This is a genomic window from Phocaeicola vulgatus ATCC 8482 (genome assembly GCF_000012825.1).
Classification (GTDB): domain Bacteria; phylum Bacteroidota; class Bacteroidia; order Bacteroidales; family Bacteroidaceae; genus Phocaeicola; species Phocaeicola vulgatus.
Window position 1 is genome coordinate 3,459,165 of record NC_009614.1, and the last position, 57,671, is coordinate 3,516,835.

At 45.5% G+C, this 57,671-nt stretch carries 40 protein-coding genes, 1 tRNA gene and 1 other RNA gene (2 of these 42 cut by a window edge); 30 read left to right on the forward strand and 12 right to left on the reverse strand.

What is annotated here, in order from left to right:
• The 5 genes from BVU_RS13650 to BVU_RS13675 all read left to right on the forward strand — a co-directional run.
• Positions 1-163, forward strand: the 3' end of a protein-coding gene (locus BVU_RS13650) for a DUF5932 domain-containing protein (RefSeq protein WP_005843813.1). The gene continues 566 nt to the left of window position 1, outside the view; only the last 163 of its 729 coding nucleotides appear in the window; its start codon lies off the left edge, out of view; its stop codon occupies positions 161-163.
• A complete protein-coding gene (locus BVU_RS13655) occupies positions 153-869 on the forward strand; it encodes an AbgT family transporter (protein WP_011965714.1) in 717 nt (238 codons plus the stop codon). The genes BVU_RS13650 and BVU_RS13655 overlap by 11 nt, the downstream gene beginning before the upstream one ends.
• Before the next feature lie 69 nt (positions 870-938).
• Positions 939-1,012: transfer RNA gene (locus BVU_RS13660), tRNA-Arg, on the forward strand.
• Positions 1,013-1,395: 383 nt separating this feature from the next.
• A complete protein-coding gene (locus BVU_RS21710; protein WP_016270339.1) occupies positions 1,396-1,710 on the forward strand; it encodes a hypothetical protein in 315 nt (104 codons plus the stop codon).
• A gap of 176 nt (positions 1,711-1,886) precedes the next feature.
• Complete coding sequence (locus BVU_RS13675) at positions 1,887-3,236, forward strand: mechanosensitive ion channel family protein (protein ID WP_005843823.1); 1,350 nt, start codon at positions 1,887-1,889, stop codon at positions 3,234-3,236.
• Positions 3,237-3,768: 532 nt separating this feature from the next.
• Here the strand turns inward: BVU_RS13675 and BVU_RS13680 are convergent.
• Both BVU_RS13680 and BVU_RS13685 read right to left on the reverse strand, forming a co-directional pair.
• Positions 3,769-5,421 (reverse strand): AMP-binding protein, encoded by a 1,653-nt coding sequence (locus BVU_RS13680; protein ID WP_032934748.1) that lies wholly within the window; start codon positions 5,419-5,421, stop codon positions 3,769-3,771.
• A gap of 6 nt (positions 5,422-5,427) precedes the next feature.
• Positions 5,428-6,003, reverse strand: coding sequence for a helix-turn-helix domain-containing protein (locus BVU_RS13685; protein WP_005843827.1), 576 nt, complete (start codon positions 6,001-6,003; stop codon positions 5,428-5,430).
• Positions 6,004-6,207: 204 nt separating this feature from the next.
• Between BVU_RS13685 and BVU_RS13690 the strand changes: the two genes are divergently transcribed.
• Complete coding sequence (locus tag BVU_RS13690) at positions 6,208-6,810, forward strand: riboflavin synthase (protein ID WP_005843829.1); 603 nt, start codon at positions 6,208-6,210, stop codon at positions 6,808-6,810.
• A 132-nt stretch (positions 6,811-6,942) separates the two neighbouring features.
• On the opposite strand, the gene BVU_RS13695 is transcribed toward BVU_RS13690, so the two are convergent.
• From BVU_RS13695 to BVU_RS13705, 4 genes are all read right to left on the reverse strand, one after another.
• Positions 6,943-8,271 (reverse strand): YihY/virulence factor BrkB family protein, encoded by a 1,329-nt coding sequence (locus BVU_RS13695; RefSeq protein ID WP_005843831.1) that lies wholly within the window; start codon positions 8,269-8,271, stop codon positions 6,943-6,945.
• A gap of 26 nt (positions 8,272-8,297) precedes the next feature.
• Positions 8,298-8,667, reverse strand: an RNA gene (rnpB, locus tag BVU_RS21110) — RNase P RNA component class A.
• A 272-nt stretch (positions 8,668-8,939) separates the two neighbouring features.
• Positions 8,940-9,227 carry a chaperone modulator CbpM gene (locus BVU_RS13700; RefSeq protein WP_005843833.1) on the reverse strand — a complete coding sequence of 96 codons (288 nt, stop codon included), beginning with the start codon at positions 9,225-9,227 and terminating at the stop codon, positions 8,940-8,942.
• Between the two features lie 15 nt (positions 9,228-9,242).
• Complete coding sequence (locus BVU_RS13705) at positions 9,243-10,214, reverse strand: DnaJ C-terminal domain-containing protein (RefSeq protein ID WP_005843835.1); 972 nt, start codon at positions 10,212-10,214, stop codon at positions 9,243-9,245.
• 46 nt (positions 10,215-10,260) lie between these two features.
• On the opposite strand from BVU_RS13705, the gene BVU_RS13710 reads away from it, so the two are divergent.
• From BVU_RS13710 to BVU_RS13725, 4 genes are all read left to right on the forward strand, one after another.
• Positions 10,261-12,264 carry a sensor histidine kinase gene (locus BVU_RS13710; RefSeq protein WP_011965716.1) on the forward strand — a complete coding sequence of 668 codons (2,004 nt, stop codon included), beginning with the start codon at positions 10,261-10,263 and terminating at the stop codon, positions 12,262-12,264.
• A gap of 11 nt (positions 12,265-12,275) precedes the next feature.
• Complete coding sequence (locus BVU_RS13715) at positions 12,276-14,018, forward strand: bifunctional metallophosphatase/5'-nucleotidase (protein ID WP_011965717.1); 1,743 nt, start codon at positions 12,276-12,278, stop codon at positions 14,016-14,018.
• A 4-nt stretch (positions 14,019-14,022) separates the two neighbouring features.
• Positions 14,023-14,361 carry a hypothetical protein gene (locus tag BVU_RS13720; protein ID WP_011965718.1) on the forward strand — a complete coding sequence of 113 codons (339 nt, stop codon included), beginning with the start codon at positions 14,023-14,025 and terminating at the stop codon, positions 14,359-14,361.
• 131 nt (positions 14,362-14,492) lie between these two features.
• On the forward strand, positions 14,493-16,826 hold the full coding sequence (locus tag BVU_RS13725) for a TonB-dependent receptor (protein ID WP_011965719.1): 2,334 nt from the start codon (positions 14,493-14,495) through the stop codon (positions 16,824-16,826).
• Positions 16,827-16,914: 88 nt separating this feature from the next.
• Here BVU_RS13725 and BVU_RS13730 read toward each other — a convergent pair whose 3' ends face one another.
• Positions 16,915-19,026: a KamA family radical SAM protein gene (locus BVU_RS13730; RefSeq protein ID WP_011965720.1), complete on the reverse strand. Its 2,112-nt coding sequence runs from the start codon at positions 19,024-19,026 to the stop codon at positions 16,915-16,917.
• 319 nt (positions 19,027-19,345) lie between these two features.
• Here BVU_RS13730 and BVU_RS13740 point away from each other — a divergent pair, with 319 nt between their 5' ends.
• The 5 genes from BVU_RS13740 (at position 19,346) to BVU_RS22385 (ending at position 28,519) form a co-directional block, all read left to right on the forward strand.
• The gene (locus BVU_RS13740; RefSeq protein ID WP_011965721.1) at positions 19,346-22,657 is read left to right on the forward strand and encodes an MGH1-like glycoside hydrolase domain-containing protein; all 3,312 of its coding nucleotides are present in this window, start codon (positions 19,346-19,348) and stop codon (positions 22,655-22,657) included.
• Positions 22,658-22,708: 51 nt separating this feature from the next.
• Positions 22,709-25,465: a glycoside hydrolase family 78 protein gene (locus tag BVU_RS13745; RefSeq protein WP_011965722.1), complete on the forward strand. Its 2,757-nt coding sequence runs from the start codon at positions 22,709-22,711 to the stop codon at positions 25,463-25,465.
• A 57-nt stretch (positions 25,466-25,522) separates the two neighbouring features.
• The gene (locus BVU_RS13750; protein ID WP_011965723.1) at positions 25,523-26,863 is read left to right on the forward strand and encodes a glycoside hydrolase family 28 protein; all 1,341 of its coding nucleotides are present in this window, start codon (positions 25,523-25,525) and stop codon (positions 26,861-26,863) included.
• 8 nt (positions 26,864-26,871) lie between these two features.
• A complete protein-coding gene (locus tag BVU_RS13755; RefSeq protein WP_011965724.1) occupies positions 26,872-28,212 on the forward strand; it encodes a hypothetical protein in 1,341 nt (446 codons plus the stop codon).
• A gap of 133 nt (positions 28,213-28,345) precedes the next feature.
• Positions 28,346-28,519 carry a hypothetical protein gene (locus tag BVU_RS22385; protein ID WP_155519065.1) on the forward strand — a complete coding sequence of 58 codons (174 nt, stop codon included), beginning with the start codon at positions 28,346-28,348 and terminating at the stop codon, positions 28,517-28,519.
• 155 nt (positions 28,520-28,674) lie between these two features.
• On the opposite strand, the gene BVU_RS13760 is transcribed toward BVU_RS22385, so the two are convergent.
• Positions 28,675-31,812, reverse strand: a complete 3,138-nt coding sequence (locus BVU_RS13760) for an ATP-binding protein (RefSeq protein ID WP_011965725.1) — start codon at positions 31,810-31,812, stop codon at positions 28,675-28,677.
• A 337-nt stretch (positions 31,813-32,149) separates the two neighbouring features.
• On the opposite strand from BVU_RS13760, the gene BVU_RS13765 reads away from it, so the two are divergent.
• The 6 genes from BVU_RS13765 (at position 32,150) to BVU_RS13790 (ending at position 38,504) form a co-directional block, all read left to right on the forward strand.
• A complete protein-coding gene (locus tag BVU_RS13765) occupies positions 32,150-32,986 on the forward strand; it encodes an AraC family transcriptional regulator (RefSeq protein ID WP_005848036.1) in 837 nt (278 codons plus the stop codon).
• Between the two features lie 92 nt (positions 32,987-33,078).
• A complete protein-coding gene (locus tag BVU_RS13770; protein WP_008667272.1) occupies positions 33,079-33,669 on the forward strand; it encodes a DUF417 family protein in 591 nt (196 codons plus the stop codon).
• A 321-nt stretch (positions 33,670-33,990) separates the two neighbouring features.
• Positions 33,991-35,514, forward strand: a complete 1,524-nt coding sequence (locus tag BVU_RS13775; protein WP_005843252.1) for a Do family serine endopeptidase — start codon at positions 33,991-33,993, stop codon at positions 35,512-35,514.
• Between the two features lie 239 nt (positions 35,515-35,753).
• On the forward strand, positions 35,754-36,614 hold the full coding sequence (locus BVU_RS13780) for a sigma-70 family RNA polymerase sigma factor (RefSeq protein WP_005843258.1): 861 nt from the start codon (positions 35,754-35,756) through the stop codon (positions 36,612-36,614).
• 221 nt (positions 36,615-36,835) lie between these two features.
• Complete coding sequence (locus tag BVU_RS13785; protein WP_011965726.1) at positions 36,836-37,231, forward strand: hypothetical protein; 396 nt, start codon at positions 36,836-36,838, stop codon at positions 37,229-37,231.
• A 10-nt stretch (positions 37,232-37,241) separates the two neighbouring features.
• On the forward strand, positions 37,242-38,504 hold the full coding sequence (locus BVU_RS13790) for a clostripain-related cysteine peptidase (protein WP_011965727.1): 1,263 nt from the start codon (positions 37,242-37,244) through the stop codon (positions 38,502-38,504).
• Here BVU_RS13790 and BVU_RS13795 read toward each other — a convergent pair.
• Positions 38,488-38,886, reverse strand: a complete 399-nt coding sequence (locus tag BVU_RS13795) for a hypothetical protein (protein WP_005843266.1) — start codon at positions 38,884-38,886, stop codon at positions 38,488-38,490. The two genes, BVU_RS13790 and BVU_RS13795, sit on opposite strands and share 17 nt — an antisense overlap.
• A 102-nt stretch (positions 38,887-38,988) precedes the next feature.
• Here BVU_RS13795 and BVU_RS13800 point away from each other — a divergent pair, with 102 nt between their 5' ends.
• Positions 38,989-40,242 (forward strand): Nramp family divalent metal transporter, encoded by a 1,254-nt coding sequence (locus BVU_RS13800; protein WP_005843268.1) that lies wholly within the window; start codon positions 38,989-38,991, stop codon positions 40,240-40,242.
• 76 nt (positions 40,243-40,318) lie between these two features.
• On the opposite strand, the gene BVU_RS13805 is transcribed toward BVU_RS13800, so the two are convergent.
• Positions 40,319-41,767: a potassium/proton antiporter gene (locus BVU_RS13805; RefSeq protein ID WP_005843270.1), complete on the reverse strand. Its 1,449-nt coding sequence runs from the start codon at positions 41,765-41,767 to the stop codon at positions 40,319-40,321.
• A complete protein-coding gene (locus BVU_RS13810) occupies positions 41,764-43,116 on the reverse strand; it encodes an MATE family efflux transporter (RefSeq protein ID WP_005843272.1) in 1,353 nt (450 codons plus the stop codon). The genes BVU_RS13805 and BVU_RS13810 overlap by 4 nt, the downstream gene beginning before the upstream one ends.
• A gap of 89 nt (positions 43,117-43,205) precedes the next feature.
• On the opposite strand from BVU_RS13810, the gene BVU_RS13815 reads away from it, so the two are divergent.
• The 8 genes from BVU_RS13815 (at position 43,206) to BVU_RS13850 (ending at position 57,589) form a co-directional block, all read left to right on the forward strand.
• Positions 43,206-43,856, forward strand: coding sequence for an HAD family hydrolase (locus BVU_RS13815; RefSeq protein ID WP_005843274.1), 651 nt, complete (start codon positions 43,206-43,208; stop codon positions 43,854-43,856).
• Positions 43,857-43,908: 52 nt separating this feature from the next.
• Positions 43,909-44,730: a 3-methyl-2-oxobutanoate hydroxymethyltransferase gene (panB, locus tag BVU_RS13820; protein ID WP_005843276.1), complete on the forward strand. Its 822-nt coding sequence runs from the start codon at positions 43,909-43,911 to the stop codon at positions 44,728-44,730.
• 14 nt (positions 44,731-44,744) lie between these two features.
• On the forward strand, positions 44,745-45,911 hold the full coding sequence (locus BVU_RS13825) for an MFS transporter (RefSeq protein WP_005843278.1): 1,167 nt from the start codon (positions 44,745-44,747) through the stop codon (positions 45,909-45,911).
• A gap of 37 nt (positions 45,912-45,948) precedes the next feature.
• A complete protein-coding gene (gene ettA / locus BVU_RS13830) occupies positions 45,949-47,637 on the forward strand; it encodes an energy-dependent translational throttle protein EttA (RefSeq protein WP_005843280.1) in 1,689 nt (562 codons plus the stop codon).
• Between the two features lie 369 nt (positions 47,638-48,006).
• Positions 48,007-51,348, forward strand: coding sequence for a TonB-dependent receptor (locus BVU_RS13835; RefSeq protein ID WP_005843282.1), 3,342 nt, complete (start codon positions 48,007-48,009; stop codon positions 51,346-51,348).
• Between the two features lie 474 nt (positions 51,349-51,822).
• Positions 51,823-54,420 carry a TonB-dependent receptor gene (locus BVU_RS13840; protein WP_008667283.1) on the forward strand — a complete coding sequence of 866 codons (2,598 nt, stop codon included), beginning with the start codon at positions 51,823-51,825 and terminating at the stop codon, positions 54,418-54,420.
• 21 nt (positions 54,421-54,441) lie between these two features.
• On the forward strand, positions 54,442-56,334 hold the full coding sequence (locus BVU_RS13845; RefSeq protein ID WP_005848013.1) for a choice-of-anchor J domain-containing protein: 1,893 nt from the start codon (positions 54,442-54,444) through the stop codon (positions 56,332-56,334).
• A 397-nt stretch (positions 56,335-56,731) separates the two neighbouring features.
• Positions 56,732-57,589: an Rpn family recombination-promoting nuclease/putative transposase gene (locus BVU_RS13850; protein WP_005848011.1), complete on the forward strand. Its 858-nt coding sequence runs from the start codon at positions 56,732-56,734 to the stop codon at positions 57,587-57,589.
• Between the two features lie 74 nt (positions 57,590-57,663).
• Here BVU_RS13850 and BVU_RS13855 read toward each other — a convergent pair whose 3' ends face one another.
• On the reverse strand, positions 57,664-57,671 hold the end of the coding sequence (locus BVU_RS13855) for a 30S ribosomal protein S16 (protein ID WP_005843292.1). It continues 544 nt past the right edge of the window; only the last 8 of its 552 coding nucleotides appear in the window; its start codon lies off the right edge, out of view — the gene reads right to left on this strand; it ends in the stop codon at positions 57,664-57,666.

The following is a 57,671-nucleotide window of genomic DNA, read 5'->3' on the forward strand; positions in this document are numbered from 1 at the left end:
GATGCCTTTCGGGGTCAAATCCATAGAGAAGCGTCAGAATGAATTGATAAACCGTTTGTTCACATTGGATGAAAGAAGTGGTGTCAATGCCTGTCGATTGGTGACCCGTGCTTTCGAGTTGCGGATTCTTGACATTGATAATTTGGAACCGGATGAAGAGTAAATATTATTTTCCTCATACCGCTACTGTGTTTTTTCTGCTGACGGTAGCTGTAGCCTTGTTCTCATGGATAGGAAGTATTTATGGGCTGGGGAAGGTGCAAAGCCTGCTCAGTCCCGAAGGAATCCGGTGGGAATTGAGGCATGCTATGGGGAATTTTGTCCAGACACCGGCATTGGGCATAGTAATGATGCTTTTTTTAGGGTTCGGCATTACGGTTCATTCCGGGGTATGGGGTACGTTGGGGAGGATAGTGAAAAGAGGAAAGCCCATTTCCCGTAAGGAAAAACGTGCGTTGATATTGGCAGGTTGTATACTGCTTGTTTATATCATAATGATTATTTGCACCACTTTTGCTCCATGGACTATGTTGCGTAGCGTGACGGGATCTCTCACGAACTCTCCGTTTCAAAAAGGGATTTATTATCTCATTTCGTTTGGTGTGGGATTGTCGGGTATGGCTTTCGGTTATGCATCGGGACGTTTTCGGGATGATAAGGATATAATAAAAGGTATGTCCTGTCTCTTTTCTCGTTTTGCCGATTACTTTGTGGCGCTTTTTTTTATAGTTCAGTTCTTTTCTTCATTGATGTATACGAATTTGGTGGAATGGGTTGGAATAGAGTCATATATAGTGTCTTACGCTTTCCATATTTGTTGCTATTTACCTTTTGCTTGGATGCTGAATAGAAAAAAAATAGATTGTTAATGCAAAAAAGTTGCGGATTCTTTTGGTAATTTCAATAAAAACCGTACCTTTGCACTCGCAATTAAGGATGGTTCCGTAGCTCAGCTGGATAGAGCAACGCCCTTCTAAGGCGTGGGTCTTGCGTTCGAATCGCAACGGAATCACATAAAAAAAGCTGTATCTTCTGAGGGTACAGCTTTTTTTATGGAAATATTTAAAAAGGATTTATCTATAAGCGGGGCTATGGAAAAGATCTTGTCCATATCTATAAACCTTTCCCGTTGGATAGTTAAGGGTTTTCTTCCTGTTTGTTCTATCTCCGCAAGCCTTTGGAGTTAACTCCATAGCCTTGGGAGATAACTCCAAAGCTTATGGAGATAGAATACATCCGTATAAAAAGGTTTAACCTGGAAAGAGAAAAGGCTTATGCAACAGGAACAGATGCAATACATTGTTGTTTAATTCCGCTGGCGGGCTATTACTTTTTCTCAGTTTCTCCGCCCTTTGGGCTTCATGGCAGCGGAAAGATTGAACCGGTTAAAAAGTCATGTTAACCCTTTTTGTACGCGTAACTTCCATGTATGCAGGCGAGGGGATGGATAACCATCATTTTACTGAGGTGCATGATATTTATGTAAAGGATTTGAAATGCAAAAAGGTGAATGTAGCTGCATTGGTGCTTCAAGGTACAGAGGAGAAGCCTATTTATAACGTGACTTTTGATAACGTGGATGTGGATAAAGCAGGGATAGGTCTTGGTTTCTCGAATACGAAGACAATTGGGGTTTCTAATTGTAATTTGGGAGGTTATGTTGGGGTGCCGTCTACAGCCAGTGCGAAAGATGGTATATTCGATAAATAGATTTGTTTGACTTCTTGGTTTACTTCGCCGATTCCTTGAAAGAGTCTTGTTACGCTGGAATGACAGAGTAAAAGGAAAGCAGGAAACCGTTTCCGGACAGGCTGGGGGAGGATTTTTCATCCCTCAGCTAAACAAATGTTTTTATAGATGGTTCTATAAGTAAAAAGACGATAATTATGAGTACAAACGAATTTGCCCGAATTTTATTGACTTGGATTAAGAGTTTTCTATCATGGATAGGCATCCCGCGCGATAGGTTGAATGAACTGGATGAGATTATTTTCTTGATCCTGATTGTGGTTATTGCTTTTGCTGTAGGAGCTGTTTTTCATTATTTATCTGTGCGTTTCACACGGAAGGTGTTGAAATATAAAAATATCAGTTTTTTAAGTTCGTTGATAGAATACAATGCCTTGCGGAAAATGTCTGCGGTCATTCCGCCGCTTATTATATCCGCTTTGTTGCCGTTTGCGTTCGACTATCGTTCTACTTGGTTTACTGTCAGTGAAAAAATCACTTGGATTTATTTCTTTATCGCTTTGTTGTTTTCGGTCAATGCCGTGTTAAACTCGGTAGGTAATGTGCTGATGAACAAGGAGCAGTTACAGAATCGTCCGATGAAAGGTTTCATACAGATCTTTCAAGTGATTTTTTCGTGTGTTGCCATCATTGTCATCATTTCCATATTGATTAATAAGTCGCCTCTCAACCTGATTACCGGACTGGGTGCTTTTGCTGCCGTACTGATGTTGATTTTCAAAGATACCATCCTTGGCTTTGTGGCGGGGGTACTGCTTTCCGAGAATGATATGGTGCATATCGGCGATTGGATTGAGATGCCGCAGAATAATGTGAATGGGGTGGTGATGGATATCACTCTGAACATTGTGAAGGTTCAGAATTTCGATAATACGATTGTCACTATACCTCCTTATTCATTAGTCTCCGGTTCATTTATCAATTGGCGTGGAATGACTGAATCGGGCGGGCGGCGTATTATGCGCGAGTATGCATTGAAACTGGATTACATACAACCCTGTACTCCTGAATTTTTGGAGAAAATGAAGAAGTTTGATGCTGATTTGGCCGACTTTATCACAGAAAAGCAGAAACAGGCGGCTGAAGGAAAAGTAGCGAATACTGACAATCCGGCCGGATTGGTAAATGGAACCATCGATACGAATGTAGGGCTGCTTCGTGCTTATATGACTCTCTATCTGAAGCGCCATCCTTTTATCAGTAAGGACCTGTTGCTGATGGTGCGCACATTGGCTCCTACGGAGAATGGCCTGCCCGTACAAATTTATTGTTTCTCGTCCAATAAGAACTGGCCTAGTTATGAATCTATCCAAGCGGAAATCATGGAACATTTTGTTTCTGTTCTTCCCGAGTTTGGATTGTATCCGTTCCAGAATCCTACTGCCAGAGATTATGTAATCAGTGGTTTGATAGAGTCTGGCAAGGACCTTTCTACTGTAGACGGAATTCCTTGGCATTCGGTCTTGCCAAAGGAAGAAAAGGTATAGTTAGGGATTTAAACATTTATTAATGACTTGCGGTTGAACAATTCTTGTTGCCGCCGTGTTATATAAATGTGTTTTTCATAGTATTAGATTAAAGGTTGAAGATTGCAATCGGCTTGAGAGAAGTAGTTGCATCTGAAGTAGAAGCGTCTACTATAAAAAATATAGAAAGGTTGTTCCTTACGGGACAGCCTTTTTGTTTTGTTAAAAGAAACCATTCACTTTAACTTGAAATGTTAAAGGAGTTGTTGCTTTTATTAAACAATACTATAATTTCTTCTTAACGCTTCTTTAAATTTGCAGATAGCAGGAAAGTGTGTATATTTGCATGTGTGTTTTTCATAGTATTAGATTTAAGGTTAACAAAAGGTTGGAGCAAGGCGTTGCTCCTTTTTTTATGGAGTAACGTGAGGAGTACATCTGCTGTCCGGTTCCGATATCCGATACAGAACCACAGAGAAGAATCCGTGCAATGTATTCCTCTCCGTGACTGTGTAACTTAATTCTGCATTTTTAATGCAAGAGGCAGGCTGAATTAAATAATCTCGATGCCTTGCTTCCGGCATAACTCCAATCCCACATCCTTTAACTTGAATTTCTGTATCTTTCCGCTGCCCGTCATGGGGAACTCATCAACAAAGAAGATATATTTAGGAATTTTGTAACGGGCTATCTTGCCGTCGCAAAAGTCACGTATATCGAATTCGTTCATTTCCACCCCTTCGTGCAAGATAATGAATGCGCCTACCGCTTCTCCGTATTTCTTGGAGGGGATACCGGCTACCTGTACATCTTTTATTCCTTCCATCTGATACAGGAACTCTTCTATTTCCCGTGGATAGATATTCTCTCCGCCACGGATAATCATGTCTTTTATCCGTCCTGTGATACGATAATTACCTTCTTCGTCTTTCACTCCCAGATCTCCTGAGTGGAGAAAGCCGTTCCGGTCTATCACTTCGGCGGTTGCTTCGGGGTTTTTGTAATACCCCTTCATGGTGTTATACCCTTTGTTGCACATCTCGCCTTGTACGCCTATGGGACATTCCTCGCCAGTTTCCGGATCGATCACTTTTACTTCCGTAAACTCGAAATCACGGCCCACCGTGTTGCAGCGTACATCAAACGAATCGTCGATGCGGGAGGCTGTCATGCCGGGAGAAGCTTCTGTAAGCCCGTATACACTGGTGACCTTCATAAACATTTTCTCTTCCACACGTTTCATCAGTTCCACCGGACAGAGTGAGCCTGCCATAATGCCGGTGCGCAGACTGGACATATCGAACATATCAAACATGGGATGGTTCAGCTCGGCAATGAACATGGTAGGAACCCCGTACAAGGCCGTGCAGCGTTCCTTGTGGACGGAGGCAAGTACCAGCAGCGGGTCAAAACGTTCCACCATCACCTGCGTGCATCCGTGTGTAAGGCAGTTCATGGTGGCTAATACCACTCCGAAGCAATGGAACAGGGGTACACAGACACATAGTTTGTCATCGGAAGTGAATTTCATGTGCTCACCCGTCAGGAAACCGTTGTTGCTGATGTTGTAATGGGTGAGCATGACTCCTTTGGGGAAACCGGTTGTGCCCGAAGTGTACTGCATGTTCACCGTGTCGTGGCAGTTCACCTTCGCTTTTGCTTCCAGCAGCTCGTCATCGTCTATGTTGCATCCCAGAAGCAGAATTTCGGCGGTGTTGTACATACCCCGGTATTTTTCGGGGCCGATGTAAATCACGTTCTTCATGCAGGGGAAACGTTTGCTCTTCAGATATCCGCGCTGGCTGGTCTTTAGTTCGGGCAGCATGGCGTAGACCATATTTACATAGTCGTCATTGCCACGGTCTCCGTTTACGATACACAGCGTGTGCATGTCCGAGTTCTGGCAGAGGTATTCCAGTTCTGCCTGTTTGTAGTTGGTATTTACTGTTACGGCCACGGCGCCGATTTTGGCGCAAGCGTACAGAAAGGTCAGCCAGTCGGGCACATTACCCGCCCAGATTCCTACATGGGTTCCCCGTTTCACGCCGATGGCGAGCAGTCCTTTGGCCATGTGGTCTACACGCTCGTTAAATTGTTTCCAGGTGAAGCGCAGATTGCGGTCGGAATATACGATATATTCTTTATCGGGAGTGGTGAGGGCCCAATGTTCAAGCCAGTCACCCAAGGTTCTCGTGCTTAATTCCATCATAAATCAAATAGGAGTATAGATAACAGCCAATATTTTGGCGGCTTGTCCTTGATATCCGTGTACGTGGTGCGGAACGATAGAATCATAATAAATACTGTCTCCGGCTTTAATCAGATGGCATTTTTTACCGTGGCATACTTCGACGGCGCCTTCCATGACATAGATAAACTCTTCACCTTCATGCGAGGAGAGTGAGAAGTGGCTTTCCTCCGTCGGTTCCACGTCTACGATGAATGGTTCCATATGCCTGTCCGCTTTTGATTTTGACAGTGAGTGGTAGCGCATATGTGTACGCAGGTCCATTGCATTGTTCGAGAAACTGATAGTATCCTCACTCTCTTGTTTCCGGCAGATTACTGCTCCTTGTTCTTCCTGGTCGTCCAGAAAAGTGCCCAGACGTACCCCTAACGCGCGGGCTATCTTGATGAGGGGAGCCAATGAAGGAAGATCTACATTATTCTCTATTCGTTCTATTTGTTCTTCGGCAAGGCCAGAGCGTACGGCCAGTTCGGCCACACTGATTTCTTTTGTTTCACGTAGTGATTTTATTTTTTCACCAACAATCTTTGTGCTGTCCATGGTTTGTTTTTAATAAGTTTGCAAAGTATAAAGTGCAAATATATAATAAAAAAGAATTGGGCACTCTGTTTTTGTTCTGAATATGTAAAAAAGGCAGGTTAGCGACGAATTGCCGGTCATTTGTCATTAACCGTCGGTAAGTTTCGAATATTTGTGTTTTTTGTTCTATCTTTGTTCTCGAAACTTAATTAAAGACTAAAACTTATGTTCTCAGGGATTGTAGAAGAATATGCGGAGGTGGTGCGTATTGTAAAGGAGCAGGAAAATCTGCACCTCACCTTGAAATGTTCGTTTGTGGACGAACTGAAAATAGACCAGAGTATCTCTCATAACGGTGTGTGCCTGACTGTAGTCAGTTTACAGGATGGAACGTACACGGTTACCGCCATGAAAGAAACGATAGAGCGTTCCAACATCGGCTTGCTGAAAGTGGGAGATAAAGTGAATGTGGAACGCAGCATGATGATGAACGGGCGGCTGGACGGTCATATTGTGCAAGGACATGTGGATCAGACTGCCGAATGTATGGATATAAAGGATGCTGAAGGGAGCTGGTATTTTACTTTCAGATATGCGTTTGACAAGGAAATGGCAAAGCGCGGCTACATCACGGTGGACAAAGGCTCGGTTACGGTGAATGGTGTGAGTCTGACCGTTTGTAACCCTACGGAGGATACTTTTCAGGTTGCCATCATTCCTTATACTTACGAACATACCAATTTCCATACTTTTAAAGTGGGAAGCATTGTGAATATAGAGTTTGATATCATCGGCAAATATTTAAGCCGCATGATGCAGTTCTCCTGATTCTTTTACCGCAGGTTGCACAGATGATTGTTGAAGATGAAAGAAACTTCTTTGTGGAAATCCGGAATTATCCGCATCGGCTTTTGAGCAAAAAAGAATCTGTGCAATCTGTGGTAAAATCGAATATCAGAATTATAAATCTTTCAGCAATATCTTGCTGGTGCTTTTATAATATTCTTCACGGGCATTTGCCAGCGCCTCCCAAGAACTGCTGTATCGCTTTTTGTCTATTTTGAAGGCTTCCGTTCCGGCTATGTCCAGTCTGTTCAGCAGCATAGCCACGTTCATCCGGTTGATATCTACTGACGGCAAATAGCCTATGCTTTCATCGTCACCGTCCATAGCAGTTTCATAAATCATGTGCATGTCCTGTAGTTCATACAGGATTTTCTTGGTGAGCCTTATCGGGATTTTATGTTCGTCGCTGAGTGTCTCGGCGGTATAAGGAGCCTCTTCCGTCTCAAAGCGCTTGCATATCAGAGACATGATGAGGATACACAGAAAGTCGTGATAACGGCGGCTGATATTTGCCGTTTCTTTGCTGAAACTGTAGTTGCGAAGATTCTGTGCCACATAGCAAAGTTCTGCGCCATACAGGCAGATTCCCCATGAAATCTGCGCCCATAACAAGAACATAGGAATGGCGGCGAAGCTACCATAGATTGCATTGTACCTTGATACCCATATCTGACTGCCGATATACAAGTATTGAAAAGCCTGAAAGGCTGTGCCTGCGATGATACCCGGAATGATGGCATACTTCAGTTTCACTTTAGTATTGGGCATAAAGACGAACAGTCCCGTAAACATGGCCCAAGTCAGGATGAAAGGGATCAGGCGTACCAGAAATTTCATCAGGGGTGCCAGTAATACGAAGTCCTCCATGTTTTTCACCATGGTGGACATAAAGATGGTAAGACCGCTGGAAAGTACGATAAGTAGGGGCAGTAAGAGCAGGATGGAGAAATAATCCGTCATTTTGCGATACAGTGTACGGGGCTTCTTCACTTGCCATATATAATTGAAGGTACGTTCTATGTTATAGGTCAGGCTCAGAATGGTCCAGAACAACATCACCAGACCCACTCCGATAAAAATTCCGCTTTTGGCGTGCACCAGATAGGAGTCAATCAGGCCAAGAATGGTTTCGGCAGCCGCACTCTGTCCTTCAAGACCGCTACGGAACTGGGTTTCCAGCAGGTTGGAGAAGCCGAAACCGCGTGCGATGGCGAATAAAATGGCCAGAATGGGAATGATAGAAAGCAGGGTGCTGTATGTCAGTGCGGATGCTTTATTCAAAATACGTCCCTGAGTGAATTCACGAACAGAAAGAGTAGCGATTTTTATTGCATTATAGAGTATTCCTCGGGATTTGCTAACCTCGTCTTCTGTCACCCGCCATATATCATCTTTGAGAAACGATTGCAGACCTTTCAGTTTTTCCTTGTTCATGGTACTCATAAGCTCTTCATTAGGATATATGAAAAAAAAGCAGCCGGCCTGTAAGCCGGGTTCTGTTCCTCGCCTTGCGGCGAAGTGCCTGCCATTTATCTACGCCTGTTGTCACCAACAGGCTCTAGCGGTCTACCCTCCGACGTGGGGCGAGCAACCCTCATAATGTCGGTTTACATGACCTTACAACTCCTAAGACGTACAGCCCGTCATGTCACCATGCGGCTGGTGGGCTCTTACCCCACCTTCTCACCCTTACCCCGTTTCCCGTAGGAATTGTGGCGGTTGTTTTCTTCTACGTTACTCCACCTTTGCAGATAGCTTTCTGTTAGGAAGTAGGATGCTCTGCGTTGCCCGGACTTTCCTCTTTCGCCTTACGGCGTCAGCGGCAGACCGGCCGGCTGCTTTTAAGTCTACAAAGATAGTGATTTTAGGTTAAACGTAGGATAATAAAGCGGAAAAAAGTAAGAAAATAAATGGAAAAACGAAGAAAGAGCGGAACAGCCCATTACTTTTTCTTGGTATATATAATAATGAGAAGAGAATCGGTGATGATCGGTTCGGCACTCCTGCTTATCGTATAGAAACAACGGTAAAAACAGAAATATAAAAGTAAATGAACAGTGCCGGAAAGAGAAGTGGGTGCAGTTTTCGCTTTCCCTCTCCGGACACGGATTTTAGCGGTAGAATTCCAGTTCGTTTCTCAATGAACGCACTTCCTGTTGCAGAAGTTCTATACGTTCCAGCATGTGGTGGATGGCGTCGATTCCTGCAATATTGATGGACAAGTCATAATATAAATGCGTGTAACGCTCCAGTTCCGCTAGTTGGGATGTGGGGAGGTAGCGTTCCTCGTCAATCACCCGGACTTCGATCAGTCCGTCTTCTTCCAGTTCCATAATGAACGACGGGTCCACATGGCAACGGTCGCAAAAATCGTTGATAATAATTAAATCGGTCTGCATAATCCTTCTCTTTTTTTAATTGCTACTATCTTTTAATTGGCGGAACAGCTCTTTCTGATGTTCGGTCAGGTTGCTAGGAATGGTGACATTATAAGTTACTATCAGATCGCCAAATTTGCCTTCTTCCTTGTAAACAGGAAAGCCTTTGCCTTTCAAACGGACTTTGGTTCCGTTCTGGGTTTCAGGTTTTACTTTCAGTTTTACCTTGCCGTTCAGTGTGTCCACGGTTTCTTCACCACCCAGTACGGCGGTGTAGAGGCTAAGCGGAGCATGGATATATAAATCATTTCCCAAACGTTTGAATACAGGATCGTCTGGAATGACAAAGGTGATGTACAGATCGCCTGCAGGACCACCGTTTACCCCCGGTGCACCATGACCACGCAATTTGATAGTCTGTCCGTTGGCTATACCTGCCGGAACAGTGATACGTATGTTCTTTCCGTTTACATTAAGCACTTGTTTGTGTGTTTCGGCGGCTTCACGCAATGAAAGTTGTAATTCAGCATTATAGTCCTGTCCACGGAATCCGGCGCTTCGTCCGCCGTTTGCACCGCCACGATGCCCGAACAGTTCTTCAAAGAAATCAGAGAAACCACCTGCGCTGCCACCGAAATGTGCACCGGTGAATTCTTCTCCTCCATTGCCGGAATACCAGTAACTGCCGTTACCGTCCGTACCGAATCCGCTTCCGGCTCCGCCAAACCCTCCGAATCCACCAGCACCTCCATATTGTTGCTTTTGTTTTTCAAATTCGTCGGCATGTTTCCAGTGTTCCCCGTATTCGTCGTATTTCTTACGTTTTTCCGGGTCACTCAGTACTTCGTTGGCTTCATTTATCTCCTGAAACTTATCTTTGGCTCCAGGATCATTCGGATTCAAGTCAGGATGGTATTTGCGGGCCAGCTTACGGAAAGCCTTCTTGATATCATCTTGGGTGGCGCTTTTGTCCACTCCCAATACTTTGTAATAGTCTATGTAAGCCATATTATATATTTGTTAAATTTCATCTGCTTTAAGAGAAACAAAATACATGCCAATTGGTTGTGTTCTGTTTTTATTTTATTATCTTTGCAGCGAATTTTTAGAAATTATTCTAAAGGAAATGAGGGGATTGGCAATCATATTCAGGTTTTTTATGCTATTAGTCCTGCTGCTTCCTGTGGTTGCTCTGTGTCCTGTGAAGGCGGAAACGACCTCGGAAGGGCCTATCCTTATTGTCACTTCTTATAATCCCGAAACGCGTAGTATTTCTGACAACCTGTCTGCTTTTATGGATGAATACAGACAGCGTGGCGGCAAGTATACTCCGATCATAGAGAGTATGAACTGCAAGAATTTGTCCGAGGCCTATCTGTGGAAATCGCGTATGGCCTCCATCCTTGGTAAGTATAAGGGGAAAAACCGTCCGTCACTGGTTATATTGTTGGGGCAGGAGGCATGGTCGGCTTATATCTCACAAGACACAGAGATAGCTAAAAAGACTCCGTCTATCTGTGGCATGGTCAGTGTCAACGGACTGGTATTGCCCGATGATAGTATCGACACGCGGGTATGGGAACCTGAAAGTAAGAATATTTATACGGATTTCAGTGATTATAATATTGTTGCCGGTTATGTATATGAATATGATGTCGATAAAAACATAAAGCTGATGCGTCGTTTTTATCCTGATATGCGCCGTGTGGCATTTATATCGGATAATACCTATGGCGGGTTGTCTATGCAAGCCTTGGTTAAAAAGGAGATGAAGAAGTACCCCGATTTAGAAACAATTTGGCTGGACGGCCGTACAGAAACCTTTATGGAAGTGAGTGAAAGGATGCGCAGGTTGCCTCAAAATACGTGTGTGTTATTGGGAACATGGCGTGTAGACTGTACGGAGAGTTATGTTATTGGTAATACGACTTATATGCTGCGCGATGCGAATCCCACCCTGCCTGTGTTTACTATTGCATCTGTGGGGCTGGGACATTGGGCATTGGGAGGATATACTCCCGAGTACCATGCGGTAGGAAAGAATATAGGCGCGGTTACTTATGATTTTTTGGATAAAGGGGATAGAGAAGGGGTGGACTTGTTGACTATTCCCGGAAACTATACTTTTGATATAAAGCGTTTGCATGAATTCAAATTGGATTCATTGAATCTTCCTCAGGGAGCGGTGTTGGTGAACAAGACTCCTTCGTTTTATGAGCAGTATAAATATTGGGTCATAGGGGTTGTTTCGGCGTTCATGTTCCTGATAGCCTGTTTCTTGATAGCCATATATTATATTATCCGTATCAACCACTTGAAACATAATCTGGAAGTATCCGGCGAGGAACTGCTGGTAGCCAAGGAGAAAGCGGAGGAATCCAACAGGTTGAAGACGGCTTTTCTGGCCAATATGAGTCACGAAATACGCACTCCCTTGAATGCCATTGTGGGATTTTCCAGCGTGTTGGTCAGTGATGATTCCTCTCCTGCCGAGAAAGAGCAGTATTGTGATATCATTCAGAAGAATTCCGATTTGTTGTTGCACCTCATAAATGATATTCTGGACATCTCGCGCATGGAATCCGGAAGGATAAAATTCGTATGGGAAGAATGTGATGTGGTAGAGTTGTGTCAGACGGCTTTGTCTACAGTGGAGTATGGACGCAAGACCAGTGCTTTGTTTCTGTTTGAAACTCCTGTGCCTTCGCTGGTTGTCAAGACGGATGCCCAGCGTCTGAAGCAGGTGTTGATTAATTTGCTGTCCAATGCCGCAAAATTTACTCCGTCCGGTTCTATCAAACTGACGGTTGCCATAGACAAACAGCATCAGCAGTTGGAATTGTCAGTGTCGGATACCGGTTGCGGTATTCCGCCCGATAAGAGTGAAAAGGTATTTGAACGTTTCGAGAAATTGAATGAATATTCCCAAGGTACGGGGCTGGGATTGGCCATTAGCAGGCTGATAATCGAGAATCTGGGAGGTAAGATATGGGTGGACAAGGATTATACCGAAGGCGCCCGGTTTGTATTCACGCATCCTTTGACTAAAAAAGAATAAAGAATAGAGAAATGAAATATAGAATATGTATCAGTGCCCTGCTGTTGTGGGCAGGTATGCAGTTGTCTGCATCCAATAATCAGGAAGAAGTGGTTATCAAGATTATAGAAACCAGTGATGTGCACGGGAATTTCTTTCCGTATAACTTTATCGAACGGAAAGAATGGAGTGGAAGTCTTGCCCGTGTTCATTCCTTTGTGAAAGAACAGCGTGAGAAATATGGGGATAATTGCCTGTTGATGGATAATGGGGATATCCTGCAAGGTCAGCCTACAGCTTACTATTATAATTTTATGGATACCGTGTCTACTCATGTTGCGGCGGATATGATGAATTATATGGGATATGTGGTAGGTAATATGGGTAACCATGATGTAGAGACGGGGCATGCGGTGTACGACCGTTGGATAAGACAGTGCGATTTTCCGGTACTGGGGGCTAATATAATAGACAATGCCACTGGAAAACCTTATCTGAAACCCTACGAGGTGTTGGAGCGCGACGGAGTGAGGATAGCGGTTCTGGGTATGATTACTCCGGCCATTCCTTCATGGTTGCCGGAGAAATTATGGAGTGGTCTGCATTTTGAGGAAATGGAGCCCTGCGCACGCAAATGGGTGAAGATTATAAAGGAAAAAGAGAATCCTGATGTCATTGTGGGATTGTTTCATGCCGGAAAGTCGGGCAACGTGTTGGGACAGGTGGTGGAAGATGCCTCTATGGATGTAGCCAAACGGGTTCCGGGCTTTGATGTGGTGCTGATGGGGCACGACCATACTAGGGAATGTGTAAAGGTGCAGAATGTGGCAGGAGACAGTGTGCTGGTCATTGACCCGGCAAACAATGCCAATGTAGTTTCGGATGTGACCCTGACCGTAACAAAGAAAGACGGGAAAGTAGTGGAGAAGTCGGTGGAAGGTAGATTGGCGGATATGAACAAGTATCCTGTCAGCCGGGAGTTTATGGATAAGTTTGCCCCTCAATACAAGGCTGTAAATGACTTTGTATCCCGTAAAATCGGTACAATTTCACGTACCATCACAGCGAAGGATGCTTATTTCGGTTCTTCTCCTTTCATAGACCTGATTCATCAGTTGCAATTGGAAATTTCGGGTGCTGAAGTGTCTTTCTGTGCTCCGTTGTCCTTCCGGGCAGAGATTAAAGAAGGAGACATCTATGTGAGTGATATGTTCAATTTGTACAAGTACGAGAACATGCTGTATGTGATGGAACTTTCGGGCAAGGAAATTAAAGATTTTCTGGAAATGGCATACGCCATCTGGACTAATCAGATGAAGAGTTCCGAGGACCACCTGATGCTTTTCAAGGAGCCGGTAGAGAAGGGGAAGCGTGCTAATTTCAAGAATTTCAGCTTTAACTTTGACTCTGCCGCAGGCATTAATTATACGGTGGACGTGACCAAGCCGGCAGGAGAGAAAATCACGATTCAGAGCATGTCGGACGGGACTCCTTTCAGTATGGATAAGGTTTATAAAGTGGCTTTGAATTCTTACCGTGGGAACGGTGGCGGAGATTTACTGACTCTTGGAGCTGGAATTTCCAAGGAAGATTTGGCAAAACGTATTATTTTTGCAACCGATAAGGATTTGCGTTATTATCTGATGCAATATATTGAGCAGGAAAAAGTGCTGCATCCTCATGCTATGCACCAGTGGAAGTTTATTCCGGAGGAATGGACTGTGCCTGCCGCGAAAAAAGACTATCAATTGTTGTTTGGCGAGGAAAAGAAATAAATAGTTGAGCAAGAGAAGGTACATAGTAGCCCCGTTATTACTGCTGGCGCTGTTTTTAACGTATCAGGTAAGCATCACTTTGTTTACCCACGTTCATATTGTGAACGGGGTGATGATTGTGCACTCTCATCCTTCGTCCGAAAAACACCATACGCATACCACAGGACAGGTAATCTCAATTGCTCATCTGAGCACTATCCAGACTCTGGAGCCCGGGGGGCAGACAGAGATGACTGTATTCCGTCCTGTGTTGTATGTTTTGGAATACAAGACAAATACTTTCCGCGCGAAAGTGCTTTGTGCGCAATGTATCCATTTGCGCGCTCCTCCTTTTTATTGCTGAAACATAAGGTATATCTGTTGACGGGATACATTCGGATAATCCGTTCAACAGATGCGGATGTGCTTTTGCCGTAGAGCTGCACACATTCTTTAATTGAATAAACCGAAACATTTTAGTAATAGAAAAAATAGATGAAACAATATATTCTGTTACTCGTGCTCATGGTGATGGGTGCGGGTATCCATGCGTATGCAGAAGATGTAAATCCTGTGAAGGAAGGAAATGTGATTTCAGGTCATGTAGTGGAAAAAGGCACGGAGAACAGCCTTCCGTATGCTACCATATTGATTGTGGAAACCGGGCAAGGTACGGTGAGTAACGAGGACGGGGAGTTCCGTTTCAAGAAGGTTCCGGCAGGAAAGTACACATTGAGAGTTCAGCTACTGGGCTATGAGACACAGGAAAAGAAAGTGACCGTCAGTAACGACTTCACGGTAGATGTTCATTTTTTGATGAGTGACGAAAGTATTATGACGGACGAGGTAGTCGTATCGGCCAATCGCAATGAAACAAGTCGCAAGGTGGCTCCGGTGGTAGTCAATGTGATGAATGCCAGGCTTTTCGAATCGGTGAATTCTACCGATTTGGCTAAATCCTTGAATTACCAGTCGGGGTTGCGTGTGGAGAACAACTGCCAGAACTGCGGCTTCCCTCAAGTGCGTATCAATGGGCTGGAAGGGCCTTATTCTCAGATTCTTATCAATAGCCGTCCGGTAGTCAGTGCTCTGTCCGGTGTGTATGGCTTGGAGCAGATTCCGGTGAATATGATAGAGCGTGTAGAGGTTGTCCGCGGAGGAGGGTCGGCCTTGTTTGGTGCTAATGCAGTGGGCGGAACCATCAATATCATCACGAAAGACCCCATCAACAATTCATTTCAGGTTTCTTCAACAATGTCCAATATGAACGGCAAGGTGTGGGAACAGTATATGGGAGCCAATGCCTCTTTGGTGTCAAAAGACAATACGTATGGCATCGCTTTGTATCAGTCTTATCGGAACCGTAATCCGTATGATGCGGACGGGGACGGTTTCTCGGAGTTGGGAAAGCTGAATATGAATACATTCGGGCTGCGCACCTATTACCGTCCTACGCAGTTCAGCCGTATCAGTCTGGAATATCATACCACGAATGAGTTCCGCCGCGGAGGGAATAAATTTGATTTGCAGCCGCACGAAACGGATATCACCGAACAGACCAAGCACGTTATCAATAGTGGCGGATTGAGTTATGATCTGTTTTGGAAAGAATACAAGCATAAGCTTTCTTTCTATTCTTCCATCCAGCATACCGACCGTAACAGTTATTATGGTGCGCAACAGGATGCGAATGCATACGGAAAGACAAAAGATCTGACTTGGGTGGCAGGCGGCATGTATGTGGGTAATTTTGAGAAAGTTTTATTCTCTCCTGCTACTTTTACCGCCGGGCTGGAGTATCAGAACAACTCCCTGCACGATGTTATGACCGGTTATCACCGTGATATGAAACAGGATGTGCGCATTGCCAGCGCTTTTGTGCAGAACGAATGGAAAATGAATCAGTTTGTATTCCTGGCCGGCTTCCGTCTGGATGACCATAACCTGATTGACAATCCCATCTTCAGCCCCCGTCTGAACCTGCTCTATAAGCCCAGTGACAAACTACAGGCGCGCATCACTTGGTCCACCGGTTTCCGTGCGCCGCAGGCTTATGATGAAGACTTGCACGTTACGGCAGTAGGAGGTGAGGGCGTGCTTATCAAGTTGGCGGAAGGGCTGAAGCCTGAGCATTCTAACAGCATCAGCGGCTCCATTGACTGGACGGCGAATATCGGTCATTTCCAGACCAATTTGTTATTGGAAGGATTCTATACCGGATTGGATGACGTGTTTGTACTGGAGGATATGGGCCATGACCAGAATGGTAACAAGGTGAAGGAGCGTCGTAACGGTAACGGGGCACGTGTGTATGGCGTGAATCTGGACGGAAAGATTGCACATGGACGTGATGCGGCTTTACAGGTGGGCTTCACGGTGCAGCGCAGCGAATATACTGAGCTGGAGGCATGGAGTGAGAATCCTGAGGTAGCGCCGGTGAAGCGGATGCCCCGTACTCCTGACTATTACGGTTATTTCACATTGACATCTGCTCCGTTCAAGAATTTCGACTGCTCCTTGTCCGGTGTGTACACAGGCCGGATGCATGTGCCGCATTTCGCACCGACAGAGTTGCCCGAGGAATATATAGGACAATATATCGCTAAAGATGAAATGGTGCATACTCCTGATTTCTTTGATTTGAATGTGAAACTGAATTATACGTTTGTATTGAATGACCATATCAAGTTGCAATTGAACGGTGGAGTGCAGAATATCTTTAATGCTTTCCAAAAGGATTTGGACAAAGGTGGTTATCGTGACTCGGGTTATTTCTATGGGCCTACACAGCCTAGAACGTATTTTGTGGGGATCAAGATTACGAATTGAATAATCTGCTGATTGGTCAATGTGCTAATATGTCAATGGGTTACGCTTTGTTCCACATGGCACATTAGCACATTGTCACATTGACAAATTAGCAGATTGATTTATTATCAACTACTGACAAGTGACTATACTTTTCTGTAATCCGGAATCCCGGATCGGGATAATTATATAAGGGGAAGCGGTGTTCTGTTTCTCCTTCCATATATTTCCACAGACTGGCATATTCTTCTTTCTTCTCGCCCATTTCCTGCAATTGCAGCATATATTGCCAGATAGACTTGTTTTCCTTGATGTATATTTTTTTCATCTGATGAATAATCGGACTATGCTGGCGGGTTGGGTCATGGTCAAATTCCAGTATCCGTTTTCCCTCTTTTGTCATACCGATAGTTACGAAAGTCATGCTCTTGCCTATACCCGGCAGGTTCAGTACGTTGCGGTCTGTTGCTACGAAAGGAATCTGATGGAAGGTGCAGAAACGCTGTACGGCTGCCGCACGGTCTTTACTGTTTCTCAACAGGTTCAAAAACTCCTTTTCTTGCTCTGCGGAGAGTTTTCCCCATACCTTTTCCTCTTCTTTCTCCTGCAAGGAGCGGCTGTTCGGTGTGAATACGGCATAATTCTCCTCAAATCCTTTTACCGAGAAGGTGTAATAGCATAGTACACCCAGCCCATTCAATACTTTGCGCAGTTTGGCGGTGTGTCCGCGACGGGAAGCAGCCACATTATATACTAACTGGTTGGTGATAGTCCACCCGGCTGCCAGTATCTTGCGGATAGCTTCACGCGCTTCGGGTGTTACTTCCAGCGGAGTCTGGAAATGCGTTTGAATCAGAAATTGGCTGACTCCTACGGCAGATGCCTTTTCTTTGAACTCGCGTAAGATTTCCAATAGCTCGTCATTGATTCGCATGGGCAGATATACCGGGAGCCGGCTGCCCAAGCGTACTCGTTGCAGTTCCGCATATTTCTCTCCTTCGGCGCGGTGCAGGTTTGCGTTCCGTTTGCGGACAGCCATTTTGTAGACGGCTTTCAGTATATTGCGCAGGGTCTTGTTCTGGCTCATCAATGCATCGCCTCCTGTAATCAGGATATCCCTGAACTGAGTGTCGTTCTCGAAATATTCCATCAGTTTTCTCAACCTCTTGTCCCAGCTCTCTTTCGGCTTCAATTCCTCGAAGTTGAAGTTCAGACGTTCACTTTGAAAGTCGTACATGCGCTGGCAGGATGCACATAGGCCGCCGCAGGCACGTCCCATCGAGTCGGGGATAAGAATGGCCACATCGGGATAACGGCGGTGAATGTTGTGTCCGTCCGGCAGCAGCCATCCGGCAGCGTTGGGCTTTCCGTCCTCTACTGCATCTTCTTTTTCCCATGCGTGGATGTTACCGTAAGTTTCTACCAATTGGGAAGAGTACAAGATATAGCTGCGTATGGCTTCGTCATCATATCCTTTTCCGGTAGGATTCAATAATGACAAATAATAAGGGGTGATGAAGACAGGCATTCCTTTCTTGCGTGCTTTGTGATAAAGCTGCAAGGTTTCTTCGGACAGGGAGTTGCCTAGCATCCGGTTCAGTTCGGTAGGGTTTTTTACGGCCATTGCCAGATGAAAACGGGCTTCGTTCCACCATTGGCAGACCAGCCGGCGTTTGTCCTCTTCCGTGCTTCCTTCGGGAAAAAGGTAGCGGCTGGAGGGTGCGTGTCTGTTTTCTATTTTCTGGATAAGAAGGGAGATGATACGTTCTTTGTTTTGTCGGCGGATAGCCCGGACATCCTCATTCAGTCCGCTGGGCCAGCGTTTCATCCACTGTTGCACTTGTTTTTCATCAGGTAGCTCCTCTTCTTCGTGATAAAGCCGGTCGAACTGGTGATACAGGTCAATCCATAAATCAACGGAAATCTCTTCATTGATGATACGATTCGTTAAAAACTTCCAAAGCAGTGAGATGGTTTCTATTTTAATCTCCTGTTCTGTAGAGGCTTCGTAAATGGTTTTTCCATCGTTATCTATCAGTCTTTTAATTTGCCTTGCGGCAGCAGGATTGTAAATAGGACCGGATAATAGATAATCGTTCAGCTTGTTTTTGAAAGCTGTTTCATCCTGGCTTTCTGAAGCCAATGAAGTGAGTTGGGTTAATCGGGTTTCGAATAGTGTTTTAATGCCATGGGTGGATAACATCTTATTCTTTTGTTTCATAAGCAAACGGTTGTTAAGAAAGTGAATACTATAAATAACATATTTCTCGTAGAAAAGTTATCAAACTGTTAACTTCATGCTGCTAATATAGTAAAAAAGCTTCTTTTATGCAAATTCATTAACAAAAAGACTCTTTTTATAAATAGCATTATTTTATAGAGTACATTTGCTTTGTGCTTTCGTCTTTTTTTAAAGCCCGGAGCTTTTATCGGGAAACGAAGAAATTCGTAGTTTTGTAGAGCTTTGCTTGTTTGCAGGTCAATCAAGCTGAAGAGAAACCTCATTTTAATAAATGGAAAAACAACATAGAAGTAAATAAATGGAACTGAAACAACTTTTTACCTTTGCAGCAGCCTGTTCGCTGGCACTTTCGGTATCGGCGCAAGATAGAGTACACTATACAGGCACGGAGCTGTCTAACCCTACCTGTCATGACGGGCAATTGTCACCCGTGGTAGGGGTACACAATATTCAGGTGATGCGTGCCAACCGGGAACATCCTGCACCCGATAACGGCAATGGATGGACATACAATCATCAGTCCATGTTGGCTTATTGGAACGGACAATTCTATATGCATTATCTTTCCGATCCTTCGGACGAGCATATTCCTCCCTCACAAACTTTCCTGATGACCTCGAAAGACGGTTATCACTGGACAAACCCGGTGACCCTTTTCCCTATCTACCGGGTTCCCGATGGCTATACCAAGCCCGGACGCACAGACAAGGCAAAAGATCTGGATGCCATCATGCATCAGCGTGTAGGCTTTTATGTGTCAAAGAGCGGCCGACTGATAGCCATGGGAAACTATGGCGTGGCGCTGGACAAGAAAGATGATCCGAATGACGGGAACGGAATAGGCCGTGTAGTTCGCGAAATTAAAAAGGACGGTTCCTTCGGCCCCATTTATTTCATTTATTATAACCATGCGTTCAATGAAAAGAATACCTCTTATCCTTATTTTAAACGGAGTAAAGACAAGGAGTTTGTAAAAGCCTGTCAGGAGATTCTGGATAATCCCCGCTACCGTATGCAGTGGGTGGAGGAAGCCGACCGCAATGACCCGTTGATTCCTTTACACAAAGAATACAAAGCGTATTGTGACTATACCTTGCCCGACGGCCGTTTGGTAAGCCTGTGGAAACACGCCCTGACTTCCATCAGCGAGGATGGCGGAAATACATGGGCGCAACCGGTGGAACGTGCGAAAGGTTTCGTAAACAGTAATGCGAAGATATGGGGGCAACGTTTGAGTGACGGTACATACGCCACGGTGTATAATCCTTCCGAGTTCCGCTGGCCACTGGCTATTTCGCTGAGTAAGGACGGCCTGGAATATACCACTTTGAACCTGGTGCACGGCGAGATTACGCCGATGCGTTACGGAGGTAATTATAAATCATTCGGTCCTCAGTATGTACGGGGTATTCAGGAAGGTAACGGGACTCCTCCCGATGGTGATTTATGGGTGACTTACAGTATGAATAAAGAGGATATGTGGGTGTCTCATATTCCTGTGCCTGTCCGCGCACATGCCAGCGAGCATGCTGACGACGATTTTGCCGGCTACAAAGATTTGAGCGAACTGACCGACTGGAATTTGTATTCCTTGCAGTGGGCTCCCGTATCACTGGATGGAAAATGGCTGGTGCTGCAAGACAAGGACTTATTCGATTATGCCCGTGTGGAGCGTAAGATACCTGCTACAAAAGAACTGAAAGTATCTTTCGAACTGATGGCGGAACAGAACGATAAAGGACTTTTGCAGATAGAATTTCTGGATGAAAACGGCATTGCCTGTTCCCGTCTGGAACTGACTCCCGATGGACTTTTCCGTGCCAAAGGAGGTGCGCGGTTTGGTAATTTGTTGAAGTATGAACCGGGCAAGACGTATAAGGTAGAAGTGGAGCTTTCTGTTGCCAACCGCATGGTAATTGTCTATGTGGATGGAAAGAAAGTGGGGCAACGTATGTTCTTTGCGCCCGTTCCGGCCATCGAGAGAGTGATGTTCCGGACCGGAGCGCAACGGACTTATCCTACGGTGGATACCCCGGCGGACTGGTATGGCATTCTGCCGGATGCGGGTGAGCAGGAACCCTTGTGCACCTATCGTATAGCCAACTTTAAGACGGCTTCTGCTGATAAGGATGCCGGTGCGGCTTTCTTGAAATATAAGGATTTCAAGCCCTATGTGGATTATTTCAACAGCATGGAGGATGAGAATATAGCCCAGGCTATTCCCAATGCCCGTGCATCTCAATGGATGGAAGAAAACATTCCTCTTTTCGAGTGCTCTCAAAAGAACTTCGAGGAAATGTATTATTATCGTTGGTGGACGCTGCGCAAGCACATCAAGGAAACTCCGGTGGGCTATGGTATGACCGAATTTCTGGTAAACCGTTCGTATGCCGATAAATACAATCTGATAGCTTGTGCCATCGGTCATCATATTTATGAGAGCCGCTGGTTGCGTAATCCGGAATACTTGAATCAGATTATCCATACTTGGTATCGGGGTAACGAAGGAGGCCCGATGGCCAAAATGACCAAGTTTAGCTCGTGGAATGCGGATGCGGTACTGGGACGTTACATGGTCGATGGAAACAAGGAGTTTTTGTTGGATATGGTAAAGGATTTGGAAGCGGAATATGCCCGTTGGGAAAAGACAAACCGCCTGCCCAATGGACTTTATTGGCAGGGAGATGTGCAGGATGGTATGGAAGAATCCATCAGCGGAGGCCGTCGTAAGCAATATGCCCGTCCCACTATCAACAGTTATATGTATGGCAATGCCAAAGCACTCTCTCTTATCGGCATCATGACAGGAGATGAGGGCATGGCCATGAAATATGGATTGAAAGCCGATTCCATTAAAACATTGGTACAGGATAAGTTGTGGAACACAGACCATCATTTCTTTGAAACGATGCGTGGAGATGCGTCCGCCGAGGTACGCGAGGCTATCGGCTATATCCCTTGGTATTTCAATTTGCCGGATGCTTCTTCCAAATACACTGTGGCATGGAAGGAAGTGATGGACGAGAAAGGTTTTTCCGCACCTTACGGACTTACCACTGCCGAGCGCCGTCATCCTGAGTTCCGCACGCATGGCGTAGGTAAGTGTGAATGGGATGGGGCTATCTGGCCGTTTGCATCTGCACAGACTTTGACCGCAATGGCCAATTTCATGAATAATTATCCTCAGACTGTATTGACAGATAGCGTGTATTTCCATCAAATGGAACGCTATGTGGAGTCGCAGCATCACCGTGGCCGCCCCTACATAGGCGAGTATCTGGATGAAGTGACCGGTTATTGGTTGAAAGGAGATCAGGAACGCAGCCGTTATTACAATCATTCTACTTTTAATGATTTGATGATTACCGGTTTGATAGGGCTCCGTCCGCGCATGGATAACACAGTGGAGGTGAATCCGTTGATTCCCGAAGGAAAGTGGGATTATTTCTGTTTGGATAATGTGTTGTATCATGGCCGTAACCTCACTATTTTGTGGGATAAGGACGGCAGCCGTTACCAGCGTGGAAAAGGTCTGCATATCTATGTGGATGGAAAGGAAGTGGGACACGCCGATACATTGACCCGTGTCCTTTGTGAGAATGTGCTATAAATTTGAATAAAGGGGATGTCTTAAGATAATAAACAGACTGTTGAAAGAAAAATGAATTACAGAAAATTCTTAATAGCCGCTTTGTTAGTTATGTCTTTCGCCGTGCAGGCGAAAGACATAACTGTTACCCGCCTGACGTGTGAGATGCGCGACGGAAGAGTGACCACCTCTGATACCCCTCGTTTGGGATGGCAGATGAGTTCGCCGGAAAATGGCACGCGGCAGACCGCTTATGAGATAGAGATTCGGGATGTATGGGCAGGAAAAGTAGTCTGGAACAGCGGCAAAGTAAAATCCGCTCAAAGCCAGTTGGTTTCCTGTGCGGATGCGGTCTTGGAGAAGGACAGGCATTATACTTGGCGTGTCCGTGTCTGGGATGAGGCTGATACGCCTTCGGCATGGAGTGCCCCCTCTGATTTCAGTATCCTGACTTCCGAAGCGGCTTTCGCCGGCAGTGAATGGATTGGGGCTATTACCCGTAAGGATGCCCGCATACCCGAAGGTCGGAAATATCATGGCAGTGAACTGAAAAAGCCTGAGGCAAAGGCCGCCTGGGCTGCTGTGGATACTTTGGCAAAGAAAAGTATTTATCTGCGCCGTGAGTTCTATGTGGCAAAGAAAGTGAAAGACGCCACGGCGTATGTATGTGGCTTGGGCTTTTATGAATTTTCGCTGAATGGAGAAAAAGTGGGAGACAGCGAATTTGCCCCTCTTTGGAGCGACTATGACAAAAGTGTCTATTATAATACTTATGATGTCACCTCGCAAGTGAAGAAAGGCGGTAACGCTATCGGAGTCCTGTTGGGAAATGGATTTTACAATGTGCAAGGCGGCCGCTATCGTAAACTGCAAATCAGTTTCGGCGCTCCCACGCTTCGTTTCCGGATGGTGGTGAATTATGAAGACGGAACCTGTGAAACGATTGTTTCCGGAAAGGACTGGAAGTACGATTTCAGTCCCGTACTGTTCAATTGCATCTATGGCGGAGAAGATTATGACGCCCGCCGTGAGCAGAAAGGCTGGAACATGTTCGGTTTTAAAGAGCAGGATTGGCGTCCTGTCGTGATTCAGGAAGCCCCCAAAGGGGTGCTTCGTCCGCAGATAGCGCAACCGGTGAAGATCATGGAGCGTTATGATATCCGGAAAGTGACCAAGCTCACCGCTGAACAGATAACAGCCGCCTGCAAGTCAACCAAACGGACGGTGGACCCCTCTGCCTTTGTGCTGGATATGGGACAGAACCTGGCCGGTTTCCCCGAAATTACCGTCCGTGGAAAGAAAGGGCAGAAAATAACTTTGCTTGTATCCGAATCCCTGACGGACGAAGGAGCTTGCAATCAGCGTCAGACCGGCAGACAACATTATTATGAATATACCCTGAAAGGGGAAGGAGTGGAAACTTGGCACCCTCGTTTTTCTTACTATGGCTTCCGGTATATTCAGGTGGAAGGCGCTGTGCTGAAAGGGCAGAAGAATCCCTTCCGTCTTCCGGTGATCCAGAAGATACAGTCGTGCTTTGTTTATAACTCGGCTCCTAAAATATCCACCTTCGAATGCTCCAACCGCATATTCAATGATGCCCACCGGCTGATAGAGAAAGCGGTGCGAAGCAATATGCAGTCCGTGTTTACGGATTGTCCGCACCGGGAGAAACTGGGCTGGCTGGAACAGGATCATTTATGCGGTCCCGGTTTACTGTACAATTATGATTTGACGGGCTTTGTTCCTCAGACTCTTCAGAACATAGCCGATGCACAGCATGCCAATGGCGCGGTTCCTACCACTGCTCCGGAATATGTGGTGTTCGAGGGCCCCGGTATGGATGCTTTTGCCGAATCTCCCGAATGGGGATGTACCTTTGTGGTATTACCCTTCATGTATTATGAGACGTATGGGGATGATTCATTGATCAGAAAATATTATAACGGAATGCGTCGTTACATTGATTACCTCACTACCCGTGCCGATAATGGAATTGTTTCTTTCGGATTGGGTGACTGGTATGATTATGGAGATTTCCGGGCCGGTTTCTCGCGTAATACGCCTGTTCCTCTGGTGGCTACCGCCCATTATTATATGGTTGTACGCTATCTGGCGGAAGCTGCGCGTATGCTGGACAACCGGTATGATGTGGCCTGTTACACCCGTTTGAGCGAGGAAATCAAGGAGGCATTCCATCGGGAGTTTTATCACAAGGACACTCGTCAGTATGGTACGGGAAGCCAGTGCAGCAATGCCTTGCCTTTGTTCCTGGGAATGGTTCCCGCCGATGACAGACAGGCGGTGCTTGATAATCTGGTAGCGGATATAAAACGCCACGGCAACCGGCTGACCACCGGTGATGTGGGTAACCGTTATCTGTTCCAGACTTTGGCGCGTAACGGGTTGAATGAACTGATGTACACCATGCACAACCATGAAGAAGCACCCGGCTATGGTTTCCAGCTGAAATTCGGAGCTACCACGCTGACCGAGCAATGGGACCCGCGGCAAGGTTCTTCGTGGAATCATTTTATGATGGGGCAGATTGATGAATGGTTCTTCAACTCGTTGGCGGGTATCCGCACCGTTGAGGGAAAACCGGGAATGAAGGAAATAGAAATACGTCCCCGTCCGGTAGGCGATTTGACATATGTCCGTGCCTCTACCCAAACCTTGTACGGAAAAGTAGCGGTAGACTGGACCCGCGAGGATGGAGTCTTTACATTGAAAGTAACGATACCTGTAGGGTGTACGGCACGCGTATTCCTTCCCGATGAGAAAGAGCCGAAGATAGTGGAAAGCGGAACTTATTCTTTTAAGAAATAAACGCGGTTTTCATAGGAAAAGCCCCCTGAGGGTATTTGGTAAAACTAAAATCAAATAATGAACGATATGAATAAACGTACCTTTTTAAGTCTGTTACTATGTGTTTGCTGTCTGTCTTTTCTGCATGCGGAGCGTGTGGATATGCAGCAGGCAGGTGCCGATGTGCAAGGCAGGAAGCTGAACACAGCATTGATTAATTCCACCATCGACCGCCTGAACGCCCATGGTGGAGGAACCCTCTTTTTTCCCGCAGGAACTTATCTCACCGGTTCCATCCACATGAAAAGTAACATCACTCTGGAACTGGAAGCAGGAGCCACCTTGAAATTCTCGGAGAACTTTGACGATTTCCTCCCTTATGTGGAAGTGCGTCATGAGGGAATCATGATGAAAAGTTTCCAACCGCTGATTTATGCCGTGGATGCAGAGAACATCACCATCAAGGGTGAAGGGACACTGGACGGACAGGGCAAAGCATGGTGGACGGAATTTTTCCGCGTCCTTGTAGATCTCCGGGACAACGGCAAGAGAAACATCAACAAGTACCAGCCCATGTTCGAGAAGGAAAACGACCTGAAAGCCCTTTACGCCGAAACCAACGAAGACTGGCACGGCACATTGGACCGTCGTTTCTTCCGTCCCCCTTTCATACATCCCATCCGTTGCAAGAATGTACGGGTAGAGGGCGTGAAGATTATCAACTCTCCCTTTTGGACCGTAAATCCTGAGTTTTGCGATAATGTGACCATTAAGGGCATTACCATCCACAATGTGCCTTCCCCCAATACGGACGGCATCAACCCTGAGTCTTGTAAGAACGTACACATCAGCGACTGCCACATTTCGGTAGGCGACGACTGCATCACCATCAAATCCGGACGTGACCTGCAAGCACGTAAACTGGGCGTTCCTTGCGAGAATATCACGATTACCAATTGCACCATGTTGAGCGGACACGGTGGTGTAGTTATCGGCAGCGAGATGAGTGGGGGAGTGAAGAAAGTGACCATCAGCAATTGTGTCTTTGACGGAACCGACCGGGGGATTCGTCTGAAATCCACCCGTGGTCGCGGAGGCATTGTAGAAGATATCCGTGTAAGCAATATTGTGATGAGTAACATCAAGAAAGAGGCTATCGTCCTCAATCTGAAATATAGCAAGATGCCTGCCGAACCGAAGAGTGACCGTACTCCGGAATTTCGTAATATCTATGTGTCGGGTGTGACGGTCCGTGATGTGAATACCCCCATTATGGTGGTAGGCCTTCCCGAAGCGCCTATTACCGGTATTGTGATGCGTGATGTGTATATTCAGAATGCCAAGCAACGCTGTGTTTTTGAAGACTGCAAGGACTTGGTGCTGGATGATGTGTATGTGGATGGTAAAGAAATAAAATAGACTTCCCGATGAAGAAACAACTATTATGGTGCATGGCGGCACTCTCTTTTTCCGCTGCATCTGCACAAACTTATGAAACCCGGTTCGCACGTCCGTTATCCGATGTGTTGAATGACGTTGCCGCCCGTTTCCAGGTCCGCTTGAAATATGACGTGGATACGGTGGGGCGTGTGCTTCCGTATGCCGATTTCCGTATCCGGCCTTATTCATTGGAGGAAACGCTGACCAATGTGCTTTCCCCCTTCGATTATAAATTCGTAAAGCAAAGTGACAAGGTATATAAGTTGAAACCTTACGAATACGCCCGCCGCACGGATGCCGACGGAGAAAAAATGCTGGCATACCTTAGTGGTTTATATAGTGATAAAAGTCAATGGGAACAGCGCAGGGAGATTCTCCGCAAAGAGGTGCGCCAACGTCTGGGACTGGATGATATGCTGGGGAAAACAGTGAAGGATGCAAAGCCTGTTCTTTCCAAAATACGCAAATTTGATGGCTATACCGTGCAGAACTTTGCATTGGAAACCTTGCCGGGGCTTTATGTCTGCGGTTCAGTCTATGCCCCCCGCACCAAAGGCAAACATGCACTGATTATCTGCCCCAATGGTCATTTTGGACAGGGACGCTACCGCAAAGACCAGCAGCAGCGCATGGCGACTCTGGCACGTATGGGGGCTGTCTGTGTGGATTATGACCTGTATGGTTGGGGTGAATCCGCCTTGCAGGTAGGAGGAAAGGCGCACCATACTGCCGATGCGCACACCATTCAGGCTATGAACGGAATATGGATACTGGACTATATGCTGGCAAACCGTAAAGATATAGATCCTGCATGCATCGGCGTGAACGGTGGTTCCGGCGGAGGAACGCAGACGGTGTTGCTTACCGTCCTGGACGACCGTTTTACAGCTGCCGCCCCTGTGGTCAGTCTGGCCTCTCATTTTGATGGCGGTTGCCCGTGTGAAAGTGGCAAGCCCATCCAGTTGGCAGGTGGAGGAACTTGCAATGCGGAGCTGGCCGCCCTGTTTGCCCCGCGTCCCATGCTGGTGGTTTCCGACGGAGGAGACTGGACAGCCACGGTTCCCCGTTTGGAATATCCTTACTTGCAACGCATCTACGGTTTTTACGGTGCGACGGACAAGGTGAGCAATGTACATTTGCCGCAAGAACGCCATGATTTCGGTCCGAACAAGCGCAATGCGGTTTATGATTTCTTTATAGACGTGTTCGGCCTTGACCGGAACATGCTGGATGAAAGTAAAGTAACCATTGAACCGGAAGACGCATTGAAGAGCTTTGGTGAGAAAGGTGAGAAACTGCCTGCCGGAGCCTTGAGATATAAAGAATGATTTTGTCGTTTATTTATTAGGTTAAGAGTTAGTATAGAATCTCCCTCTTGCATAGCCTGTGAAGGTGAGCAAGGGGGAACTTTTTTTAGATATGGGGGATTAATACTTTTTGTCGGGTATATCAGGTCTTGTCATGCAGACTGTTAAGTCTTTTTGTGCGGACTGTTACTATAGTCTTCGGCAGTGGACCGTACGGTCTGCTACAGTGGACTGTACGGTCTGCCGCAGTGAAACATACGGACTGCTGTCGCAGTCTGTAAAAGGTGACCGTAAGAAATGCTTTAATGGTACTGAAAAAAAGACTTAATGGAGCTGAAGTGATGAATTAACTTCGCATTTACGTTATAATCAGCTTTAGTTTCCCATCCTTGTGGCGCTTTCGGTCGTTTTCTTGTTTATAGTTGCGGAGTCAGATCGGTCTCTACGTCGGATTTCGGCTGAGTATAATGGAAAAAACGGAGATTATAACAAGATAATGCGTTTCTGTAATATGGCAGCAATCTGTTGTCTCAGTTGCGGGGCGCTGATGGGCTTGGCCATATAGCCGTCGAAGCCGTTTTCCATGGCCCGTTGTTCATCACTGGCATAGGCGAAAGCGGTAACAGCAATGATAGGCACATCCAAGGATAGTTTTCGTATTTCCCGGGTGGCCTCATAGCCATCCATCACCGGCATATTGATATCCATCAGAATTATCTGAGGGGTATGGAGCTTATACAAATTGACCGCCTCTTTTCCATCCCAGGCATGTACCAGGTTATATTCTCGTTTCAAGATAGATTGGAATAGCCGGTAATTGCTCTCATTGTCTTCGGCGATCAGAATGGTCAGCTTGTCTTTTTGCACGGAAATGAGTTGATGCTCTTCCTCTCTCTTGTTCTCTGCAGCGGCAGGCTGGTAGGGAATGGTGAACCAGAAAGTGGATCCTTTTCCTTCCTCAGACTCAACACCGATGCGTCCTCCCATGTGCTCTACAATTGTCTGGCAAATGGATAGCCCCAGTCCTGTACCCTGTACAAAAGAGTTCAGTTTGACGAAACGTCCGAATATGGAGTTCACTTTGTCGGCTGGAATGCCGCAACCGGTATCTTTAACATAGAAATAAAGTTCTTTGTCGCATAGTTTGTAGCCGAAGGTGATGCTTCCTTGTGAGGTAAATTTGCTGGCGTTGTTCAGTAAATTGTTCAGTACCTGCATCAGACGGTTCTTTTCCGTTCTTATGAGGCAGGAGGGAAGTCCTTTCTGTACAATCAGTTGAATGCCGTTGCTCTCTGTCCGATAACGGGTGACACTTTCTATCTCGGAAATAATATCATTCAGTTCTATGTTGCAATAGCTGAACTCTAATGTACCGGCCTCTATTTTCGATAAGTCCAGTATGTCGCTGATTAATTGCAGCAGCAACGTGTTGTTACTTTCAATGATATTGATATATTCCTGCTTTTCCTGTTCCTCTTCTGCAGCAGCAAGGATGTTTGAGAAACCGATGATAGCATTTAGCGGAGTGCGTATTTCGTGGCTCATATTGGCAAGAAAAGCGGACTTCAGCCGGTTGGATTCTTCCGCGCGGTCCTTGGCTGAAAGCAGTTCGTCTTCCATTTTCTTCCGTTCAGTTATGACTAGGGAAGATCCTACCAAAGTGAGCGGCATTCCGTTTTCGTCTTTGCTTTCCACTGCTGCCTGCGCCTCTATCCAGTCTATTTTCCATTGTGTTCCGTCATTGGCCAGCACGCGGTATTCCTCTTTTACTTTCTCTATTTTCCCGTCTGCCAGGTCACGGTAGGCCTGTATCACGCGCGGGCGGTCTTCTTTAATGATTTTAGCGAAGTATTGCTCGTCCGAAACGCTCAACTGATCTTCGCTGATGCTTCCCGGCATGGCCGCCATGACAATGGGGCGGTTGAGGTCGCATAAAATGGTATGGTCTTTCAAATTCCATTTCCAAGGTACGATGTTGGCTACTTCCAGTGCCATGGAAAGTTTATGGTTCGTGGCGCTCAGCATTTGCTGCGCATTGTGCAGTTCGGTGCTGTCCATGCAGAACACATCCACTGTGTCCGGTTCGGTAGAGCAATTCAGGACAACATCATAGAAGATGTTGACGGTCTTAAAATAATATGGGAAGGTGATCGATTTCTTTTCTTTTAAGGTGAGTTCCATGAAATGGGTGAACTCCGGCAAGGACTCCGGGAAAATTTCAGAGGCTCTTTTCCCTATCACCTCGGATTTGGGCAAGAAACATCGTTCGAAATAGCGGTTGACATCCATATAAATGCTGTCTGCGATATTCCCTTCTTTGTCCCATATTACCTGTTCTTTCATGTAAAGGATAGGCATATTGTCTATCAGATTGGTATATTGTGTGTTCGTGTCTATTTCATTTTGCTGGGCGCGTCTCAGCGCTTTCAGCATTTGGATGCGTTTTTGCTGTGCCACGGCCATCAGTATAAAAGCAATGAGTACACTTAGGATGATCCATTTATATTTGTTCAGAAAGTTGGCCGGTTTGTCATAGAAAACGGTGTCACCAGGGCATAGGTCGGGATCGAGTCCTTTATTTACCAGTCTTGTGTAGTTGAATGCGGGGTGTGCTTCGTTGGGTTCATAAAAAGGTATGTCGCTGGCTTTCTTCCCATGTAGTATCTCGTCTATCGTTTTCAGTAATTGCCTGGTAAAGATTTGGTCATTATACATGTATCCTCCTACCATGCCGCCGTCATCCATACCTGCATAGCGGATGGTGAACAAAGGGGCGGAGATGCTGGCGATACTTCTGTAGGCATTAATCAGAAAATTGCTTGAAGTGAACGATTCGGTGAACCAGGTGGATACCAGAATGCCTGTGGTCTTGTCTGTTTTACGCACGGCGTTATATAGCTGATGCAGACTGTTGGTACGCGAGGAGATGTATTCGTAATCCATTTGCGGGTATTTGTCTTTAATCAGCTCTCGCAGTTGCTTGTCATATTCCGGATTGGGGTAGATGCCGTCTCCCAGGAAAATCAGTTTCTTCATACCGGGAATCATCCTGCACATCAGTTGCACGTTTTCTTCCAGATAGATGGGGGTGTGCATGTAGGTGAAATTGAACTCTTCTGCCAATTCGCTCATGTGTGTCTTTTCTTCGGGGGTGACTGTATCTCTCTGTCTGTAGAATTTCTCATGGTATACATAGGGGTCGGCTCCGCATACAATGGCAGGTACTTTACCCCATAAAGATTGAATCTCTTCTCTGAAAATCAGGCTCATGCTCCCAATGAATACCAGCAGGCGGGGAGGGGTGGAGCCGTATTTCGAAGAAAGAATTTCTGAGAATCTCTCGATTTTAGTGGAGTCGCCTACCATAAAAAGATTCAGATGCTCTATGTAAGCGTCCATGTTCTCTATTCCGGCTATTTTGTGAACGATGGGGGTGGTGATGCTGTTGCTCCAGGGGGAGGATTCGTTGTAGCTGTTCAGAATCAGAATATAGTTCCCCTCCTCGGTGTTTTCCTGTACATGGGAGGCTTTGCCGATGGTTGCAAAGAAGGTGAATATACAGGTACATATCAGTAACCGTTGTATATGGGCTACACACGTTCTTTTAAGATTTCTGTCCATTATTGATGTCCTACTCTTCTTTTGTTATATAGCTATGATGCTTGTGATGCAACAAATGTACTATTAAATTAATGAGTGGACGAAGAAATGGAAAAGTTTAACAAATATTAAAAGAGACAGGACGGGATGGAAAGTTTTCGTATAGGCAGATGGGAGATGATTGGATGGGAATTCCTGCCGGCCGATATGGCAGTGGGGCGCGAATGCTGATAAAGGGAGTGGGAGGGGAAGTCATTCTTTTGTTCTATTTCTTTTTTATATAAAGGAATAGTCTTATATTTATCCCGTCATCTTATTTTTGAAAAAGTAGGGGAACATCACTTAATCAGAAGTAGTTATGGAATATCACTTACGTACTAAATTGAATGGAAATATAGCAATGACTTCCTGTTTCCATGAAAACTCCTTTTTGCAGTGTGACAGGAGTCTTTATAAATTTATATGGGTGCGGCATGGAGCGTTGGATGTGGAAGTGGATCATGTGGTGATGCATCTGGAAAAAGAGGAAATGATTTCGCTTACTCCTTTGCATCATGTGCAGATAAGGGGAGTGGACGGTGAATACCTCACTTTTTTATTCAATAGTAACTTTTATTGTATTTACGGGCATGACAGCGAGGTGTCTTGTAACGGATTCCTGTTTAACGGTTCTTCCCGTGTCATGCGTTTGAAGCTTTCGCCTTCCCAGTCGGCCCGTCTTGACAGTATTGTCGATATTTTCAGGGGGGAGTGTGGAATACAAGACAACTTGCAGGAAGAAATGTTGCGTATTATTCTGAAACGTTTCATTATCACTTGTACCCGCATAGCCCGTGAAAAGTTTGATGTGGACCCGGGACGTGAGAACATGTTTGATGTGATTCGTCAGTTTTATGTACTGGTTGACAGTCATTTTAAGGAGAAGAAGCAAGTACAGGATTATGCTGATATGTTGTGCCGTTCTCCCAAGACTATTTCTAATCTCTTTTCCCTTTACGGACTTTCTTCTCCTTTGCGTGTCATTCATGAACGCGTGGATGCGGAAGCCAAGCGCTTGTTGCTTTATACGGGTAAGAGTGCGAAAGAAATCAGTGAGATTCTGGGATTTGAGGATTTGGCTACGTTCAGCCGTTTCTTTAAGAAAATGAACAAGGAGAGCCTTTCGGAATACCGGAAAAGAGAGAAGCGGGAATAATTGCCAACCTATATGGGGAAATTGCCATTTACCGGAGGGGGAAAACCACCGACCTTTGCACCAGGAAGTTAAATCTTTTAATAATGAAAGCAATGATGGCAAAATTAAAATCTCTGTTTGTTGCGTTTTTAACAATAGCAGCATCTGCCCAAAAACTGGGTATCAATCTTATCCGTGTGGCAATCCTTGTAATTTTTGTATGGATTGGTGGTCTGAAATTCTGGAACTATGAAGCCGAAGGAATTGTGCCTTTTGTGGCGAACAGTCCCTTTATGAGTTTCTTTTATACCAAGGACGCTCCTGAATATAAAGAATATAAGCTGAAAGAAGGCGAACTCGATGAAACGAAGCACCTGTGGCATGAAGAGAACAATACTTATGGGTTCTCTCATGGATTGGGTATTTTGATTATGGGGATCGGTATCTTGACGTTTTTAGGCATCTTCTCTCCGAAAACCGGTTTGGTGGGGGCCGGACTGGCTATTGTCATGACATTGGGCACTTTGTCTTTCCTTGTAACAACGCCCGAGGTGTGGGTCCCCGATTTGGGAAGTGGCGAACAGGGATTCCCTTTGCTGACGGGCGCCGGTCGTCTGGTCATTAAGGATATTGCTATTCTAGCAGGAGCTGTTGTCGTTCTTTCGGATAGTGCGGGAAGGGTATTGAACCAGTTGAAAAAGTAAAGTTGGAAAGACCGGTCACGGACATGCTCTTTTATAGGGGGGGTATATGGATGCATTCCGGCGAGAGGCAAGTATTTCCTGCAAGACATAAATATCTATGAGGCAAGTTGCATCCTGTGTCATCTTGCTGTCTGTCAGCTATTGATAATGAATGCAAATTTGGCAGATTCTGCGGTTAACCCCTGTTAAGTGCTTATCTGTCTGTGTTAAAAGAGGAAAAAAAACTCTGACAAACGGTACAACCGTACAATATTTGTCATTACATTAGCGTCATAAATGTTAAACCAAACTTGAAATTAACAAATTAATAGATATTAAGTTATGAAACAAGCAACTAAAATGGTACTAGGCGCAGCAGCAATTGTAGCAGTCAGCGCAGGTGTAGCAGGAGTAACGGCTTATTCTATGTTGAAACCCGAGCCAAACAAAAGCGTGGCTTTTAATGATGTGTTCCAACAAAATCCGAATACAAGACTCGCCGCGTTGGACGCCACTCAAATGCAACCGGTGGATTTGACTCAGGCAGCGGAAAATTCAGTGCATGCAGTAGTTCATATAAAGTCAACTCAAGAATCAAAGACTCAGACGGTTACCGTTCGTGATCCGTTCTATGATTTCTTTGGTGATATTTTTGGAAATGGCAGAGGCGGCGGTCAGCAGCGTCAGGTGCAGACTCCTGAAAGAGTGGGATTCGGTTCCGGAGTGATCATCTCGAAAGATGGATATATTGTAACGAATAACCATGTAATCGATAATGCTGATGTGATCAGTGTCAAACTGAATGACGGACGTGAATACAAGGGACGTGTAATCGGCACAGACCCCAGCACGGATTTAGCGTTGGTTAAAATTGAAGCGGATGAGCTTCCTACGATTCCCGTGGGCAATTCGGAGGCTTTGAAAGTAGGTGAGTGGGTATTGGCTGTGGGTAATCCCTTTAATATGACTTCTACGGTAACAGCCGGTATTGTGAGTGCCAAAGCCCGTTCTTTAGGGGTATATAATAATGGTGTGGAATCTTTCATCCAGACAGATGCTGCGATCAACCAAGGCAACAGTGGTGGTGCATTGGTGAATGCAAGGGGTGAACTGGTAGGTATCAATTCCGTACTTTATTCACCTACAGGAGCTTATTCGGGTTATGGGTTTGCTATTCCAACCAGTATTATGACGAAAGTTATAGCCGACTTGAAAGAATATGGAACCGTTCAGCGTGCGGTATTGGGCATCAAGGGTACTCCGATTAATGATGACCAGCAGATGATGCCGGAAGAAATCAAGAAGAAGGTGAAGGAACTGGGCGCCACCGACGGTGTGTTGATTGCTGAGATAATTGAGGGAGGTTCTGCGGCCGGCAACTTGGAAGTAGATGATGTCATTATCGGTATTGACGGAAAACGTGTGAAGAACTTTGCTGAGTTGCAGGAGGGGTTGGCTAAACACCGTCCGGGTGACAAAGTAACCGTCAAGGTGTTGCGTGACAAGAAAGAAAAGGATATCGAGATGACCTTGAAGAATGCACAGGGAACAACGAAAGTGGTGAAGAGTGCGGGCATGGATATCTTGGGCGCAGCATTCCGTGAAGTTCCTCAGGAATTGAAGAGACAATTGAATTTGGGATATGGTGTGGAAGTCACAGGTGTGACAGACGGTAAGATGAAGGCTGCCGGTATCCGTAAAGGCTTCATCATCCTGAAGGCAAATGGACAACCTGTCAAATCAGTAAATGATTTGGAAGATGTGCTGAAAGCTGCTACCCAGTCACCGGATCAGGTATTGTTCCTGAGTGGTATGTTCCCATCAGGTAAACGTGCGAACTATGCAGTGGATTTGACACAGGAATAAGAAGATTTTTAAGGTAGAAAGTTTCAATAGGTAAAGTTTAGAGGATGCACGGTAAGGGTTACTTCCGTGCATCCTGATTTTATAGTCAAACAGGACTGATAACCTTATTTTCGCAAAATATTTAGGAAAAGAAGGACAAAGATAGTCTTTTTTGATTTATTAGCTAATATTTTTCAAACAAAAATGGATGTATTCCATTTAATGTTGTAAATTTGCATCCCAAATTTGTTTTATAGAGAATGAGACAATTAAAGATTACCAAAAGTATCACTAACCGAGAGAGCGCATCTCTGGATAAGTATTTACAGGAAATAGGCCGTGAAGACCTGATTACTGTAGAGGAAGAGGTAGAGCTCGCTCAGCGTATCCGTAAAGGCGACCGGGTAGCATTGGAAAAACTGACACGTGCCAACTTGCGTTTCGTCGTGTCTGTAGCCAAGCAGTATCAAAATCAGGGGTTAAGTCTTCCTGACTTGATTAATGAAGGCAACCTGGGATTGATTAAAGCAGCCGAAAAGTTCGATGAAACCCGAGGCTTCAAGTTTATCAGTTACGCCGTATGGTGGATTCGTCAGTCTATTCTCCAGGCATTGGCAGAACAGTCACGTATTGTCCGTTTGCCGTTGAATCAGGTAGGCTCGTTGAACAAGATCAGCAAAGCCTTCTCTAAATTCGAACAGGAAAACGAACGTCGTCCTTCTCCGGAAGAACTGGCCGATGAACTGGAAATACCTGTAGACAAAATCTCGGACACGTTGAAGGTTTCAGGACGCCACATTTCTGTAGACGCTCCTTTTGTGGAAGGAGAAGACAACAGCTTGCTGGATGTGCTTGTGAACGACGACTCGCCTATGGCAGACCGTTCCTTGGTTAATGAGTCACTTGCGAGGGAAATTGATAGAGCACTCTCTACGCTGACCGAAAGGGAGAAGGATATTATCCAGATGTTTTTCGGTATTAATACGCAGGAAATGACGTTGGAAGAAATCGGCGATAAATTCGGCCTCACTCGTGAGCGCGTACGCCAGATTAAAGAGAAAGCCATTAGAAGATTGAGACAAAATTCGCGTAGCAAGCTGCTTAAGTCTTATTTAGGGTAAGAAAGATTCGGTTTCCGAAAAGAAAACAAAGCACAAGATGGAAGGTTGCTTCCGTCTTGTGCTTTTGTTCATAATATACCAATAATGCCTATCGGCTGCACTATGTGCCGTATGGTAATGGGCACATCAGCAAATTATTATAGTTAATTAATCTATTACTTTTTCGTATTTGTCCGTAAATAACTACTTTTGTCCTCTAATAAAATTATAAAATTAGAATTATGAAATCCATAAAGATTCTGTGCTCTTTATTATTGGTACTGACGGTATGCTCGGCATTCTCATTGAAAGGAAGTAAATCTGTTTATATAGTAGGCGTATCCGCATCGTTTACAGATTCATTGGTTTATTTCACGGAAATCCAGTTGCTGGACAGTGTGAGGCTGGATAAGAATAAGATGTTGCCGGAACGCTCACAATACAGTTATCAGCTGAAAAATTATCTGGAAAACGAGGAAGGGCTGACGAACCGTACTTGCTTTGTTTATTTCTCGAACAGCAGAAAGAAACTGCAGAAGACCATCAACAAGATGAAGACCAAGTATCAAAAAGGAAAGACCTTGCTGATTCGCGAAGTGAACCCCAATGCATTCAAGTTCAAGAAACCGGAAGAGTAATCCTTTTCTTATGAAAAAGATTCTATTTCTATTCTTGGCAGCCTGCTTTTTCTTCTCTTGTGAGAAGGAAACAATCGTGATTCCTCAGCAACATGCCGGAAGAACGGTTCTGGCATTCTTTTGGGCGGATAACAGTTTGAATTCCAGTTTGCGTGATAATATTCAGACGATGATGCAAGGACTTCAGGCTATGAAGGATTCGGCTGCTTTATTGGTATATTGGGATGGTGAGGCTTCGGATATCAGTTGGCCGGAGCCTTGTATCGTAGAATATGTAACCAATGGTCAGGGGGGGATCAACAGCCTGTCTAAAGGAACGATAGATGCAATGATGGCTGATAAGAATACATCTATCTATGATTTGATTGGTATTGGTAACATCAGAAAAAAATATCCCCCTCAGACATCAACGGAGAAAACCGTCATGCAGACAGTGATAGGTGATATGATGAGTGCTTACCCGTCGGAAAGTTATGGAATAATCTTTGGATCTCACGGTTCGGGATGGTTGCCCACTATTACCGGCACCCGTTCTATAGGACAAGATGGCGGGCGGTATTCCAGTGACACAGCGTTGATACCGGAATTGGCGGAAGTGTTGCGTACGGTAAATCCTCAAAAGTTTGATTTTGTCTTGTTTGATGCGTGTATGATGGGGTGTGCCGAGGTGTATTATGAGCTGAAGGATGCTGCCAGATACTGTATCGCTTCTGTACTTGATATACCGGCAGCCGGATTTCCTTATGCAAGTGTGATGCCTTATTTGTATGAAAATGCGATCAAGGATTATTTGGAGCCAATCTGTAAAGATTATATAGATTATTATAACTATATTGGTTGGGGAACCATTTCGGCAGTGGATTGCAATCAGATGGAAGGCTTGGCGGAAGCGGTCAGAAGTGTGATTTTGTCCAATCAGGATAGCCTGAAGAACGTGGATACAGCTGATTTGCAGCAATATGGCAAAGGCAGCAGCAGCTTCAAAGGATATGCCTATGATATGTTACAGTTTATTGGAAAATTGTGTGGAGGAATGGCTCCGGACGATTTTACGCAACAATTAAAGAAGACGGTCATTTATACAGATTATACTCATGATCCCACCTCATCCTTGTACAGAATAGATGGGGATAACTACAGTGGAATGGGTATGTATATCCCCAATTCATTCACCACTCCCAAATATTTGCTTTGGAACAATTATTTCAAGTCTTCCATAGCGTGGTATCATGCATCCGGATGGGCTGAAACGGAATCTATTTGGGGGAATTGAAGGAGAATGCAGCCAGTTGCCTTTTACTTGATCCCGAATAATAGATATAGCGGATGGAAGTGCCGAATTTCCGGTATTCCTCCATTTCCACCGAGTTGTCTACTGCATCCTGCAGGGCTTGTTTAAAGGCGGCATAATGGGTGTTCATATAAGTGGCGTTGTCCAGTTCTCCTGTAACACTGTAGAAATAGCTCACACTATTATCTTTCTCATTATAACAGGTGCTGTCCAGTGTAATCGTTTCGTTCATGCGTGTGGGGCAGGACCGGTTGGTCTTTTCGGCTGTCTGTTTGAATTTACGGACTTGTGAACGGTGGTTATTATTACATCCTGCCAAAGTAAGGATACCTAGGGCCGCTATTATAACTGTTTCTCTTTTCATTATAAATCGGTATTTTGAAGCGAAAGTAAACTATAAGTTTGAACAAAGCAAATGGATTTTTGTTTTTTATTAGTAAGTTTGTGCAAACAAAAAAAGTAAAACATGTCTCGCATTATAGATGAATTAAAACGTACGGACCACAAGCGTTATCTGGGTGGTCTTGATTTCTTTAAATATATTGGTCCCGGATTACTGGTTACTGTAGGTTTTATTGATCCGGGAAACTGGGCCTCGAATTTTGCGGCCGGTTCCGAATTTGGTTACGCGTTGTTGTGGGTGGTGACCTTGTCTACCATTATGTTGATTGTGTTGCAGCACAATGTGGCCCACCTGGGCATTGTGACGGGATTGTGCCTGAGTGAAGCAGCCACGCAGTATTGTCCCAAGTGGATATCCCGTCCCATTTTGGGCAGCGCGGTGCTGGCCTCCATATCCACTTCGCTGGCGGAGATACTGGGAGGAGCCATTGCCTTGCAGATGCTTTTGGAAATTCCCATTGCCTGGGGATCTGTCCTTACTACGATGTTTGTCGTCATTATGCTTTTTTCCAATTCATATAAAAAGATAGAAAGAGCCATCATTGCTTTTGTATCCGTAATCGGCCTTTCGTTTCTGTATGAGTTGTTTTTGGTGGATATTGACTGGCCTGTGGCGATCCGTTCCTGGGTGGTTCCTGAGATACCCCAGGGCAGTATGCTGATTATCATGAGCGTACTTGGGGCAGTGGTTATGCCACATAACCTTTTCTTGCATTCAGAGGTGATACAGAGCCACGAGTACAACAAGCAGGACGAGAGCTCCATTCGTAAAGTATTGAAATATGAATTCTATGATACTTTGTTCTCCATGATTGTGGGATGGGCCATCAATAGTGCCATGATCTTACTGGCAGCCGCTACTTTCTTCCGTACCCGGACTCCGGTGGAAGAGTTGCAGCAGGCGAAGTCGTTGCTTGACCCGTTGCTGGGCAGCCATGCCGGAATCATCTTTGCCCTGGCATTGCTGATGGCGGGGATTTCCTCCACCATAACCAGTGGTATGGCGGCAGGTTCTATCTTTGCGGGTATTTTCGGTGAGTCTTATCATATCAAGGATATCCACTCTAAGGTCGGTATTTTGATTTCTTTGGGGATAGCATTGGTTCTTATCTTCTTTATTGAGAATCCCTTTTACGGACTTATCATTTCTCAGATGATTCTGAGTATCCAGCTGCCTTTCACGGTGTTCCTGCAAGTAGGACTGACCTCTTCCAAACGGGTGATGGGCAAATATGCCAACTCCCGGTGGAGTTCATTTGTGCTTTATACCATTGCGGTGATTGTCTCCGCATTGAATATCATGCTGTTGCTCAGTTGAATAATGTGCGAATTTGCCCATGTGCCAATTGCCATGCGGGACCATAGCGCAGCACGTGGGCACATGGGCAAATTTTTTATTTCGTTTTGCTTTCCGAGATAATCAGCAGCTTGTCACCGGCGTGCAGTTGCAGAGAGCCATTGGGAATCATGAACTCGTTTCCTCTTTTTATCAGCATCACCAGCATACCTTTAGGCAGGTTCATATCCATTAGTCTGTTTCCTTTTGCCAGCATTTCTTCCGTCAGTACGATATCGCGGAGGTCTGTATTGATTTCCTCCGGTATCTCTACTCCGAAATCATTTCCTGTTTTTTCCAGTGGGGTATCCAGATGGAGTAATTTGGCCATCCATGAAATGGTCGTTCCTTGAACCACTAAAGACAATATGGTAATGAAGAATACGATATTGAAAATCTGAGTAGATCCCGGCACATCAGCCACTACCGGATAAGTGGCGAATATGATAGGTACTGCTCCGCGCAATCCCACCCAGGAAATAAACAGCCGTGAGTTGATGTTCATCTTTTTAAAGGGAAGGAGGCAGAGCAGGACACTGAGCGGGCGGGCGAGGACAATCATGAAAATGCCGATCAAGGTTGCCGGTATGGCGATGGACAACATTTCATGGGGATTCACCAGCAATCCCAGGCTCAGGAACATGATAATTTGGAAGAGCCAGGTCATGCCGCTCATAAAAGTAGCGATCTCCTTACGGTTTACAATGCGTGCGTTACCCACCATCATCCCTGCTATATAGACAGCCAGATAGCCGTTTCCTTTACACAGGTCGGTCATGGTGAATGTGAAGAAAATAAAGCTCAGCAGCAAGATAGGATAGAGTGACTGGTTCTTCAAGTCAATCTTGTTGATGATTGCTACCGCCAGTTTTCCCAGCAGGAATCCTGATGTGCCACCCACAGCAAACTGAATCAGGAATGAAATCAGAATATCGTCTGCCCCCATGCCTGCCGACGTGATGAACTGTATCAGGACGATAGTAAGCATATACGCCATAGGGTCATTACTTCCGCTTTCCAGTTCCAGCATCGGTCGGAGGTTATGTTTCAGATTCATGCTTTGCGAGCGCAGGATGTTGAACACGGAAGCAGAGTCCGTAGAGGACATGGTAGCCGCCAGCAGCATGGCCGTCATCAGGGACATGGTAATGCTGACATTCGAGAATCCGGAAATCCAATAAATAAAGAATCCGGTGAAAATAGTAGTAAGCAACACACCGAAGGTGGAAAGCAGTATGCCTTGTGGCAATACAGGTTTGATATCCGAGTATTTGGTATCCATACCCCCTGAGAACAGAATGATGCTAAGGGCCATCATGCCGATGAACTGGGCTTCGCCCGCATCATGGAACTGGAGTCCCAGACCATCGCTTCCGAATAGCATGCCGACCAATAAAAAAACAAGTAACGTAGGGATTCCGAACCGGTATCCGGTCTTACTCACTACAATACTTACGAATAATAGGATGGAACCTATCAAGAGAATGTTTTCTGCATTAAATATCATACTTCTGTGATCTTGTTTAATTTTTTAATATGATGTGCCAGCATCAGGCAGGCTGTGATAAACGCTAACAGATCGGATACAGGCATACTGAGCCAGATACCGTTCAGTCCCCACCAATGAGGTAGTAACAGCAGGCAGGGTAATAAATACAACAGTTGGCGGGACAAGGAGAGGAAGATAGAAATTTTCGCTTTCCCGATAGATTGGAAGAAACTGGAAATTACAATTTGTATTCCCACGAAAGGAAACATCAGTACTCCGATTTGTAACCCGGTGCGTGCCAATGCTGTAAGTTCTTTATCGTCTGTAAACATATTAACAACCAAATTAGGGAAAAGTTCGCTGAAAGCAAATCCCAACGAAGTGATGCACCCCCCTGCAATCATGCAATATTTCAAAGTCTGCTTCACCCGGCCGAATTTGTGTGCGCCATGATTATAGCCCACAATCGGTTGCATTCCCATAGTCAGCCCCATGATAACCATTACAAACAGCATCAGCAGACGGTTTAATATGCCGTATGCGCCGATAGCCAGATCGCCCCCGTAGAGCAGCAGGCTCTTGTTGAATATAATGACAATGGCCGAAGCGCAGACATTCATCAGGAACGGCGACATACCTATACTGAAGATATTCTCTACGATCCGTTTCCTTAATTTGAATATCCCTTTCTTGAAGCGGATATAACTTTTTTCCTGCATGAAATGGCTCAGCACCCATATCATGCCGGCAAACTGTGAAAGGATGGTTGCCGTGGCTGCTCCGCGGATTCCCCAACCGAGCCAGAAAATAAAGACAGGAGCCAGAATAATGTTGCATCCCACTGTCAGCATGGAGGACAGCATCGCCTTTCGGGGATAACCGGTGGCACGCATGATATTATTCAGTCCGATCATTACATAGGTGACAGGACTTCCTATTAATATAATCTGCATAAAGTCGCGGGCGTATGGCAACGTGTCATGGCTTGCCCCGAAGAAGAACAGAATCCGGTCCAGAAACAGCAGGGTGATGCCTCCGTAGAAAATAGAATTTATCACACAGAGCACCGTTACGTTTCCCAGCACCTTCTCGGCACCGTCCGTATCCTTCTGCCCCAGGCGGATAGAAGAAATGGTAGCGCCACCCACCCCGACCAGTGTACAGAATGCCACCAGCAGATTCATCAGCGGAAAAGAAATAGCCAAACCCGATATGGCCATGGCGCCGACACCATGGCCGATAAATACACTATCAATAATATTGTACAGTGATGTCAGTGTCATCCCTATGATGGCAGGGATAGAGTACTCTAAAAGCAGCTTTCCGACCTTTTCTGTACCCAGTATGTGCGGGTTGTTTTCTTTCATTCGCGTTTTTGTTATTTTTAAGCTTTGCAAAGTTAGGAATATGGAGGATTATTCGGACCTTTGTGGCGTTAAATCAAACTAAAAGTAATATGAATTCAACAAAAAGCATAGCAGCTTTATTCGATTTTGACGGAGTGGTAATGGATACTGAGACTCAGTATAGTATATTCTGGAATGAACAAGGACGGAAATACCATCCGGAGCTTCCCGAATTCGGCCGGTTGATAAAAGGACAGACCTTGACACAGATTTATGCCAACTATTTTGCCGGAATGGAAGAGGTGCAGCATGAAATTACAGAAGATTTGAACAAATTTGAAAAAAATATGTTATATAATTATATCCCGGGCGTAGAGGCTTTCCTGAAAGAATTGAGGGAAAACGGGGTAAAGATAGCTATAGTCACAAGTTCAAATGAGATGAAGATGAGCAACGTATATAAAGCACATCCGGAATTGAAGCAAAGTGTGGACCGTATCCTCACTGCTGAAATGTTTACTCATTCCAAGCCTGACCCCGAATGCTTTCTGTTAGGTGCGACAGTTTTTGACACCGTGCCGGAGAACTGTGTGGTTTTCGAGGACTCGTTTCATGGACTTGAGGCGGGGAACCGTGCCGGAATGACTGTGATAGGACTGGCTACCACCAATTCTGAAGAGCAAATACGCGACAAGGCAAATGCTGTTATTCAGGACTTTAATGGATTCAGTTTCGAAAAAATGAAGAATATGATGAGGTAATGTCAACTAAAACATCTACCTTTGCAGCCGTTTTTTATAAATTAAAGTAAATATGGCAGGATATATTTCAGGTGATACACGCAAAGTAACTACCCACCGTTTGGTGGAAATGAAGCAGAGAGGCGAGAAAATTTCTATGCTTACCTCCTATGATTACACGACAGCGCAGATTGTAGATGGCGCAGGCATCGATGTTATATTGGTAGGCGACTCCGCTTCGAATGTCATGGCAGGAAATGTGACCACACTTCCTATCACCCTTGATCAGATGATTTATCATGGAAAGTCTGTGGTCCGTGGGGTGAAACGCGCGCTTGTTGTGGTGGATCTGCCTTTTGGCACTTACCAGACTTCCGAATACGAAGCGGTGACCAATGCGATCAAAGTAATGAAGATTACGCACGCCGATGCTTTGAAACTGGAAGGGGGCGTGGAGATCATTGATGCGGTAAAGAAAATCATTGCTGCCGGCATTCCCATCATGGGACATTTGGGGTTAATGCCGCAATCTATCAATAAATATGGAACCTATACTGTACGCGCCAAGGACGAGGAAGAGGCCGAGAAGTTGTTGAGCGATGCACATCTGCTGGAAGAGACAGGGTGTTTTGCGCTGGTACTTGAGAAAATCCCTGCGTCACTGGCAGAGCGTGTGGCCAGGGAACTGACTATTCCCGTTATCGGTATCGGAGCCGGTGGCGCGGTAGACGGGCAGGTGCTGGTAGTATCGGACATGCTGGGGATGACCAACGGTTTCAGTCCTCGTTTCCTCCGTCGTTATGCCGATCTGCATACAGTTATGACGGGAGCCATACAGCAGTATGTGGATGATGTGAAAAAAGGGGATTTCCCTAACGAAGACGAACAATATTAAAAGTTTTTGCTGATATGTATGATGACTTCTTCTTTCCGTATGAAAAGGCAAAACTGTGGACTGGGAATATGTTTTTGTTATCCCTTTCCAATTTTTTGCTTTATGCATCACTATACATGATGCTTCCTGTGCTGCCTTTATGGATGGTGCGGCACTGGTATTGCAGTTATGCGGAAGCAGGAGCAGCCATTGCTGTTTTCGGGCTGGCCATGTTCCTTCCGGGAACATTCAACAGCTACCTTATTGATACGTTCAAACGTAAAAGTGTGTGCTTTATAGCGATATTCCTGTTTGTGGCATCCAGTCTGCTATATCCGTACGTTGCGACCGTAGGATTTGTAGCTTTGGTCAGGGCTGTCCAGGGAGGGCTGTTCAGCGTCATTACCATGACTACGGGCAGTACATTGGTGATTGATGTCACTGCTTCCCGCCGCCGCACGGACGCCAATATCGCTTTTGCCTGGGCGGGTCGTTTTGGAATGGTGGTGGGTCTTGCCTTGGGGATCTATATTTATCCTTATTGGAATTTTCACCATATCATTTATACCAGTATGGCTCTGGGAGCGTTGGCGCTGGTGCTGATTCCGGCGGTGAAAGTTCCTTTCCGTGCTCCGCTCAGCACTTCATGGTTCTCGCTGGACCGTTTTTTGCTGCCGCGCACTTTGTGGCCGGGGATGAATATGATGATGGTGGCCATTATCTTTGGGATATTGGTGGCACATATTTACAATGAATTGTTTTTTGTTTGTATCCTGATAGGCTTTGTCCTGTCTTTGCTGCTTTTGCGTTACGTGCTTTCTCATGCTTCCGGTCGTTCGGAGGTAGAGCTGGGGCAGGCGGCAATGATAGGAGGATTGTTATTGCTCGCTTTTTCCAATAGCTTGATGAACAGTTATATAGCTGGTATTTTGTTGGGGATGGGAACCGGAACCACTGTGTCACGTTTCTTTATAAAAATGATCAGCCTGCCGAGGCATTGCGAGCGGGGAACGGGAAACAATACCTATCAGCTGATGTGGGAGGCAGGAGTACTGATTGGTTTCCTGTTTGAGAATATGTGGACTGAGGGTCATCCCGATACCATTTATTGGATATGTATCGGTATCTGTGTCGTTCTGCTGCTGATGTATGAGTTCTTCACACATCCGTGGTATTACAGAAAGATGGAGGAAAAACAGTGAAATATGGCAACTTACATAAATTAATAATATAAAGAATATGGCAGACGACAAAAAGATTATCTTTTCGATGGTGGGCGTAAGCAAAGCCTTCCAGGCGAACAAACAGGTATTGAAGGACATCTACCTATCCTTTTTTTACGGTGCTAAGATCGGTATCATCGGTCTGAACGGTTCGGGTAAATCAACACTGATGAAAATCATTGCCGGACTGGAGAAAAGTTATCAGGGAGAAGTGGTGTTCTCGCCGGGCTACTCTGTAGGCTATCTGGCACAGGAACCGCATCTGGATGATGAAAAGACAGTGAAAGAGGTGGTGATGGAAGGAGTGCAGAGCATCGTGGACACACTGGCGGAATACGAAGAAATAAACAATAAGTTCGGGCTTCCCGAATACTATGAGGATTCTGAAAAGATGGATGCGCTCTTTGCCCGTCAGGCAGAGTTGCAGGACATCATTGACGCTACGGACGCATGGAATCTGGACAGCAAGCTGGAACGCGCCATGGATGCGTTGCGCTGTCCGCCCGAAGACCAGCCGGTGAAGAACCTCTCGGGAGGCGAGCGTCGCCGTGTGGCATTGTGCCGTCTGCTGTTGCAGAAGCCGGATATTCTGTTACTGGACGAGCCTACCAACCATTTGGATGCGGAAAGTATCGACTGGCTGGAACAGCATTTGCAGCAATATGAAGGTACGGTGATTGCCGTAACCCACGACCGTTACTTCCTGGACCATGTAGCCGGATGGATTCTGGAACTGGACCGTGGCGAAGGAATTCCCTGGAAAGGAAATTACTCCAGCTGGCTGGAACAGAAGACCAAACGCATGGAGATGGAAGAGAAAGTGGCAAGCAAACGCCGCAAGACCTTGGAACGCGAGCTGGATTGGGTGCGCATGGCTCCCAAAGCCCGTCAGGCAAAAGGAAAGGCCCGTCTGAACTCTTACGACAAATTGTTGAATGAGGATGTGAAAGAAAAGGAAGAGAAACTGGAAATCTTCATCCCGAACGGTCCCCGTTTGGGAAACAAGGTGATCGAGGCCAAAGGAGTGGCGAAAGCTTATGGTGACAAGCTGTTGTTCGATAACCTGAATTTCATGCTGCCCCCTAACGGCATTGTCGGTGTAATCGGTCCTAACGGTGCCGGAAAGACTACCTTGTTCCGCTTGATTATGGGACTGGAAACCGTAGACAAAGGTACTTTCGAGGTAGGGGAGACCGTGAAACTGGCATACGTGGACCAGCAACATAAAGATATCGACCCTGCCAAGTCCGTTTATCAGGTGATCAGCGGTGGAAACGAACTGATCCGTCTGGGAAACAGGGATATCAACGCGCGTGCCTACCTCAGCCGTTTCAATTTTTCGGGAGCCGATCAGGAGAAACTTTGTGGAATGCTTTCGGGTGGTGAGCGCAACCGCCTGCATCTGGCTATGGCACTGAAGGAAGAAGGCAACGTGCTGCTGCTGGACGAGCCTACCAATGATATTGACGTGAACACGCTGCGCGCGTTGGAAGAAGGTCTGGACGATTTTGCGGGCTGTGCGGTGGTGATCAGCCACGACCGTTGGTTCTTGGACCGTATCTGTACCCATATCCTGGCTTTCGAAGGAAACAGTGAGGTCTTTTTCTTTGAAGGATCCTATTCGGAATACGAAGAGAACAAGATGAAGCGTTTGGGTAATGAGGAGCCGAAACGGGTGCGCTACCGCAAGCTGATGGAAGACTGATGACGCCCTGTCTATAAAATCTTACCCAAGTGTACGAACAGTAACGTATTCTTGGGTAAGTTTGCATATACACACAACGGCTCGTCAGAAATGTATGGCAACTTCCTCAGTATAAAGACGTTTTTGAGGTTAAGAGCCTTTTTATTATACACCTATCTTATTATGCGCGCACCGCATGGAATTCCCGTCGGCCCGTGTCCCGGGGTCATCCGGCAGGATGAATGTGGTTCACCATAAAACTATAAATTCTCTTTCTATAGACCTGCCACTGTAAATTGTAACCGATTTGTAGTTTGTATATCGTTTCTATTAGCTATCTTTGCAACGTCTTTTAAGACATTAATTATAATATTAATTAATAAAAAGTTTATGGTAAAAAGAATGCGATCTTTTTTTGCGGTGGTTATGTTGGTAATCGCTGCTACTGTTAACGCTCAGGTCACTACCTCGTCAATGAGTGGAAAGGTGGTCGATCAAAGCAATGAAGCCATTATCGGCGCGACGATTCAGGCTATTCATGAGCCGTCCGGCACCCATTATGGGGCCATTACCAATGTGGACGGCCGTTATTCCATCCAGGGCATGCGTGCCGGCGGCCCTTACAAAGTAGAAGTTTCTTATGTAGGTTATCAATCAGTGGTTTACAAGAGCATCAATCTCCAGTTGGGAGAGAATTACGTATTGGATGCGAACTTGAAGGAGTCTACCGAACTGCTGGATGAAGTAGTGATAACCGCTTCCAAGAGCAGCAATATGAAGTCTGACCGCGCCGGAGCGGTGACCAATGTCGATGCGGCCAGAATGTCGGAAGTGCCTACGGTGAGCCGCAGCATGAACGATATCATGCGCCTGACCCCTCAGGGAGCCAATATCGGTAGCGGTTTCTCAGTGGGTGGAGGTAACTACCGCCAGTCTTATGTCACTGTGGACGGAGCCGCTTTCAATAATGCCTTCGGTATCGGCTCGAACTTGCCGGCAGGCGGTTCGCCTATCTCTCTGGATGCATTGGAACAGATTTCCGTTTCCACCACTCCCTTTGATGTCCGTCAGAGCGGGTTTACAGGAGGTGCCATCAACGCCGTGACAAAGAGTGGTACGAATGAGTTCAAAGGTACAGCCTATATGTATACTTCCAATACCCACCTTACCGGTAATAAGGTAGAGGACTATGAGCTGACCCGCAACCGTGACCACAGTACCACCTACGGAGCTTCTTTGGGAGGTGCGATCATTAAAAACAAGTTATTCTTCTTCGTGAACGGCGAATATCAGGATAATGTGCAGGCAGGTCCGTCGGGCATAGCGCGTAGCGGCGCCAATGACGAATGGAGCACCAACGGCATCGTGCACCGTCCGTTCGAGAACACCACAACGGTAGGCGGCCGTACCTTTGTGGGGATGAACAACATCAGCCAATACCTGTCGGAAAAATACAACTACAATCCGGGACGTTATCAAGGATACTCTTTGGAAACCCCTTCTTACAAGATCATGGGCCGTCTGGACTGGAACATCAACAACAACAACAAGATTAATTTCCGTTTCACCCATACCCATTCCAAGTATTCCTCTAACCCTTCCTCTTCCACCACTCCGTTTAAGGATTCAATCATCTATCCGGGTGGAGTAGACGGCAGTGCGGGCAAGAGCAGTTCGGGCCGTACAGCAAACACCGGTCTGTACTTTGAAAGCTCACGCTATATGCAGGAACAGAACTTCACCTCCATCGCTTCCGAATGGAATTCAAAATGGGGGGCTATCAATAACGCCCTGCGTTTCACTTATTCTTATCAGAACGAACCGCGTACATACGAAGGGGGGACATTCCCTACGGTGGACATCCTTGACCAAGGCTCGCTGTACGCCTCATTCGGTCCGGACCCCTTTACAGAAGGGAACTTGCGCCAGGTGAAGACCTTTGTCATTACCGATGAATTCAATTTCTCCAGCGGTATCCATAACTTTATGGGCGGTATCCAGTTTGAGTCCAATAAGGCAGTGAACGGATTCATGCAGGCGGGTAGCGGTTATTATGTCTATTCCTCTTGGGATGATTTTGTGAACAACAGAGCTCCGGCTGCTTTCGGTGTCACTTATTCCAACACCGGGGACGGTTCCCAGTTCCTGGCGAACATGAAGTACCAGCAGCTTTCTTTCTATCTGCAGGACCAGATGAATATCACAGACAACTTCAGACTGACTGCCGGGGTGCGTTTCGAACTGCCCATTTATCCGGAGCTGAAGAACAACTATAACAAGAATTTCGCACAGATTGACTTTGACGGATATCATTACGCCACAGACCAGTTGCCTTCATCCTACCAGCTGACCGCCTCCCCCCGTATCGGCTTCAACTGGGACCTTACAGGCGAGCGTAAGTATGTATTGCGCGGCGGTAGCGGTTACTTCATCGGCCGTCTGCCGTTCGTATGGCTGGTTTCGGCAGTAGGTAATGCCAATTGCGGACAAAGCACCTATTATTATAACGAGCAGAAGGACGCTAAGTACGGACAACCGAGTTTCCACACCAGCGTGGCTGATATGTTGAAAGATCCTAACTTGAACCTTCCGGCGGCTACCGATCCTGCCGCACCTTCCGGAGCCACCATCATTGACCGCGACTTGAAGATGAATGCCACCTGGAAGTCATCATTGGCTTTTGATGCAAAACTTCCCGGAGACATTGACTTTACGTTGGAAGGTATTTTCAGTAAAGAGTTCAATCCGGCTACAGTGACTAATTTGGGACGTAAGTTTAAAGGAGAGCAGGAGATAGCTCCGGGTGATGTCCGCAGAATGTTTGAGTACTCCAATGCGAACAAGACGGATGCTTATTATATCACCAATGCGGGAAACAGCGCTTATTATTACTCACTCACCGCCTCACTGGCCAAGACATTTGATTTCGGCCTGCATCTTTCCGCTTCCTACACCCGTTCTTATGCCAAGTCGTATGGCGACGGCATCGGCGACCAGGTGAACTCGGCTTATTACAACAACCGTTACTCTGTCAACGGAAATAATGACACGGAGACCGGCTATGGTACGTATGTATCGCCCAACCGTGTGCTGGCTTCCGCCGCTTACCGTATTAAATACGCCAAGAATTTCGCTTCCTCCTTGTCTTTGATTTATGAGGGTATGAACATGGGCTATGCCGGAGGATATTCCGCCGCCCGTTATTCCTATACATTCACCGGAAATATTGTAGGCGATTACGGCTCAAACAACTTGCTGTACATTCCGGCATCCCGCGAGGCGCTGGATAAGTGGAACTTTGCCGATTATACTGACAGCAAGACGGGTGAGGTGACTTATTCTGCCAAGGAGCAGCGCGATGATTTCTGGGCTTACATTAATGAGGACAGTTATCTGAAAGGCCGTAAAGGCAAGTATGCCGAACGCGGAGGAGCCATCATGCCCTGGCATCATCAGCTGGATTTGAAGTTCAATCAGGATTTCTTCCTCAATGTAGGGGGCAAGCGCAATACCTTGCAGTTCGGAGTGGATATCAAGAACTTCCTGAACTTGCTGAACAGCGACTGGGGAATTTATAAGACGGTGAACAATACTTCCTTGTTGAGCTATAAGGGCGGCGCTTACCAGTTCCAGAAGAACGGAGGAAAGAAACTGACTGATACGTATTCCAATCTGAACAGTTTCAATTCTACGTATTCCATACAGTTCAGTGTCCGTTATATCTTTAACTAAATGAAATAGCCTGTATCAGACAATACAGGAACAGGATAGAGAGGCGTACCCATGAAGGTGCGCCTCTTTTTGTATGCACATTCTTTCGTTTTCTTTTTGCTCTGTCATTTTGAAAGTGAGAGAGCCTGAATGAAAGTGACCTGTCGTTTTGTCGTAGGGGCGGGCCGGATTTGTCCGGATCAGTGGATACGGCTTTGGGAATAAGGTATGCTGAAAATAGTTCCGGCGGTTTCCATTTGCCCTTCTTTCTACAGTAATATGTGGCAGTTGCTCTGGAATTTCCGGACAGTTTTCCCCTCTTTTGAGGCGGCTTTTTGTTCTTTTCTTAACATAATTGTCATATTCCGCCTAAAAAGTACCCTTTTCGTTTAAATAATCTAATATAAATTCAATTTATATGAATTAAATTTTTATCTTTGTCTTTCCTATTGGGAATGAAATACTAACTAATTAATTTAAATCAAAGACAAAATTATGAGAAATCATCTAAAGCATTTCCTCCTGTTGGCAGTTCTGACAATCTGTTTCACTGCTACGGCTGTTGCGCAAGGAACAGTAAAAGGTAAAGTAGTAGATGCCGAGAACAATGAGCCATTGATTGGGGCCACTGTATCGGTTAGCGGTACGACACTGGGTACTGTAACGGATATTGACGGTAACTTTGTGTTGAAACTTACCTCTTCTAAGGCTACTCTTGTATTCAAGTACTTGGGATACAACGAAATTACGCATCAAGTAAAAGGAAGCAATACGATAGACTTGGGTGAGGTCAAGATGTCTCCAGATGCTATTGGTTTGGGTGAGGTCAGTGTTATTGCCTCTATTATAAAGAGCGACCGTCAGACTCCTATTCCTATTTCTAACGTGAAACTGGCCAAGATAGAGGAGAAAATAGGTAATTTGGAATTCCCCGAATTGCTGAAATCAGTTCCTTCGGTGTATGTAACCCGTGAAAGTGGTGGCTATGGTGATTCCCGTATCAATATGCGTGGTTTTGATTCGTCCAACCTAGGCGTGCTGATCAATGGTGTGCCCATCAACGGCATGGAAAACGGTAAGGTTTATTGGTCTAACTGGTCCGGTTTGTCTGATGTGAGCCAGTTTATTCAGGTACAGCGTGGTTTGGGTGCGTCAGCATTAGGTATTTCTTCTGTGGGAGGAACCATGAATATGGTTACTAAAAGTACCGAAGCCCAAAAAGGTGGATCAGCTTATTTCGGTATTGGTAACGATGGTTTCCGCAAGTATTCGGTTTCTTTCTCTACCGGACTGATGGACAACGGATGGGCTATTACATTCATGGGGGCGCTGAATACGGGAGATGGTTACGTGAAAGGTACCAATTATGAAGGATGGACTTACTTTGGAAATATCTCGAAGGTAATCAACGATCATCATAAATTGTCATTGACAGCTTTTGGAGCTCCTCAGTGGCACAACCAGCGCTCGACCATGCACTATATCGAGGATTACAAGAATAGTCCCGATGGCGGACGTTTCAATAACGGATATGGTTATATCAACGGTGAAGCGGTAGGTAGCGGTTATGGCTATAATTATTATCATAAGCCTCAGGTTTCTTTGAATCATTACTGGACTATCGACGATAAATCGACACTGACCACTTCTCTATACGGCTCAATGGCTACAGGCGGCGGACGCCGTGCACGTGGCGCGATGAGTAATTGGCTGACTATTGATAACAATACCGGCCGTCCCAAGGATGGTGCCATGATGACTCCGGACGGTTTGTTCGACTACGAACGTGCTATGGCTGCCAATGCGGCTTCTCAAAACGGGTCGCAGGTGATTTTTACCAATGCTGTCAATGACCATGACTGGTATGGCATGCTGAGTTCCTATAAGAATCATCTGACTGAGAACCTGACTCTTACGGGAGGTGTTGACTTACGTTACTATAAAGGGTATCATACAGAGGAAATTGATGATTTGCTGGGTGGTGAGTTCTATCTGCAGACCTCGCCGCTGGCATTCCAAACCAAGAACCAGTTGCTGAAAGTGGGTGACAAGTTCAATTACTATAGCATTGGGGAGATATTCTGGGGTGGTGTTTTTGCACAGGCTGAATATAATACCGACAAGTGGTCGGGATTCCTGTCGGCATCATTGACTGAAGAGGCTTATAGATATGATGACCGTGGTGGTACGGATTCAAGATACTCTGCCACGGGTGCGGATAAACTGGACAGAGTGTCCAGCCTTCAGAATTTCCTGCCTTGGAGCGTGAAGGGTGGTTTTAACTATAAGTTCAATGACAACCACAATGTATTTGTCAATGCAGGATATTTTACCCGCGCGCCTTTCTTCAACTCTGTCTTTGCAAGCAATACGGCAGCTCCCGAAAAGGATGTACCCTACGAAAAAATTACTACGTTTGAATTGGGTTATGGATTTAGCACGGAACAGGTCAATATTGCATTGAATGGTTATTACACTCAATGGATGGATAAGTCCTTGCGCCGTAAGATCGGTCAGGAATATGCCAACCTTACAGGCTTGGACGCTGTTCACATGGGTGTGGAGCTGGAAGCGACTTACCGTCCTGTCAAGTCCTTTGAATTGAAAGGTATGTTCTCTTTAGGCGATTGGAAATGGAAAGATGATATTCACTTCACTATGTATGATGAAGCGAATAATCCTATCGGAACATACGACGCTTATCTGAAAGATGTCCATGTGGGTAACTCCGCACAGCTCACTTCCGCATTGAGCGCTTCTTGGGAACCGTTCAAAGGATTTAAAATCTCGGCCGACTACAACTTCTTCGGCAAGAACTATGCAGACTTCGATCCTCAGAACCGGGTGAATGAAGCGGATGCCGGTATTGACTCCTGGAAGTTGCCAGATTATGGTACGATTGATTTGGGCATGAACTATCGTTTCAATATTACCAAAGATATCCGTGCCATCGTATACAGTAATGTATATAATTTGACTAATACGGAATATATAGCCGATGCTAAGGACGGTACGAACCATGACTGGAAAACTGCATTGGTATATTATGGCTTCGGTACTACATGGTCTGCCGGTTTTAAAGTAATCTTTTAATCTCTAAAATAGTCAATAAATATGAAGTTAAAATATAATTTAATTGCATGGTCTTTGTTGGGATTCTTTGCTGCGGCATGTGATCCCATGGACGATATTTATAATGAAATCGATGCGGAAGGTACAACGAACACCCAGACGATGGCGGAATATGTACTGACTGATGCCGATTACGAAACGATCAGCTCTGCAGCGGCGAAGGCTGCCACTTCGGATGCTGAAAAAGCCTTGGCGAATGCCGTCAAGACGGATAAGGCTCTGAACGAGTTTGCATCGGCTGAGAAGTATGTTCCTTCCATCATCGCGAAGATGCTGCCTTCATGGGGGAAAGGTTCTTCGGTAGGAGTGACCTATAACTATCAGAATACTCCTTCCGATTACGTACTGGAGTATAGGACAGTGACTAATACTTCTTTGGGTGATAAGGATTATGAGGCTTTGTGGGGTGAAGGCTCTCCCGTGAAGTTCCTGGCTCCGGCACATGCTCCAGCTACCGTATTGCCCGGGTGGCTGGCCGGTCAGTATAAGGATGCGGCAAAAGGTGATCTTGTGCTGGTGGATTACAAATATGACGATGTTGACCCTGAATTTACAGGTGAGGATTTGTACTCTCAGGACTTTGAAACGGTTGAAAAAGACAAAGATATCGTATTGGAAGGCTGGGAGCAGGTGACATTGAAAGGTGATAAAAAATGGCAGGGAAAGATCTATAGCAATAATGGTTATGCACAATTCTCGGCCAACAATTTTGAGGGTGAAGTGGATACTTGGTTCATTTCTCCGGCAGTAGCAGTGACGAGCAAAGATGCCGGACTGTCTTTCGACATAAAGTTCGGATACTATAATGCAGATTGTCTGGATGTATTGGTTTCCGATACATATGCGGGAAATGGTTCGATTGATATGGCACAGTGGACTAGCGTGAAAGACCAGTTCACTTTCCCTGAAGGGCCTGCCAACGGCTACAACGATAATTTTGTGAATGTAGGGAAAGCCGGTCTGGAGGCATACAATGGTAAAAGCGTTTATGTTGCGTTCCGCTATGTAGGCGAGGGGCCCAAGGCGAAAACCACTACTGTTCAGCTCGATAATGTAAGTATTTCATCGGCTGTATTGGCTCCGACGAATGAAAAGCCTTATAATGCATTGTATCAGTTTGACGGAACGGATTGGAAGGTTAAAGAAGATAGCAGATTGGTTGTAGTGGCTCCTGCCGATTATGACGCTATGGGAAGCCCGGGCAGTCATGATAACTTCAGCACTTCGGATGCTCCGGAGAATTATCTGCCCCAGTTCCTGGCTCAGAAATTTCCATATGCCCAGGAAGGGGATTCAAAAGCCGTCATGTACAAATATTATAATAAGGTAACGACGATTGAGGTGGACGAGTATTTGTTCAAGGAGGGTACATGGGTTCTGAATAACAATATTGAACTGAAAGAAAAAGTGAATTTTGTACATAATGGAACCGAGTGGTTGTTTGATCCGACGGTAACGAAATCATTGGCTTCCGAAGATTATTTGATTTTGGAAAATTGGGTGAAAGCGAATAAAGATGCTGGGTATATGGATGCCAAATATGGAAACTCGGAATACTGGTTCGGTGGCAGCTCTTATTATGTAAACTTCAATATCCAGTTGGCTAAACGCCGTTCGAATGACCCCGATGGGGTGGTGCCGGCAGATGATAAAGAGGCTGAGGCTTATTTGTTGTCTATGGTTCAGGAGGGTATTGAATTGATCTTGGCAACAGAGTATCCTACAGCCGGCGCGCAAGTAAGTGGGGTTGATTGTTTCTATGTCATTTCTGCAAAAGTGTATAATGGGCTTGAAACATTTACTTATACTTATACTTTTAAAGGTTTAGGAAATGCTAAATTTGAACTGCAAGGTGAGCCTGAAGTAACAAAATAAGGTTTTAAATTTGAAGATAAATAAAGGGGCTGGTCGTGAATGACAGCCCCTTTATTGTTGCTTACAGTTTATAAGTAAAGGATGTGAACTCATCGTTAGAGGGTAGAAAAGTAGCGACCTCAAGCCTGTTGCATGATATTTCTTTGAATATTTACAGGCTGTAAGTTAAAAACATAAGGAGTTAACCGGCAGGACAGTCCTTTTTCTTTTTTATTACGAAACTCTTTATACAGTTATTCCCGTCTTTGTATAAATGCTTTCTCCCTATAGAGGTGAGTGACATATTGGAACATTAACAATTTATTAGCAGATAACTTTCTTGAAATCCGCTTTTTTTCGTTCCTTTGTATTGAACTGCTTTCAACAGAATTAAAATAACTTTAAATATCAAACGCTTATGTGTAGTGAAGGATTGCGTGAAAGATATGTAAATCCCTATACGGACTTTGCATTCAAATTATTGTTTGGAACCGACTTGAACAAAGAGATTCTTATTGGCTTCTTGAATGCCTTGTTCGATGGCAAGCAGGTCATTGAGGATGTCATCTACTTGAATACAGAGCATCTGGGCAGCAAAGAGACTGACCGCCGGGCTGTCTTTGATGTCTATTGTGAAAATGAAAAAGGAGAAAAGATTCTGATAGAAATGCAGAGAGGGGAGCAACAGTTTTTCAAGGACCGGAGTATTTATTATGCTACCTATCCTATCAGGGAACAGGCTATTAAAGGGGAAATCTGGAACTATGAACTGAAAGCAGTGTATGTGATCGGTATCTTGAATTTTGCCTTGGATGATGTTTCGTCTTCCGGCTTCCGCCATGAAGTGAAGCTGATGGATACAACTACTCATGAAGTGTTTTTTGACAAACTGACTTTTGTGTATCTGGAAATGCCTAAATTCCATAAAACCGAGCAGGAGTTGGATACGTTGTTTGATAAATGGATGTTTGTGCTCAAGAATCTGGCCCGTTTGATGGAACGTCCTACTTCCCTTCAAGAACGTGTGTTCAACCGGCTGTTTGAGGCTGCCGAAATTGCTCAGTTCTCAAAAGAGAACCTTTATGCCTATGAGGAGAGTTTGAAAGTATATAGAGATTGGAACAATGTGATTAATACAGCTATTCAGAAAGGCATTGCAGAAGGTGAATGGATGAAAGCCAAAGCTATTGCAGGAAATTTGAAGAATGCCGGGCTTTCCATAGCTGAAATCGCAAAAGTTACCGGACTTTCGGAAGATGAGATAAACTCCCTTTGATTCCTCGGATAAGAGCATAAAAAAACTCCTCCGATATAGATCAGAGGAGCTGTTCTTTTTGAAGTAAAATTGAATTATGCTT

Bases quoted from the DNA above. Each gene is read 5' to 3' on its own strand.
- BVU_RS13695 (WP_005843831.1), bottom strand. From the start codon at position 8,271: ATGAGTACCATGAACAAGGAAAAACTGAAAGGTCTGCAATCGTTTCTC.
- BVU_RS13690 (WP_005843829.1), top strand. From the start codon at position 6,208: ATGTTCTCAGGGATTGTAGAAGAATATGCGGAGGTGGTGCGTATTGTA.
- BVU_RS13755 (WP_011965724.1), top strand. From the start codon at position 26,872: ATGAAGAAACAACTATTATGGTGCATGGCGGCACTCTCTTTTTCCGCT.
- BVU_RS13795 (WP_005843266.1), bottom strand. From the start codon at position 38,886: ATGAAAAGAGAAACAGTTATAATAGCGGCCCTAGGTATCCTTACTTTG.
- ettA (WP_005843280.1), top strand. From the start codon at position 45,949: ATGGCAGACGACAAAAAGATTATCTTTTCGATGGTGGGCGTAAGCAAA.
- BVU_RS13655 (WP_011965714.1), top strand. From the start codon at position 153: ATGAAGAGTAAATATTATTTTCCTCATACCGCTACTGTGTTTTTTCTG.
- BVU_RS13845 (WP_005848013.1), top strand. From the start codon at position 54,442: ATGAAGTTAAAATATAATTTAATTGCATGGTCTTTGTTGGGATTCTTT.
- panB (WP_005843276.1), top strand. From the start codon at position 43,909: ATGGCAGGATATATTTCAGGTGATACACGCAAAGTAACTACCCACCGT.
- BVU_RS13840 (WP_008667283.1), top strand. From the start codon at position 51,823: ATGAGAAATCATCTAAAGCATTTCCTCCTGTTGGCAGTTCTGACAATC.
- BVU_RS13675 (WP_005843823.1), top strand. From the start codon at position 1,887: ATGAGTACAAACGAATTTGCCCGAATTTTATTGACTTGGATTAAGAGT.
- BVU_RS13725 (WP_011965719.1), top strand. From the start codon at position 14,493: ATGAAACAATATATTCTGTTACTCGTGCTCATGGTGATGGGTGCGGGT.
- BVU_RS13680 (WP_032934748.1), bottom strand. From the start codon at position 5,421: ATGGAATTAAGCACGAGAACCTTGGGTGACTGGCTTGAACATTGGGCC.
- BVU_RS21710 (WP_016270339.1), top strand. From the start codon at position 1,396: ATGTTAACCCTTTTTGTACGCGTAACTTCCATGTATGCAGGCGAGGGG.
- BVU_RS13825 (WP_005843278.1), top strand. From the start codon at position 44,745: ATGTATGATGACTTCTTCTTTCCGTATGAAAAGGCAAAACTGTGGACT.
- BVU_RS13710 (WP_011965716.1), top strand. From the start codon at position 10,261: ATGCCAATTGGTTGTGTTCTGTTTTTATTTTATTATCTTTGCAGCGAA.
- BVU_RS13790 (WP_011965727.1), top strand. From the start codon at position 37,242: ATGAAAAAGATTCTATTTCTATTCTTGGCAGCCTGCTTTTTCTTCTCT.
- BVU_RS13730 (WP_011965720.1), bottom strand. From the start codon at position 19,026: ATGAAACAAAAGAATAAGATGTTATCCACCCATGGCATTAAAACACTA.
- BVU_RS13765 (WP_005848036.1), top strand. From the start codon at position 32,150: ATGGAATATCACTTACGTACTAAATTGAATGGAAATATAGCAATGACT.
- BVU_RS13780 (WP_005843258.1), top strand. From the start codon at position 35,754: ATGAGACAATTAAAGATTACCAAAAGTATCACTAACCGAGAGAGCGCA.
- BVU_RS13705 (WP_005843835.1), bottom strand. From the start codon at position 10,214: ATGGCTTACATAGACTATTACAAAGTATTGGGAGTGGACAAAAGCGCC.
- BVU_RS13810 (WP_005843272.1), bottom strand. From the start codon at position 43,116: ATGAAAGAAAACAACCCGCACATACTGGGTACAGAAAAGGTCGGAAAG.
- BVU_RS13850 (WP_005848011.1), top strand. From the start codon at position 56,732: ATGTGTAGTGAAGGATTGCGTGAAAGATATGTAAATCCCTATACGGAC.
- BVU_RS13815 (WP_005843274.1), top strand. From the start codon at position 43,206: ATGAATTCAACAAAAAGCATAGCAGCTTTATTCGATTTTGACGGAGTG.
- BVU_RS13685 (WP_005843827.1), bottom strand. From the start codon at position 6,003: ATGGACAGCACAAAGATTGTTGGTGAAAAAATAAAATCACTACGTGAA.
- BVU_RS13700 (WP_005843833.1), bottom strand. From the start codon at position 9,227: ATGCAGACCGATTTAATTATTATCAACGATTTTTGCGACCGTTGCCAT.
- BVU_RS13785 (WP_011965726.1), top strand. From the start codon at position 36,836: ATGAAATCCATAAAGATTCTGTGCTCTTTATTATTGGTACTGACGGTA.
- BVU_RS13760 (WP_011965725.1), bottom strand. From the start codon at position 31,812: ATGGACAGAAATCTTAAAAGAACGTGTGTAGCCCATATACAACGGTTA.
- BVU_RS13740 (WP_011965721.1), top strand. From the start codon at position 19,346: ATGGAACTGAAACAACTTTTTACCTTTGCAGCAGCCTGTTCGCTGGCA.
- BVU_RS13750 (WP_011965723.1), top strand. From the start codon at position 25,523: ATGAACGATATGAATAAACGTACCTTTTTAAGTCTGTTACTATGTGTT.
- BVU_RS13805 (WP_005843270.1), bottom strand. From the start codon at position 41,767: ATGATATTTAATGCAGAAAACATTCTCTTGATAGGTTCCATCCTATTA.
- BVU_RS13775 (WP_005843252.1), top strand. From the start codon at position 33,991: ATGAAACAAGCAACTAAAATGGTACTAGGCGCAGCAGCAATTGTAGCA.
- BVU_RS22385 (WP_155519065.1), top strand. From the start codon at position 28,346: ATGCAGACTGTTAAGTCTTTTTGTGCGGACTGTTACTATAGTCTTCGG.
- BVU_RS13835 (WP_005843282.1), top strand. From the start codon at position 48,007: ATGGTAAAAAGAATGCGATCTTTTTTTGCGGTGGTTATGTTGGTAATC.
- BVU_RS13800 (WP_005843268.1), top strand. From the start codon at position 38,989: ATGTCTCGCATTATAGATGAATTAAAACGTACGGACCACAAGCGTTAT.
- BVU_RS13715 (WP_011965717.1), top strand. From the start codon at position 12,276: ATGAAATATAGAATATGTATCAGTGCCCTGCTGTTGTGGGCAGGTATG.
- BVU_RS13745 (WP_011965722.1), top strand. From the start codon at position 22,709: ATGAATTACAGAAAATTCTTAATAGCCGCTTTGTTAGTTATGTCTTTC.
- BVU_RS13770 (WP_008667272.1), top strand. From the start codon at position 33,079: ATGATGGCAAAATTAAAATCTCTGTTTGTTGCGTTTTTAACAATAGCA.